This is a genomic window from Sphingobacterium sp. UBA6320 (genome assembly GCF_002440335.1).
Taxonomy (GTDB): domain Bacteria; phylum Bacteroidota; class Bacteroidia; order Sphingobacteriales; family Sphingobacteriaceae; genus Sphingobacterium.
On the sequence record NZ_DJTA01000010.1, the window covers coordinates 57,672 to 115,342 of the forward strand.

Below are 57,671 nucleotides of genomic sequence, written 5' to 3' on the forward strand. Positions count from 1 at the left end.
GGAAAACCAGATCTATACATCAAAGCATATTGCATGACAAAGTAGCCTAGCAATATGCTTAAACAAATGATTAATATGAGTCGATTTTTATTCTGCAATAACAGTTTATCCTTCATGGCTAGGCATTTCTAATGGTCAAATTTCCAAAAAGACAGGTGCCTGTAATATATAATTTTTTTGCAGGATCTCTGGTGAGACCCACATTGAAACGTCGATCATCGACATCTCCGAAAACCGAAGATACATTGGAGTATACTGTCCAATTTGCTGGAACAATAATTTTAGCACTGCCAAACATTTGAAAGGCATCAATAACTGCGACATCGGTAATATCTGCTTGTGTCAGGTCAATGGATACGCTACCAAACATACAAGCGATATTTCCTCCTCTAAAGTTTTTAGATAGAATGAGCTTTTTAAGACTTGCAAATATGGAGTTGACATTGAGTACATCCTCGAAGCTATTATCAGTTTGTGAGTAATTTGGAGCAGCGAAGGTCTGCTCGTTGAGCAGACCTTGTTTACTGTTATCGTTTATAGTAGAATTTTCATCTGTTAGTCTATCTTCACCTTCAGCCTGAACACTTTCTGTATTAGGATCGACAACGCGCTTGTCCCAATCAAAATCCGCAGGAGGTCTAGGTGGGTTATTAGGAGTTAGTGGAGTAGGTGGAAGTGGGGGCAATCCTTTTTTTCTGCCCATAATAAAGTAGGCTCCTAATCCTATAATCAGTACGGGAAAAATAATACCTCCAAAATCAGTATGCATAATTCTTTTGGCAAGAAATGCTAGACCAACGGCTATTAATATAACAGAGGATTTTTTTTGAAAATTGGAATTAACACCGATTACTAGACCTATAATGATCGGGATCATATACCAACCAAATATCCATGATGGGAAGAAGAAATCTATGTTTAAATTTTTTAGCAATAATAGGATTCCAATGAGTATGATGATACCACCTATGATATTTTTGCTGTTGTTACTTTTTGGTACGAATGGCTCTTTTTCCATGACTTTTAAATTTATACTTCAAAGATATAGGTGTTTTATAACCTTGAGTAATTGAAATAGGTAATCGATCAATATTATTCGGTAAATGTAATAAAATCCTCGGTGAAAAGATATTCTTATCAACCGATTGAATGTACAAAATAGTCAAATATAAATGTGAAATATGCTAAAATAGTGCAGGACAGGCTAAATATTTATTTTTTTTCCAATAATATTTGGAAGTTTCATGCTAATTATTATATATTTATCAAAGATTAAGATTACTTAAACTTAAATAATAACCAATGGGAGATTTTGAAAACAAAGAGCGAGAAGAGGTTTTTTCAAAAAAAGTGAGAGCAGGTAAACGTACTTATTTTTTTGATGTAAAGGCTACACGGTCTAACGATTACTACATTACCATCACTGAAAGTAAAAAACGTTTTGAAGACGGACAGTTTATTAAACACAAAATATTCTTGTACAAAGAAGACTTTGAAAAATTTGCAGAAGGTTTGACAGATGTTGTTGAATACATTAAGTCGAATCAAGAAGTTGTTGAAAAACGTTATGAGCCTAATTTTGAGGACCCAGCATATGCTAGTGAATCATCTAAAGATGATTTTTCTTTCTAAAATTTTTACAAATTAAATAAAGAAGGGCTGTAATAAAATTATTGCCCTTTTTATTTTTTAAAATTAGAATGAAGTGTAGATAATATCTTAAACTTCTTGAATCAATCCAAAAGGAAGCGGTGATCTATTGCCAACAATACCAATTGTGTGTAACAAATTATAGCCGTTTTCCAGACATTACTCCTATGCTAGTTATTGCTTGTATTTTTTTTGACCAGATGATTTTTTTAATCAATCATGGTGTTATCATATTGTTGTATGCGCTGAAAGTGATTGTCTAAATGTTGACGCATCGCATTTCGAAATACTTCGGGAGTACCGACTTTTAAAATATCGACAAGCCCGCGATGGGATATAAAGTTTTTTGAATTGGATTTTTCAATCAACATTCCACTTGAGTGAACGAATTTAAATACAGGTAAAAGTAAATTCTGAAAATCCTTTAACATAATATTGCCACTAATTTCATAAAGCTTTCCATGAAAAGCAACTTCGATTTCAATGTCAAATATACTATTGTCTAAATCAATAGATTCTTTTGAAACAATAGCTTCCAATTCTTGAATATCTTCGGGAGTAATGCGTTGATACAATAAATCAGCCATTCCAAGCTCTAAAATTAAGCGCATTTCGAATAAATCACGTAATGTTTTATCATCCATAATGGTTGGATAAAGCGATTTTTTCATTGGACTGATTAAATCGGGACTTGTTAATACTGCTCCTCTATGTTTTTTGGATTCTACCAACCCGACTAATCTTAATCGCAACATAGCTTCACGTATTACTGTGCGACTCACCCCTAAAGTTTCAGCCAATTCTAATTCTTTTGGAAGTGCATCTCCTATTTTTAGCCCTTGACTTATAAATAGATTGATGATTTCTTTCTCTACTTTATCCACTAAAGAAGAGGTGTCAATGGTATTTACAAAGTTGATTAATGTTGAATTTGTGCTCATAAAAGTGCTTGTATACGCTTAAAAACAAATATACACATAATTAATAACAACTATGTTATACATAATGTTAAATATTTGTTGCTTTTTACAAATTAATTTATTTAGATTTGCTTTATGTAATACTTAATAATAACCAATATGTATTCAAACCGCAAATTAAAACATTTATTAATTTGGTCTATGCTAGCAGGAAATCTAGCTTTAGTGCATGCACAAGATCGAAACATCCAAGGTAAGGTTAGGGACGCCGTTACGGGAGAGGTGCTCAGTAATGTCACAGTCAGTGTAAAAGGGAGTAAACAATCCTTACAAACTAGTGCTGATGGATCATTTATTTTACCGACTCATCCAAATACAGTCTTAATCATCACTTCTACAGGGTATAAATCTCAGGAAGTAAAAGTTGGTCAAGGGGAAACATTGGATATCAAATTAGAATTATCAAATCAACAAATTGATGAAGTTGTTGTGGTGGGTTATGGTACACAGAGCAGAAGAAGTGTAACAGGTTCTATTTCTAAATTGGATAAAGAAGTACTTCAAAATTCGCCTAGATCTAATGTTGCAACTGCACTTCAAGGAAGTATTCCAGGATTACAGGTTGTTAATAAATCTGGTCAACCAGGTGCAGCTCCTATGTTAAAGTTAAGAGGTGGGGCCTCTATCAATAATCCGGGAGCACCGCTAGTTATTGTTGATGGTGTCATTCGGGATCTGAATGATATCAGTTCTGAAAACATTGAGTCGATTGATTTATTGAAAGATGCTTCTGCGACAGCTATTTACGGCGCTAGAGCAAACAATGGAGTGCTCTTGGTGACCACTAAAACAGGGAAGGCAGGCACTTCTAATATATCCTACAAATTTGTCGGAGGCTTTAATCAGCGCCGAGCAGGTTATGAATATATGAATGCGGGTGATTATATCCAGTATACGCGACAAGGCTATTTAAATGCTGGGCGCTCATTGCAATCTGTCAATAGCTCAAGGGGATTGGGTATTTCACCAGATCCTGCTTACAATTTGGCATTTGATATTAAAAAATTCACAGATGAATTGAAGCCCTTATTAAATCAGGGTTGGAAGCTTGTGGATGATCCCTATGGAGGTCAGATCATTTATAAAGATCATGGTGGTGAAGTGGAAGATGCCTTATTTAGGAATACCTATACAAAAGATCATTATGTAAATGTTTCGGGAGGAAATGATAAAGGGAAATATTTCGCAGCATTCGATGCCTATAATGAAGATGGCGTGATCGTTGGCTCGAGTTACAAAAGATACACGGGTGATATCAATGGGTCTTACAAATTGAAACCTAACGTGGAAGTATCTACCAATGTGACACTTTCCACTGCTTCACAATATGGAACACCTTCTTCTGAAACGAATGCAATCTATAGGACATTAGCGATTTGGCCTACCTTTAACCCATGGATTGATGAAGCTAAAACGCTACCAAATCCTGGAGTTTCAGCTAGTGATGGTAATCCGTTATACTGGTTAGGACGTTTGAAACGTAAAAATGAAACGAACCGTATAGTCGCGAATGCTTCTTTAAAATGGGATATATTTCCGGACCTTTATTTTAAAGCAACAGGCAATGCTTATATGAAAGAAGAGTTGAATGAGTCTTTCCAGATGTCTACGCAAACTTATTCCAATATATTTTCAAATCCACAAACGATAGCTAGTAGCTCAAGAGATGCTATTCGCAATTTGAATAGAGACTTTCAAACACAGTTTAATGGTATCTTAAATTATTCGAAAAGTATTGCAGAAAAGCATAATATGTCTGCAATGGTGGGAGCAGAATATTTTAAAGTGAAGACTGATTATATGCAAGTGTATGGAAAAAATGCACCTACTGATGATATCCCTACGGTCAATGCATCTACGGTTTTCGCAGCTGGAAGTAATACCAGTAATGCATCTGAGTACCGAATCATATCTTCAATGGGACGACTTGCATATGATTATGATGGCAGAATATTGATCAATGCTGTATATCGATTAGATGGGACTTCTATATTAGCACAAGGAAATCGTACTGGATTTTTTCCTGGGGCATCCGCAGGATGGAATATGCATCAAGAAGAGTTTTTTAAGAAATCCGTTCTTTCAAAATATATAACCACCTTCAAACCACGGATAAGTTATGGTGAGAATGGAAATATCGCAGGTCTAGGTCGCTACCAAGTACAAGGAGTATATAATGTGCAGACTAGTTATAATGGTCTTGCCGGTTATTTAAATACTTCACCAGTAAATAAGAATCTAGCTTGGGAAACAAGTAAAACAACAGGTGCGGGTTTAGATTTAGGTATACTGAATAATCGTATTACGGTATTGCTAGATTATTATGATCGTCGTACAAGTAATTTGCTTACCAATTTGCTGTTGCCTAGTTACGTCGGGTTTCCAAACATTACAACGAATTTAGGAACTTTACAAAACAAAGGTTTCGAAGTCGCAATACAATCACAGATTTTAAAAAATCCTGATGGATTTAATTTAAATATTGGTGCAAATGCTGCTTTTGTCAAAAATAAAATATTAGAACTTCCATACAATGGTGTTGAAAATAATAGACAGGGCGGTTTACAGGTTTATGATCCAGCTTCAGGTCAGGTTAAATGGGTAGGTGGTTACCAAGAAGGTCAAACATTAGGTGATATCTATGCTTATAAACAAGTTTCCATCTTTAAAGATGATGCAGAAGTAAGTCAGATAGCGGGCAATAGAACGGATCAAATCGCTGGAATTACTGGACCAAATCTACCTGCAGGTAAAAATGGAAGGATAACGCCCGGTGATGTCAATTGGCTTGATGTTGATGGTAATAATATAATCGATTCTCGTGATCAAGTATATATCGGCAATATCAATCCTAAGTGGACTGGTGGTTTCACTACCAATATGAGTTACAAAGGATTCAATATGTTTTCCAATTGGGAATTTGCATTAGGACATACTATTTATAATGATCTTGTAGCGCGTACATTGGGTAATTATCAAGGAACCTTTAATTATTTAGAATTACAAAAACAAGCATGGTCTCCAACGAATACGGAAACAGATATTCCAAAAGTTTATTTTGCAGATCAAGTTGTGGGATCAAAACAGAATTATACACGGGGTAATAATGGCAACCCAAGTTTGAATAGTAATAATTCTAGATTTTATGAGAAAGGAGATTATTTAGCACTTCGTGAAATTACCCTTTCCTATGATCTTCCGAAATGGTTATACTCAAAAACACATATTCTTTCACGCGCTCGAGTTTATGTAAGTGGAAATAACCTCTTTTATATTACTAAATTTTCTGGTCCGACACCTGAGCCACCAGTCGATGGAAACAATGTAGCAACTGGTGTATATGGGGGTACATATCCGACTCCGAGATCGTATGTTTTGGGCGTTCAACTTTCTTTTTAATTGAATTAATTGAAAAACTATCATGAAAAAAATAATATTAACCTATCTTTTTGTAGGAAGCTTAACCTGTTTGGGATTAAATTCATGTACAAATGATCTGGAACTTACGCCAGTGAGTAACTATAGTGATGAAATTTACTGGAAGACTGCAGATCAATTTGATGCATTTGTCGTCGGTTTACATTCTAGATTTAGAACACATGAGCGTAATTTTTTATTTTTAGGTGAAATGCGTGCCGGGCTTTTCGGTAATGATCCAGGGACTACAGCATCTTTCACTGGAGAAGCATCACAAGGTCTGGAACGAATGTGGCAACACAATTTGGATATGGATAATTCTGGAGTAAGCAACTTTGGAGGATTATATGATCAGATCAACCAGCTTAATCTGATGATTAACAAATTGAACAGTACCAATGTATTGACTGAAGGAACAAAAAACTATTATCTGGGTATTGCTCATGGCATGCGTGCATTTTACTATTTCCAATTATATCGGACTTGGGGAGATGTTGTTATTCAGATAGAGGCTATCGATAAGATTGAAGTTTCCAATCTTGCAAAAGCAGCCTCTCCTGCAGCAGAGGTAATGGCGCTGATTAAATCAGATTTGGATCAATCAGTTTCAGCTTTTGGAACAGATTATAGTATTAAGCAAGAACGTTCATTTTGGTCTAAAAGTGCTTCTTTGATGCTCAAAGCAGAGGTTTATTTGTGGTCAGCACATCGTGAGGGTGCCAAATCAGATGCTACTATTGCGAAAAACGCTCTTATAGATGTAAAATCTAATTTACCTTTAGCTTTGCAAACAGACTTCAATAGTGTTAATGATGTGAAAAGTAAAGGAAATAATGAGATGATATTTGTGCTTAGGCATAAACTGAATGAAGCCACCCTTGGATTTATTACTGATTTTGTTCCTAATGCAAATATTCTTGTTAATTTCTCTGATTCCTTGGCTAAACGTCAATTTAGCGTGACGCAGGATAATTATGGAGGTTTATTACGGATTCCAACTCGTATCAGTACTTATCGTAATTATCATGATTTAGACACGCGTAAAAATAGCTCTATTCAGGCTGCATATAATAAAGATAATGCAGGAAATTATAAAATTGCAGGTTGTTTTCTAAAGAAGTACCAAGGAGAGCAGAATGCAGGGGCCCGAGCTTACACGAATGACTATCCAGTATATCGTTATGCAGATCTTTTATTATTGTTGGCTGAAGCAAAAGTCATTCTAGGAGAAAGCCCAAAAGAAGAAATAAATCTAGTACGTAACCGTGCATTTGGTATTCATTATACGGAAAGTGTGTTTGGCTATCCAAATCAATCCGTTGATAAAGATCCAAATGAAGCGATTTTACAAGAACGTAAATTCGAATTTTTAGGGGAGGGTAAGTATTGGTACGACTTACGCAGGTTTGGTAATCAATACGTGTTTTCACGTACAGGTTTATCGGCACAAGAAGCTTTCAAATTGCTTTGGCCGATTGATCGAGCTTCACTGACAAATAACAGAGCTCTTAAACAGACTGTTGGTTATCCTGAATTTTAATAGTCTGCCCATCCCTGATAGGCTATTATTTTAATAAAAAACATATCCTGCCCCATGTAGTAATTGAAATGGGGTGGGATCATATTTAACTGAAAACATAAGTATATATTTATGATCACTCAAAAAATCGAGGGCTTAATTGCAGCTCCTTTTACGCCATTTAATGAAAATGGAACATTAAACTTAGCGCAAATACCCAATTATTATCAATCTTTAAAAAATAATAATGTGAAAGGGGGATTTATCTGTGGCTCAACGGGAGAAGGGGTATCTTTAACCTTTCAAGAAAAGGTTGAGGTGTTAAAAGCCTGGGCTAAACTCACGGTAAAGGATCCAGATTTCATATTGATGGTATTATTAGGAGGTACTAATATTCGGGAGTGTGTTGAATTGGCTAAAATTGCTCAACAGGAGGGTGCTGATGCTGTTTCATTTACATCTCCATATTATTTTAAACCTGCGAATGTAGAACAATTGGCCAAATGTTGCGCTGAAGTTGCAGCAGCGGCACCCCATACTGCTTTTTATTATTATCATATACCTGTATTGACTGGCGGAAATTTTGCAATGCTTGACTTACTAAAAGCAGTAGATGGTAGTATCCCAAATTTTGCAGGTATTAAATATACCCATGAAGATTTTATGGATTTTTTATCGTGTATGAATTTTGCTGGACGTAAATATGATATGTTGTGGGGAAGAGATGAAAATATGCTGTCATCCCTTGTTTTAGGAGCAAAGGGTGCAGTTGGGAGTACTTATAACTACGCAGCACCATTATATTATGAATTGATAGAAGCATTTAATGAAGGTGACTTTGAACGAGCTAACTTGCTACAACAAAAATCTATAGATATGATTACTTTATTGGGGAAATATGGTGGTATATCTGTAGGAAAATCTTACATGAAACAAATTGGAATCGATTGTGGTGTATTTAGGCTTCCTGTCAAAAATATGTCTATTGAACAATATCAAACCTTTGAAAAAGATGTTGCTCAATTGAATTTTCACACATTTTGTTCAAAGTAGTCGTTAACTTCTATCAGAACGGTATCAGTTACAGCCTGCATAATGGGCAGTTCGTGTGAAAAAGTCGATTCCCTTTTATTTATGATAAAAAGGAATCGACTTTACGGTATATTGATATTATTTATTTAGCAGGAATCAGGCTGATTGAACTGATCTCTGGAAGCATGTTTCCTTTGATTTCAAGTGCCTTAAGTTCAACCTTTAAAGCAGTATCACCCAGCGATTGCTGAGAGATTTCGAATGTTCCAATTTCCATATCTACAAACTGATTGCCTTTAGCATCATTAAGTTGGTATGACAATTTGTTGTTTCCAAATGAAAGTGAAATTGTACCTGACTTTTGTTCATTAGGGAGATAATTGACGATTACTTTATAAGTGCCGGGACGTTGTATTTTTATATCCCATATCACTTGGTCACCTTTATTTGACCAATCACCTATTGCATTAGGACGATTGGGATTATGTGTTGTAGCACCGATAAGTTTAATTCCTCCAGCGCCAATTAATTTGGCATTATTTGCCGTCAATACTATTCGACCGTCTTTTTGAGTGCGTATCTGCTGTCTTATAACTTCTGGCAAACCATTAATTTCGGCTACGATCACCAATGGCATTTGACCTTTAAAATTAGTTGGTAATTGAATTGTTTTGCCAGCAGATGTCTTTGTAATTTTTAAAGACTTTTTAGAATTTCCTATTACATATGCTTTACTGATCGCACTTGACAAAGGCACCTCTATGGCTCCATTTTGTGGAATATCAAAAATATGGAAATAAAGCTTTTTACCCTTCTGAGTACAGTATCCCCAGTCAAGACCTTGAAATGGGCTTGCTGTAGTACCGTAGATTGCTTCACTATTAACTTTCATCCATTGTCCAATATCTTGAAGCAATTCCACTGCTTTTTCAGGTATTACACCTTCGCCATCTGGTCCTACGTTAAGTAAAAAGTTTCCACCTTTACTAACAGTTTCAATAAATAAACGCATTGTTTTGTCGAAAGATTTCCAGTTTTGATCGTGTGCACTATATCCATAACTTTCATTCATCGTGTGGCTCACTTCCCAGTCCATACCCGGAAGACCGGTTGGTGGTATATATTTTTCGGGAGTGCCTATATCTCCATTTTTATTTTCTAGGCCATCCCAGAATCTATTGTTAACGATAATTTGTGGTTGCCACTTGATTAAATCTGTCAAGATACGCTTTGTTCCCCAGCTTTCGCCTTCTCTGTTTTTACTACTAAAGTCTAGCCATAAGACATCTAAACCACCATAATTATTAGCAAGCTCTTTGACCTGCCCATATAAATAATCTTTATAGACTTCATGATTGGGCTTATAGCCAGTAGGGTTGGGGTTTAAATAGGAAAGACCTTCGTAAGAGTCCGGATGTTGCCAATCCAATAATGAATAGTAAGCACCTGCTTTTAATCCTTTAGCGCGAAAAGCTTTAACGACTTCTCCATAAAGATCATGTCCTTTAGGTGAAATATTAGTACCTCCTGTGATGTCATTTTTTAATGAATAAGGTTGTTGACTATTAAAAATGGAGAATCCTTCGTGGTGACGTGAGGTTATAATAACATACTTCATACCTGCTTCCTTAGCTAAAGATGCCCACGCATTAGCATCAAATTTTGAAGCTGTGAATTTTGGTTTTAATACTTCAGCATAAGTTTTACTTGGCACTTTGGCCCAAGCTTGTATCCATTCGGCATAGTGTTGTGGATATTGTTTTCCATCCCAACTACCCCCAGCAGCACTGTAGAGCCCCCAATGGATAAATAGGCCAAATCGAGCCTCTCTAAACCATTCCATACGACTATCTTTTGTTTCTTTCCATCCAGATACCCCTTCGTATGGAACAGATTGCGCATTGGTCGATAATACAGCTGTCGATAATAATCCTAAAAGAGCAATTTTCTTAATTATTTTCATTTAGTTTTTATGGTTTATGTTGATATTATATATTTACTATAGAATATCCTTTAACTTTTATTCTTTATCAGTTCCAAAGAAAATGAATTATTTTTTATTTGTAAACTTTGGAATATGAATGTTACCATAATTATTTAGAACATATTTTTTTTTGTGAATGATGCTAATCATTGTAAGAAATAAGTTTAATTGGTGTGCTAAATCTACCAATTTCCATTTCTTTTCGATAGGTTCTCGGATTTTTATTCAAAATTTAACAAACTTATTGAAGTTTGTTAAATTTTGATAACCGCTAGCATAACATACCTCTGAAATATTCAGACTCTTATCTTCCAGCAATTTGCAGGCATGTCCTACGCGTGTTTCATTTACAAATTTAGAAAACGATTTTTGGGTGTGTTTTTTGAAAAACCTGCAGAAAGCATTGGTAGTCATGTCTCATAAAACGGAGAGACAATTGCGATATGCCTTTCTTAGGACGTGATCATCATACGGATGCCTATACAATCTGGATGGCAGGAGGGCGGAGTCAAGAAAGGGGTAACTTATGGAGAGACCGATGAAATCGGGTTTATAGGTGTAAGCGCAAGATCATCCGTTCATGGTGTACATGCGAAAATGCTTCATTTGCTCGGTTTCGATCATGAAAAATTTACTTATGAATTTCAGGCCCACTATTCCGTATAACGGATGTTGAAGGTAACCTGATTAGTGCAGTTGTTTAATAAATAATTGGAATGAAATATATATACAGCATGATGCTTTTTATTTTATGGGTTGTACCAAATCAAGCTCAAGTGAATAATAATTTAAAAATAAAGTTTTACTGTACCAATTAGGGTATGTCAGAGTCATGGGACAGCTACTGTGCTCGAGTAAGTCAGGCTGGATACGATGGTTTAGAGACCTGGCTTGCAGCATTAGGAGAAGAACGTACAGCCATGTTTACTGCTTTAAAAACACATAAGCTCTCCTTGGACTTATTAAGTGGAGGAGGAGGTTCTAATTTTGAGCAGTATCTGGCTTCTTTTATAAAAAATGTTGAGGATGCCGCGCAGCAACAACCGGATTATATTAATTGTCATACTGGAAAATAGTATTATACGTTTGAACAAAATAAAGCTCTAATTGATGAAGAAGAAGCCATTTCTAAAAAAACGGGTATCCGAGTTAGACATGAAACACACCGTGGCCGATTTAGCTTTGCTGCACATATTACAAAAAAGTATTTAGAAGAGATTCCACATTTGCGTTTAACATTAAATATATCACATTGGTGTAATATTCAGGTAAAGTGTCATTATGCGCGAATAGATTCAAGTATTGAATTTTTTATATAAATCATTTTTTTCTAAAAATATTACTCTTTATGCCATTTCATCATCAGCTCAGTTTCTCCTGTTTCAGCATCTATCAATTCTGAAACCTTCGCAAATCCCTTTTTTTGATAAAATGCTACACTTGGTCTGTTATTTTTGTAAACTTTAAGTTGAAGATCATCTCGCATTTTTTTGACATGATTTAACAGTAATGTTCCTATCCCTTTACCTTGATGTGTTGGTGAAACAAAAATAGCCGCAACCTCATTCTCTACTAGTGCAATAAAACCTGAAATTTCTGCTTCATGGGCTAATAAGTATATTTCTGATGCGGGTAAATACTGTGTTCGCATTGCTGTTTTATTTGTTTCCCAATATTCTTTTTTAATAAAGTTATGAGCTTGCTGTGATGCCTCATACCAGATTTCGACAAGCTGATCTAGGTCAGCGTCGCCTGCTTTTCTAATCATTGCATTATTCATAATCGCGTATTTTATTGCGTGTTTATGTTTCAGTATAAATGTAGGGTATTCCCATTAAACTCTCTCATTCAAAAATAGCACAGTTATGTTGGCTTTTGAATTGTTTCTGTTATTTTTAACCAGTCGACATAGTTTATTACCCCTAATTCAGGAAGTCCTTGCCCCTCTAACATACTGATAAACTCCAAGCTGTTGCCATCAGGATCGTCAAAATAAATCGCGATAGCAGGCATCCATGCAAAAACCATAGGCTCTGCACTGCCGTTGTTTAAAAAGTTGTAAGGCTTTAAATCATTTTTTTCTAGCCATGATACTGCACTGTCACGTATAAACTCCAAATCACATTGAAATGCAAAATGTCTTTTTTGTATAGGTGAAGGTTTTTCCCATAGTCCTAGCATCGCTTTTTTAGCAGGTGTCAACCAGAGAAATGCGATGCGACGGGGATGGTCGATGTGAGCCAATTCCAAATTTAGGATATTGGAATAAAATGCAATTGCTTCTTCCATATTGCTTACTTCAATATGGGTTTCAAATAATCCTTTAATCATATTTTCTTGATTTTGATTTAATCAAAGCTAATAAGAATATGATCATTTGTAGATAGCATATATGCTGTAAAACAGACCTTTTTTACGGTTTTGATCGGTACTCGGTAGGAGTCATACCTCTCAATTTGTAAAAGAGTCGTGAAAAGTGATTGGCTGTGTCAAAGTTGAGCATGAGCGCAATTTGTTTGATATTCATATCTCCATACTTTAGTAAGCGCTCAGCCTCAACCATAAGCTGATTTTGAATTAAACGGAGAGCAGAATATCCAAGTTGATCGTGTACACATTCGCTTAGGTATTTAGGTGATATATGAAGTTTATCAGCATAAAAAGCGACATCTTTAGCTATTTTAATATGCTCTTTTAATAAGGTTCGAAAGCGTTGTGTAATTTGATATTTTCGATTAATGGAAGTATCCGAATTGATTAAACAAATTTCACAGATCCGGTTATATTCGTATAAAAGTTGGATAAGATAGAGACGAATCATGTCTATTCCAAATGGTTTATCATGATCGACTTCTAATTTTATTTTTTTAAACTTATAGTAAAAATCATGAAATTCAGTCCTTTTTAACGGAAACGTTGGCGCATATTCTGGATTTATAAATAAGAGGTCGTTCAGAATATTGGTTTCAAATATACCTGTAGATAGTAGTGTGCTTTCAAAAGTGATGATCTGCGCCGCATAATCGTGACTTGGACGCTGTAAAGAATAGGTAGATAAAGGTGGGATTATAGTAATAGAACTTTTCGTTATTCGAAACGAATGATGATCGATCTGTATTTCACAAAATCCTTTCATTCCTAAAATAAGCACATAACAGTTTGTTCTATGATGCTTTATTGCATAGAATTCTGATGCAGAGCATAATTCTATTTGTACGGTACTATCATTTTTCAATGTGTTAAAGAGTTCTTTTTGAGTCATTATTTACTATTATATCCTTAGTAAAGGTTTTATTTTCCTTTAGTTTATCTATTCCTGGTCTGACTTGTGGCAGATAACAAAAGTACAGCATATCTTCAGTAAATTTTCATGTATTCTTATGATAAAAAAACAAACCCCTTAAATCAATGACTTAAGAGGTTGTTGTCGATTAGTAACCAGGGTTTTGTTCTAGCTTATTGTTTCCAGCAATAGCTTGGTTAGGAACAGGGAAACGGTTGAGATGTAAGCTACTAGAGGGGGAGTGATCCCACCATTTTTCTGTCGTAAAGGCTTTCCATCTGATGAGGTCAGTTCTTCTACGACCTTCTCCTATAAATTCGATACTCCATTCATCTAGAAAACGATATTTATCTATATTAGCAATTGTGACTGGATTTAAATCGATATTGTCTTTAAAATTTCTTTTTCTGACCTCATTGATCAACGTGACAGCTTTACTTTTATCTCCGATACGAAATTCACATTCGGCTAACATATAATAGATTTCCGCTAATCGGATCACCGGCATATCTGCGCCCCATCGCAATGTATTATTAGCTAGATTTGGAATAGGAACTTTTACTAGACGAATTCCAGTATTTTCTTCGCCTTCGGACATCTTTGATGGAAGTTGAGCCACGGAGCTGTATTTTTTTCCTGGACCGACTTCTGAAAAACGTGCCACCTGATCTACAAAATTCAAAGGCTGTTTATTATATTCTTCACCGCCAAGAATGGCTTTCCCGTCTGGAGATAGATGAGGTCCCACGATGAACATACCTTCATAATTTTCAGTACCTAAATAGTGATAGGGGTTCTTTCGAAAATCTCCGGTAGTGAATGCTTCATAGGGCGATCCTAATTTAAAATCACTGCTGTAAAGTGTACCATCTGGTTTTCTAGAAGGAGTAAGGTGGGCACCATTATTCCCGCCCATATCTTGACTAAAATATTCACGTGTATTGTAATGGTAGAAGTCCGCATAAAACCAATTGTATTCTAACATTTTAAATTCTGAAGGCATAGACCATATGATTTCTGGAGAACTGTTGTTTTTGAAGCCATGAACTCCATTCCAGGTTGGGTCTAATTGATAATCACCATATTCTTTATTGATGAGCGCTTGACTTAATTTTCTACTTTCCTCATACATCGGTTTACCAATATAAGTTTCCGCATTAAAATACAATTGAGCAAGCATCGCCGCTACAGCAGCTTTTCGTATTGCCCCTTCTTCTTTATCACCAGCTTTTTTTGCAGGTAAATTATTCATAGCTGCGCTCAGTAACTTTTCAATATGTAAAAAGAGTTCCTGTTCCGTATTTCGAGGAAGTGACTCTTGATCTAGTGATTCAAAAATAGGCATTCCACCAAAATAGTCCAATCCTCTTAAATAGAAGTAGGAAATTAATGCATCGAGTTGAGCCATATCAGCATTTTGGCGTTCAGCAGTTAAAGCAAATTTTGTATAGTCCAATTTAGAAAGATCATTTTTGGTATCCAAAGCAAGAGCAACTCCCATGAGCGTTCCACGCCATGTTCCCCAGATCCAACCGTCATCTGCGGTCCATTTATGATAATGATATCGTTCATTTTCTCCGCCATTATACCAATGTCTGCCCTTTGTCGTGATCGCAAAGTTGTCAGCAGTATACTCTTGTAGTCTCCAGCGATCTTCTCCCAAGTACCACTTGGCATGTGTAAAAGGTCTAAACAAGGCTGCTTTAATATCTTTTTCACTTTTATAAAATGTTTCAGGAGTGACAGAACTATAAAATTCCTGATCTAATTTGGTACAGCCCTGAAAGATGAGTCCTGCAGATAGTGTTAATATCGATATGTATTTTTTCATGATTTTATTTTTAAAAATTAATTTGTAGACCCATCATAAAAGTTCTGGTTTTTGGATAGACATTTCTTTCTTCAAAACCAGGTTCAAGTCCATTGATGTTCACCTCCGGATCCAATCCTGTATAATTTGTAAATACAAATAAGTCCCTTGCAGTAGCATAAATACGAAGTGATTTTATCGGTTTGATTACATTGTTATTGAATGAATATCCAATATTGAGCGCGTCAACCTTTAAGAATGTGCCTTTTTCAAGCCAGTAATCACTCAATTCTTTTTCACCTTTGATATTTTTATGTTTATCGTAGGCTTCTGCCAAGACATTCTGTCCTTTCACATTAGGCAGGCTGTAGTACATATTGATCATATTAAAGACATCATGGCCTATCCAACTACGCATATAGATACTTGCATCCCAGTTTTTATAAGAGAATTGATTGTTCCAAGATAATTGAAGCGTTGGGATCGCATTGCCGACGAAGGCTTTATCGCCAACAGTTTTACTTCGTTCTCTAACGTCAAATATATTTCCATCTTTGTCGTATAGCTGCCAGTAACCATCATCTGTAAATCCTGCAAATTTCCAGATATAAAATCTTCCTATATCTTCGCCCGGATAAAGTCTCACTGCTGATCCAGGGGAGCCTGGTGCAGGGAAGTCTTTTCGATCAGTAAATGTTTGGCTACCCACAGGGTATTGAGGGTGCTTTTATTATGAGAAGCCACAATACCGGTACTATACGTAAAGTGCTCCTTGGATACTGCTTTATAATTTAATTCAAATTCGTAACCTGTATTTTGCATGCTTCCAACATTCATGGTTGTTTTATCATGGATTGCTGGTGGCTGGGAGACGCTGATGTCATAAATAAGGTCATCTATTTTACGCTTATAGAAGTCAATTCTTCCGCTCAATTTATTTTCTAGAATTGAAAAATCTAGACCCAGATTATACTCTTTTTTAACTTCCCATTTGATATCAGGATTTTGATTGTGCATGACACCGTATGTTCTAAACCAATTACCATCTTGTAAGAACCAAGTATCAGCACTGTACATTCGGCTCGCTACTTTAGCGTCAAAACCTTCATTTCCGGTTTCACCATATCCTGCTCGTAATTTTAGATCATTGATAAAACTAACATCTCTTAAGAAGGGTTCTTGTGAGATACGCCATCCTGCAGATAGACCAGGAAAGAATCCCCATCTATTTTTGGGAGCAAACTTACTAGAGCCCTCATAACGCGCTGTCGCAGTCAGAATATAGCGATCCAAATAAGAGTAATTGACACGACCAAAAAAAGCAGCTAATTTCACCCAAGGGTTGCGCCATGAACCCATACCTGCTCTACCTTCGACTAAGTAGCTCCCTGTTCCCATATCATTTTCTTTAATGCCATCTACAGGAAAATCAGAGTTATTGGCTGAAAATCCTTGACCATTAAAATCTTGATAACTGTAACCTGCGACCGCATTTACCGCATGATCTGCCCATCGATTATTGTAATTAACCGTCCATTCAAATACCCGGTCATTATATTTGTTATAGTATTGTGAAGCATTTCCATCTACACCATCCTGCCTTGATAATCGATGTTGAGCGGATCGATAATAAGTGCCATGTTCAGAATTGTTTTTCACCCCAATTGTTGCACTTGTGGTTAGATGTTCCGTGAGATTGAGCTTTAACGTGCTATTGGCTAACAGATATTTAAATTGTTTTAAATCTGATCTCAGTTTCACTTCGGCCACTGGATTCCAATAATCATATCCACCTACTAGAACATTAAATCCGCTGACATCATTTACATCGTAAGGAGTTTCTGTTGGATTAAGCACCATTGCCATATTGAAAATATCATTATTGCTTCCAAAGGCTTTTGCTTCATTGTAGCTTACATTAGTGTTTAATTCAGCAAACCCGTCAAAAAACTTAAAGGATGAATTGATACGTCCACCTATTTCTTCCCTTTTAGATGTAATGGCCATACCAGTAGCATCTCTTTTTGTAAAGGTGGTGTACACATTGGCATTTTCAGATCCACCACTGATGTTTACCACTTGTCTATGGCTAAATGGATTGTTATTTGTCACTTCATCGTACCAATCAGTTTTGTGCCCAAGGTCATTCCCAAGGCCATATTCAATAAATTTTTCGGCAGATAGGACTTCAGGTTTTTTGCGCACGGTTTCGATGAAATATTCTGAAGTAAAATTGACTTGTGCTTTTCCTATTTGAGGTCTTTTAGTTGTAATTAAAATAACCCCACCAGAAGCTCTAGTTCCATAAATCGCTGCGGCCGAAGCGTCTCGCAGCACATTAATCGATTCAATGTCTTCCTTAGCAACCGAATTAATATCACCACCAGGTACACCATCAATCACAACCAAAGGACCCTGAGATGCATTGACTGAATTAACACCTCGTAGTTGCAAGGAAATTCCCGCGTTGGGATCAGTCCCGTTGGTCGAGATGACGCTTAGCCCTGGAACTTTTCCTTGGATAGCAAGTAATGGTGATACCGTACCTGCGACCATGTCTTTTTGTTTGATGGTGGATACAGCACTTGTAAGTTCTTTTTTATCGATGGTACCATAACCTACTACGACAGCTTCTTCTAAGCTTTGTGCTACCGATATCATTTTGATATTGAGGGTGGTTTCGCCATTATATCGAACCTCTTGTGTTGTAAATCCGATCATATGGATGGAGATCACTTCATTTTTTTTGACATTGTTCAATTTGAAAATACCATTCTGGTCCGAAGCGGTACTTTTTGGAGTACCTTTGACATGAATCGTGGCTCCGGCTAAAGGGTTTCCAGCTTCATCGGTGATACTACCGCTAAGTACTGACTGCAACTCATTACTGTACTGGTTCATAGGCGATGCCATAGATGTGATCGCGTAAAAATTGGTACTAAACAGCAATAATTTGGTAGCTACTTTAAAATTGTTGATTTTAAATTTCATAAGCTAAAATGTTTATAAGAGGTGTTTAAAATTATTGGTGAAGATTATTTCGAGTATAATCCGTTCGATATTGAAGTCAATATGCCGTAGCAATAATAGGAGCTTATTAAGTATATAATAATTATCATAGTTGGTTTGGTTATAATCCTCAAATTGAGAAATTTTTAAACCTTAAACCTTATGGTGAGACATTTTGATATGATTATGAGACGATTTGCTTATGTTTTATCTTTTTAAGTAAAAAAGTATAAATTTATAAGAAAATAAGATTAATCTCACTTTTTGTATTTGATGGTACTAATCTCGTGTGTTAAATATTGTTATTGGATTAAGAACAAGCATTATGGTCTGCTTATTTCAAATTATGATTGCGTAATTTAAAGTTGATTGGAGAAAAATTTAAATTTAGATGTACAACTGGATTGTATTTCTATGTTTAAGGAGTCTACAGATCAATTGTGTTTATTAAAGGGAAATAGACTTTTAGATAAATAAAAACCATGATCATTTAGATCTGATAATGTCTTCACTCCATTTACATTTTTTTCGGTGGATCAATCATACCTTTTTTATTATCCAATAAGAAAGCAAGAGTAGCGCCAGCGATATAACCTATTAAATCTGACCATAGAAATCCTTGTCCAAATATCAGACGGAGTACTGGGTTATTTCTGATATAGATCAAAAAGGGAATTTGTACCAATTGCAAGCATTCAATGAAAAAACAAAAAACAAGCGCTATTGTAATGGAGAATAAATTTGAACGATCATAAAATAGTAACCTACAGAACCAGTAGACCATCACAGCATAAAGTATATCACCCGTTACAGCTGGAATAAAGGTCAATTTTCTAGAAGCTAAGCCTACTATTATTGTTGTTATAGCAAGCAAAAGATATCTTATCTTTTTATTTCTCAGGTTAGTTATCATGAATGATTGCGATTACTTTTTTTTGATATTAACGTCAAGAATTTTTAATTACTATCCTTGTAAACCTCTCTTAGGCTGATCTTAATTGCGAAAGTAGTTAAATATTTCGGAGAAGTGAATAAGTTGGACAATAGAAGTTGAGTAGTGAGAGTAGGAACAATTGTGTACTTTAGCCAATAGCAATACAATTGACTATGGATGATTTTTTGAAACAGGTAAATTCTTATTACCCCCTTTCAGAGCAAACAGCTGATGCTGTTAAAGCTATTTGCAAAATACAATCTTTCAAAAAGAATGATTTAATCTTAAGCGCGGGTGATAGGGCACGATATTATTATTTCATCCGCAAAGGTTTGTTGGGGTATTATACTGTTGATGACGATGGTCATGCTATTTTCAAACTGTTTTTTGAAGAAAATAGCTTTGTTGCTTCTACCTCGGCGATCATTGAAAATAAACCCAGTACCTTTAGTATCGTCGCTTTAGAAGATTGTGAATTAGTGATGTATCCTGCTCAAGCTTTCCGTGAGCTACTGGTCAAACATCATGATTTGGCATTGTTTCAAATTCATTATTTAGAGAAAAATTGGGTTGTGAAGAAGGAACCTTTAGAAATTGGTCTAAAATGGGATACAGCAAAAATCCGTTACATTAAACTCTATGAAAATCAGAAATTATATCAACGACTTAAACAACATCATATTGCTTCCTATTTAGGTATTACACCAACTCAATTAAGCCGTATACGTAAAGAGTTAAAATTCTAATTTCTCAACATATGTAAACGTTTTTCATCTTTTGAACCTAGACCTTTGTCCTGGATTAAAATAAAAAGAAGATGAAAAAAACAGCAATGACATGCTTTATTTTTGTAATTATACTACCTGTTTTTGGACAACAGATTATCCATGAGCAAGTATATAGTGCAAAAATGCAAAAGAAAGTTCCGGTAGTCATCATCACGCCTGACATCGTAGAAGGGAAAAGCTATAAAACGGTTTATATTTTACATGGCTATAGTGGCAATTCCGAAAGAACTTATCAGCGGGACATACCCGATTTAATCACAAAATCGCAGTCTTTTCAAACCATCTATATTTTACCTGATGGTCATTTTAACAGCTGGTATGTCGATAGCCCAATTGATCGCGGATCTCAGTATCAAACTTTTATAGGAGATGAATTGGTGAAGTATGTAGACGCTCATTATCCAGTCGTTTCTAATAGGGCAAATAGGGGTATTTTGGGATGGAGTATGGGTGGTTATGGTGCAATTAATATAGGTGTTACCTTTTCACATGTATTTTCTCTAGTGGGGAGTTCATGTGGTGCATTGGATTTTGCCCAATTTGGTGAAGCCTATCATCAATATCAAGTTGATCAAGTTTTAGGTGCATATCAACAATTAGATCGATCATATTTAACTTCCAATAAGATTGGGAAAATGAAAAGTGCAGATCAGTTTTATATTTTAGACTGCGGTATTGAGGATGACCAGATGATCGGTATGAATAGAAGCTTTCATAATCAATTGATAGAGGCACATGTGGACCATATTTATCAAGAATCAAAGGGTGCTCATGATACCTCTTATTGGAGCAGATCGCTTTCTAATCAATTAGCCTTATTTGAAAACTACTTTTATTATGAAAAATTTTAGAGCAGTTATCTATGTGCTATTAGGAGCCATTAGTTATGGATTATTGGCGACCATTGTCAAATACGCAAATGGTTTAGGTATAGGGACAAGCGCACTTACATTTTGGCAATTTTTTATCGGATTTATATTTTTATTAGGGCTAGACTTAATTTGGAAAAAAAGATCAAGTGAGGCGAACATAGTAGTATCTTTTAAATCAAAGTCAACGTTGCTGCTTTGGGGAACTTCGCTTGGACTTACCACCACGCTATACTATCTATCGATTCAATATGTTCCAGTATCCGTAGGGATTATACTGCTTATGCAGTCCATTTGGATTAGTCTTATTGTTGAAGTTGTCGTTCATAAAAAAAGACCAAATACGACTAAGATTATCGGTGTGATCATCGTTTTGATTGGTACAGTGCTTGCAACAAACATTTTTGATGCGGAGCTTAACCTCAGTTTAAAAGGTCTTTTATTGGGGCTAGGGGCAGGAGCTTCCTATACGTTATCACTCTTTGCCTCAAGTTCTGTGGCCTTGGATGTGCCTAGTCATATCCGAAGCAAATATTTAGTTATGGGAGGTTTACTTTTGATTATTATGTTTTGGAATATCAGTATTGTTCAACAAATGACTTTAGATAGTTTATATTGGGGAATTGTGATTGCTATTTTTGGGACTATTTTACCACCGCTTCTTTTCACGAAAGGTATTCCACAGGTCGGAATTTCGTTGGGTAATATTTTCGCTAGTCTGGAAATTCCTGTATCGATTCTATCAGCAGTTATCATTTTACATGAGTCTGTTGTCATGGTTCAATGGACTGGGATCACATTGATTTTGTTTGCAATTGTATTAATGAATAAAAAAATAAAAACTGGTCTTAAATGATGATGATGCAGTCTAATCATAGATACGTTTGTATGTTACAAACGTATATATGATGATATATATTGAATCAGCAATAGTTAGATAAAGATTCTTATTTTTTTAAACAAATTAAATTTTATTAGTTTAACCATGATGAAGTCCGCTATTACGTTCTATTTTAAAGCAATCTTTTTATCCATTTTAATTTTGTATCCGTGTACGGAGGATATTTAATATTGGGTTCAGCCCATGTCGCTTTTTTTAGTACTGATTTTTGATGTGTGAAACAATGGAATCCAGCTTCACCATGATAGTTTCCGATACCTGAATTTCCCACACCACCAAAGGGAAGAGATTCATTGGCGACGTGCATAATTGTATCATTGATACATCCGCCGCCAAAAGATAAGAATTCCAGAAACATTTCTTTTTCTGATGATTCGTTACTGAATAAATAAGCCGACAGTGGCTTTTCTTGTTGTGTAATGATTTGATAAGTTTGCTCTAGATCGATGTACGTCAATATAGGTAGGATGGGACCAAATATTTCTTCCTGCATCACTTGATCTTCCCAACTGACATCAGTCATAATTGTAGGTGCAAAATGCAACGTTTCAGAATTATTTTTTCCGCTGATATAAGCGATCTTATCTTTATTGATCATCTGCTCAAGACGGTCATAATTGCGTCTATTGATGATGCTGACATAGTGATCTGAATTTTCAGTATAGCGTAATTCTTCTAATACTATTTTGATCATTTGCAATACCTGATCTTGGATAGACTCATGTACATATAGGTAATCTGGAGCGATACAGGTCTGTCCGCTATTGAGAAATTTCCCCCATATCAAGCGTTTAACAGCCACTTTTAGATCTGCCGAGGGGGTTATGATCGCTGGTGATTTACCTCCTAGTTCCAATGTGACTGGACACAAATGTTTAGCAGCAGCTTGATACACGATTTTACCGACTTTAGGACTTCCTGTAAAGAAAATTTTATCATAACGCAGTTCCAAAAGAGCGGTAGTTTCCGGTATGCCACCCTTGATTACATAGAGATACTCTTTTGGGAAATTTTTATTGATTAGCTCTTCCATGAGTAGCATAGTCTGTTCAGGTAGTTCACTTGGTTTGATCATAGCGGTATTTCCTCCTGCTATTGCACTGACCAGCGGCGCTAGTGTTAATTGGTATGGATAATTCCATGCTCCTATAATGAGTGTATTCCCTAATGGATCTGAATATCGATAACTCTTTCCGGGCAGATTTGCTAAATTTGTGCGAACTCGTTTTGGTTTCGCCAGTTGATCGAGGTGCTTTAAATAAAAGTCTATTTCTGAATAGATAATAGTCAGTTCATTGGTATAAGTTTCGAAAGGAGATTTTCGAAAATCTTTGTAAATGGCATTATAGCATTTTTCTTCGTTGGATTTAAGTAGTTCCTTTAATTTGGAGAGTTGTTGTTTTCTGAAATTAATAGATCTGGTCGCTCCTGACAGGAAGAATTGTCGTTGAGACTTATGTATCTGTTGTAAATCCATATATTTAATGTGTGTAGTCTCTATTGCTGTTTTTAATTTTCGACTGCTTTTATAAACTCAGTATCCATAGGGGAAATACTTGGTCCAAAATAATGGGTTAGATTTCCATTCTCATCAACGATATATTTGCTGAAATTCCAATCTGGTGCATGATCATTCCATCCATTGCATGAGGCATTTGTCAACCATTGAAATACGCGATGCTGTGCGCTGTTTTTGATGACAGTAGTTTTTTTGGCAACAGGAAATGTAAGTCCAAAATTTAACTGACAAAATTGTGTAATTTCAGCATCATTACCTTTTTCTTGACTACCAAAATCATTAGCTGGAACAGCAATTATAGCAACTCGATTACCTAATTTTTCATGTAATCGTTGGAGCTCTTCATATTGACGGGTATAACCACAGTCAGATGCTGTGTTTACCAATATTACTTTTTTTCCTTTAAGATAGGAAAAATCTAATTTTTGACCATTGCTTTTTATTATATTTAAATGGTAAAATGACTCCGGAGTTCCTTTTTCGGGTTTGTTGTAACGCATTGTCCCCATCTTTCCTGATTTGGAAATCTTTTTGATCACAGGGTATAGGATATGCATTATTTTTTGCTTTAAATTCATAGTGAAAGACTGTTGATATGCGATGCCGATTATTTTTGTGAAATCGGTCTAAAAAAATATGGACTCCTTTTAAAAAATATTTTGAATAGCGATCTCAGAAACTAAGTTACAAATAAATAGTTTGTCCGTACTTAGATACTTTTAAATGTAGAAGAACAATAATTTTTACACAATAAAGAATAGCATATACACTATTTTGGATAATTAGATTGGATTGTCTAATGTGCTATTTAAAAATTAAATAAAGATATATGAGATGTTATTCATGTTTTGACACAAGATATCTATAATGAGGATAAATTTTTGAAAGTACTTGATCAAGTATTATAAATAGAATTGTTGAGAATAAATGGACTCGTTCGTTCGGATAGATCATTTAAAACAGAAAAAGGAGAAGTATACCTGTTTCCTGCTCCCTTTCTGTTGTACTTGAATGTAATACCCTTTAAAAATTAACGCTTTGAAAGCTGATTATTGATGATCATTAATTCTTCTGAACTGAGATTGATGTCCATGGCTTTAGCATTGGCAATAGACTGCTCAGCATTTCGAGAACCTGCCAATACAACAGTTATAGCAGGTTGAATCGTTGTCCATCGTAATACTAATTGAGCTACAGATACTTTCTTATTTTCAGCAATAGGCTCAAGTGATGTGATTAAATTCTTTACTTTTTCAAGATTAAATTGAGAAAAATATTCTTTACGATGATCATTTTCTTTTAATTTACTTTCATTAAAATATTTACCCGTTAACAAACCTCGTTCCATGGGACTGTAAACGATGATTCCTGTTGTGGTATCTAGCGCATAAGGTACTATATCATGCTCAATACCACGATTGAGCATGCTATAGGAAACTTGATTACTGGCTAATTGGATTGTTTCTGACGCCTCTTTTAGTTGTGCTATGTCGTAATTACAAACTCCGGCAGCGCGTATTTTTCCTTGTTCAATAAGTAGCTCCAAAGCCTCCATAGTTTCGCTGATGGGAGTTGTCGAATCTGGCCAATGTACTTGTAAGAGGTCGATGTAATCCGTTCCCAAGCGTTTGAGACTTTCTTCAAGTTCCTTAATAATATGGGCTTTGGACGTATACCTAAATACAGGAACAACTTTTCCCTGTTCTTCTGCGTCAAAGAAAAAATCGCCTTTACCTCGATTACTACCATCCCAAACTAATCCAAATTTAGTCAATAACTGTATTTTTGATCTATCTTTTCCTTTGATGGCTTCACCGATCATTTCTTCGCTCAAACCAAACCCATAGAATGGAGCAGTATCGATACTGCTAACACCATAATCAAGTGATGCATGTATAGCAGCAATAGAATCTTTCTTTTCATTTCCGCCCCACATATTTCCTCCAATAGCAAATGCTCCGTAAGTGATTGCTGATAATTCTAGAGCTGTATTTCCTAATCTTCTATATTCCATGATGTTCTTTTTTTAAATTAATGCTGTAATCAATATCGTGGGGGGCTCCTGTAATTTTTCTTCTATCAATTTACCAAATGCTTGAATATAAGGTTGTCGGTTGTGATTGTCTAGACCCGATTTTGATTTCCATATCTCGTAGAAGGTAAACAGATTATCATCATCAATAGCTTAATGTAAGCTGTATAATTCACATGCTTCTTCTTGACGTGTTTCTTCAACCATATATTGTAATACAGAAAGGACTTCATCCTTACACTCGCCTTTTGCCTTGATGATGGCTGTTAAATAAATTTTCATGATACTAATTTTTCTGTTACTATTTCTGTGAACACTTTTTCAAGATGATTTTCATAAGCTTGCATATCGCGTAAAATGTCAGCATTTTTTTCAACATCATGAAAGTGAAAACTTTCTAATTTTTCTAGTGATGCAAATGCATTCATGCGATGGAAACCAAATAGCGGTCCCTCGTCTACACTGGTTTGCTTGAAAAACTCTCCGGGTAATGTAAAAGCTGTTTTAGGTGCATTCCAGCTGGATGTAACCATGTATTTTCTGCCCTGTAACATGCCTCCAGTGCCATAGTCGATGTCGGGGTTTTCGGAACGTCTTCCATCATTTCGATAAATTCCTTTTCCATGACCTGCTGTAAATACCTCGTCAATATATGTTTTAAAACCATTTGGAACCTGAAACCACCACATCGGAGTGTGATAGATAATATAATCTGCCCAAACAAATTTCTCCACTTCTGTGTCTTTGTCGTATCCTTCGGATATCGTTGTCACTTTTACCTCCACATCCATAAACTTTTCAAAAAAAGCAACTGTATTTTCCGTTACTGTTTTATTGAACCGTCCACTTGAATGCGCGAATGATTGTCCGGCGTTGATAATTAATATATTTTTCATATGTAAATGAATTGTATTTTAATGTGTCTATGGAATATCCAGATTACTTTCATTGCTTTTTGGCTATCGTGAATATTTCATTTTATTTTAAATTTCTGTTACAAAGGTATTGGGCTTTGTATTATTATAGAAATAGGGTAAATTATAGTTAACTATCATATTTATGATACTTTTGCTTTCAGTTGCTACTTTGTAAGAGTTGCCGTGTTCAATAGGGGCGATTGTGAGCAATAAAGGTTTATTAACCAGCGTGGTGTTCTTTTAATATTCTTAAAAAGAGTGAATTATATTGATGGAAGAATGCGGGTTTTTCATATATATGATTTTTTATATCGGTCGCGATTTATCATTTTTATGATACTTTTAGTATTTTTACATCATATTTTTGATACTATGGTTAATTTAGAATGGTATCGCACGTTTAAAGCGATCTATAAGACAGGGACATTAACAGGTGCTGCGGAAATCTTATTTATTTCGCAACCTGGTGTTAGTTTGCATCTAAGTTCGCTGGAAACCTATGTTGGAAATAAATTGTTTGACCGTACAGGTCGTAAAATGATACCAACAGAACATGGAAAAGTATTATTTAATGCGTTGGTCGAGCCTTTAACAAAACTCGAGGAGGTGGAGAAAAACTTTCAGCGGTCAACAGAGAAACATATCCCGACAATAAGTGTAGGTATGTGTTTTGAAACTTTTCAGATTACTTTGGAACAGTATGTCTCGACACTTCCTTTTAATCTGATTATCAGTTTTGGAGAGTATCCTGAGATGCTTGATCAACTGGACAAAGGTATTTTAGATTTGATCATCACCCCTAAAAAGGGGGTGTCTGCCAATATTGAACATGAACCGTTTTCATATGAAAAAATCGTGCTGGTAGGGGGAAAGGAGGTCGATACTGAGGCTTTTAAAGAGGTACTGAAAACAAAAAATAAGGGTTTTATTGAGGAGTGGCTGAAGCAGCAGAAGTGGTATGGCACAACTGGTGATATGGAACATCTTTTTAATTTTTGGAACTTAAATTTTGGTAAAAAGCCAGATTTTAGACCCAACTATATTGTTCCCAATCTCAATTCAATTGTGCGTTGTCTAAGTGCTGGAACTGGTTTAGCTGTAGTCCCAGATTTTTTATGTCACAGCGAGATTGATAACGGAAGTATACAACTGATCTGGGAAGGGGATAAAAAGTTGAAAAACACTCTATATTTCGGCAATCGGAAAAAAACTGTTCATCACGACGAGATTGATCATATCAAAGTATTATTCAGAAAAGTAATGGCAAGATAATTGTGATTTTTTCCATCATTAGGAACTCTATTAATGGATAGATAAAGAATAGGCGGTTGATTTGTTTGTAAGAAATTAAGTAAAATTAAAATCATGGATTTATGTATACTATGATTGGTGAAATTAAAAAGCTAGGTAGATCATCCTTATTTTGATTCATACCATAAAAACTGATTTTTATAGAATAGAAATGAAAAAAGAGCAGATCACATGGGGGATTATTGGATGTGGTGATGTAACGGAAAAAAAGAGCGGACCAGCCTTCAATAAAGTCAGTAATAGTCAGTTGTTAGCTGTCATGCGGAGGGATGGCAAAAAAGCAGCAGACTATGCACGTCGGCATCAGGTTCCATTGTGGTATGATGCTGTGAATCAGTTATTACTGAATTCCGAGATTAATGCCATTTATATCGCTACACCGCCTTCTTCACATCTTGAATATGCTATCAAGGCATTGAAATATGGTAAAGCAGTTTATATCGAAAAACCAGTTACGCTCAATGCAGATGAGGCGACATGTCTGGCAGCCGCTGTTGAGCAATATCAAGGTAAGCTTGTCGTTGCTCACTATCGAAGACAACTTCCTATGTTTCTCAAAATTAAAGAAATCATTACGCAAGGTGTGATCGGTGATATAAGACTTGTAGATTTACGTCTATGGCAATCTAGATCTCCTGATTTAGTTACTCAAGATCTATCAAACTGGCGTACAAATCCAGCAATTTCAGGTGGAGGATATTTTTTTGACCTTTCGCCACACCAACTAGATCTAATGCTTTATTTCTTTGGAAAACCGCTGTCCTATTCGGGTTTTAGTCAGGTTCAAAATCCTCATAACAATAACGTCGCAGATCAAACTATAGGAACGATATTATTTGATCATAAAATTGTATTTAATGGAAGTTGGAATTTTAATGTATCGAAATCCGATAATGTGGATACTTGTGAGGTAATAGGTGAGTTAGGGAGCTTAAAATTTTCAATATTCGGCAATAACATCACTTTAAAAGGGAGCGAAGGAGAGCGTGAAATTTTCTTTACACATCCCGAAAACATCCAACATCCGATGATTGATAATACTGTAAATTACTTTTTAGGGAAGGGGACAAATCCAAGTTCAATAGAAGAGGCAGTTACATTAATGCAGATGATTGATACATTTGCGGTAGTCTATCATTGATTTTCTAATTCTAAGCCGTTCTGTTGAATAATTTTATTGATTATTTTTTGATAAAAATCTAACCTTAAATACAATTAAATATGTTTAATTATAAGGATGAGCTGCCTACCTTTTACATGTCTACTAAGTTTAAAAAAAAATAGGAACCGACCTTGAAAGGGTAGATTCCTATTTTTTATGTTTTATCAATAACTAATTAAGCAACATCGATAGTAGCTTGAATAGTTTTTGTTATTGCATCCAATAATACTTCTTTGTAAGCCATGAAATGAATCTGACGATCTACTTCTTCTGACAATTTTAAAGCAGTTTTTGCTGTTTTTACTGCTTGTAATTCATTTAAATAAAGGCTGTTAAATGTTTCAGTATCTTTATTTTTAAGTATCCTTATCGTGTGAGAATATTGCTCAAATATATCCGTTATGATAGCTAAATTAGCAATATCAAAGTGTTGAAGTTCAATTGTTTTTTCAGAAAGCTTCTCAAGCTTTTTTCTTTCTTTTGCGTAACCCATAATAGTTGCGAAGATACTGAATTTTATACATCTATTTGCACTATAAATAGAATACATACCTTGTATATTTACTGCATCATTCATATTATAATTTCTAAGGTTTAGTTCGTGTACTAAATCTTGAGTATATACTAATTACTGTACTTTTTTATCGTATTATAGCATAGACTTAGTTTTGTTCACTGGATTGCTATAACTCATGGCAATATATCTTGCTTTATTTCCTTGAACGATTATACCTGTTAAAAGTCCTTTTGATAAACATTGCAGAAGTGAATACAGATCTTTCACTGATCTTTACTAACAAAATGGCTTAACAGAGGTTTATACTATTGGGTGTCATCTTCGAACCATAATATAAATAGGTTTGCGCATCGGATGAAAATTTGAGATGATCCACGGTATTCTCTTTTTGCTCATCCAAGTAATTTAATAAATGCTTTAGAGAAGTTATACTCATTTGAGCGTTATGATTTTAAATTATAGAATTAGAGCTGTGATTTTAACTGTATTCTTTGCTTTCTGGCACTATTCCTAGTTAGTTGTATAGAGAAGTAGACAACTTATTTATTCGATTTCGGTACCATCATGGGCTGCCAAAAACGAATATAAGATTTTTCACCTTTCATGGGGGTTAAATACCTAGTCATTGGTATAAATTCATTCCTTTAATTGAGGTTCTGTGTATTTTAACAATAGACTTCTTGATTTAACTTTGGGTTTAAACGTATAAATACTCTTTTTTAAGAATAAAATCTAAAGGATATAGCATACTGTTTGCTCTTTTGTTAACAGCAATCTTGATCAATTGTTTTAATTAATATCAGTATTGCCAGATAAAATTAAAGTAAGCGTTAACAGAGATTTATAACAGTACAGCACAAAAATTATCCTTTATGACGAAGACAGAATTTAACACCCAAGTAATTGAGCAAACAAATGAGCTCAAGGTTTTTGCAAAACGTTTTACAAATGATCATGACGAGGTCAATGATCTATTGCAAGATACAATGTTGAAAGCGGTTAGCTACTTTCGTAATTTTCAAGAGGGATCTAATCTAAAAGCTTGGCTTTATACCATTATGCGCAATACTTTTATTAATAATTATAGACGTACCACAAAAAGTCGTTCGTTTATTACGACAGAAGACGAAATAAGTACCGCACATCTTCATTATTCGTCGGTTAGAAATGGTGGTGAAGATAAGTTTGTAATGGAAGATATTCAAAGAGCATTAGGTGAATTAGATGAAGGATTTTATGTGCCGTTTACGATGTTATTCGAAGGTTATAAATATAATGAAATTGCAGAACACCTTAATCTTCCTATTGGTACTGTAAAAACACGTATTCACATTGCACGTAAAAGATTAAAAGGTACTTTAGCAACCTATAAAAATTAAATTAAACTTTTATTAATATAATACAAGGGCTCTCTAAAATCTAATTTTTGGAGAGCCCTTGTATTTGGAGCATTGTCCGTTTAAAATTACGCTTCTAATGATTTAATGAATTTTAGCAGACTTTTCTCTGTTGCATCACTAGCATCTTTCATTTCTATTTTTTTCTTTAGCTTAGCAAGTATTGTTTTCAATGAACCTGATATATATTGTTTTTGCAAATCAGGATGTATGTAATAGTTGCGGGTGACTGTTCTCGTATTGCCCAATTGATCAGCAACATAATCAAGAATATTCAAAAGCATTTTTTTTCGATCACTTTCAATTTCAGAAAATGGCTGTTGAGCCATCATCATTAAGGCCAAAGAGCAACCTGCCCAGGTTCTAAAATCTTTACAAGTATAATCTTCCTGCATTGCTTTTTTTAAATAAAGATTTAGATCTCCAGAATCCAGTCTTTGGATTTCACCCTCTTGATCGTAATATTGAAATAGTTCCTGCCCAGGGATATCTTTGAGATTTTTTAACATTTTAGCAATTTTTGGTTCTTTGAGATATACCTGCTGTAAGACACCTTTTTTACCTTTGAATTTAAAAAAAATTTCATTACGGTCTATTTTTATATGTCTATTTTTTAGGGTGGTAAGACCAAAAGACCCATATTCCACTTCGTAAGACTTATTACCAGCACGTATATAAGTAGCATTCATAGTGCAGATTGCGATTGCACAGACTTTGTCTTTGGTCATCCCTCTTTTACGTAAATCTTTTGTAAGTTGATTGCGCAGTAACTTCATCTTCTTAGCAAAGCCTACTAATCGATCAAATTTTTTGAGATTGCGTATACTGGACCAATTTGGGTGATACTTATATTGCTTACGGCCTCGTTGGTCTATTCCAGTAGCTTGTATGTGACCATTTTTGAATTTACATATCCATACATTACGCCACGCAGGTGGTATGACCAGTGCTTTTATTCTTTCAATTGTATTTTCGTCTTCAATCAGTCCTTTTTTTGAAAAATAATAAAATTTTCCATTTTTTTGTTTGCGAGTGTAACCAGACTCTTTACCAGTTACGTAACGCAGATTTAGCTCCACAGCTGGATGAGGAGAAGAGATTGCTGTTTTCATAGAAAAAATTTATTGTTTTTTGGTAGAATCAAGAATTAAACGCCTCATGTTAAAATTCGCGCGTACTTGTATTATTTTTTAATCATCCTATTTATTATAAATTGTAGGTTACCGTAGATTTCGTATCCTGTCCTAATTCTATGGTAATACTTTAAACTAATGAGTAGTCACAATGTTTGGAGAAGTCAGATTTTGCGTATTATTTGCAGTAGTTTAAGTATTTGTAACAGGTAAATAATTTGAAATTCATTTAATGATTTTTTATCCTGTATTTCCATGTTGACAAATCTCTACTTTAATGAAATACGACCGTTGCCGCTTCTCGATTTCAAAACAGCTTGGTCATAGATAAGTAAAGACCGAACCTTTTTATCTATCATTCGTTATATCAATAGTGTCAATCATTAAATTATAGAGTATGGCTTATTTATTTAAAGAAAAACATAGATTAGGATTAGGTGGAGTAGCTATTGGAACAGGATTTGAGGTTTTGTCCGATACTCAGTCACAAATGATATTACAAAAAGCCTGGGATTTGGGTATTCGCTATTACGACACTTCTCCTTGGTACGGATTGACAAAAAGTGAAGCTAGATTTGGAGAGTTTTTAAAAGAAAAGGATAGATCTGAATATTTACTATCTTCTAAAATCGGTCGTTTGTTTGAACCGGTAATACCAGAAGCAGTTCCTCCGACAATGTGGAAATCTCCATTTTCATTTGATTTTGAACATGATTATACAGCTGATGGGACAAAACGATCGATCGATGATACTTTACAAAGAATGGGAGTAGACCATTTGGATATTGTATTTGTTCATGACTTGTCCGAAGATCAAGTTGGTGATCGATATCCTTATTTTTTTAAGCAAGCTCAGCAAGGCGCATTTAAAGTGCTTTCAGACTACCGCGATCAAGGTATCATAAAGAGCTGGGGTTTAGGAGTCAATAAGATTGAGCCAATTTTAGATTGTTTAGAGGTTGCCGACCCAGATGTATGTCTATCAGCAACGCAGTATTCCATTCTTGAGCATGAGGATGCTGTCGATCGTCTTTTGCCTGTAGTAAAAGATCGGGGAGTCAAGCTCGTTTCTGGAGCAGGTTATAATTCTGGATTTATTGCCGGAAGAAATCGCTATAATTACAAGTCTACTATACCCAAAGGGATGGTTGAAAAAAGGAACCGTATTGCACAGATTGGTATTAATTATGGGGTTGATATCATTGCAATTGCTATGCAATTTGTCCTCGCTAGCGATTCGTTTGTTTCAATTGTGCCAGGAGCAAGCACAGTGGACCAGGTCATTAGTAATGTAAATGCTCTACATGTAAATATCCCTAATGAACTGTGGCAGGAACTAAAACATGAAGGACTCATTTACAAAAATGCTCAAGTGCCGACAGAATCTTAGTATCCAGGAGTGTGTATTTAATTTGTCTATTAGATTGGCTCTCGTTATATCATAGTAAATTTTGACCACTTACTTAATGAGTATATAGTATAATTAAACATGGGTACATGCTCACTACTTAAGATTATAACCTAATTATATTTTAACAATTTTTATTAAACAAAAATGGAAAATAAACGGCATATATTGATGATCTTAACTTCTCATGATAAAATGGAAGATACAGACAATAGGACAGGTGTTTGGTTAGGTGAAATGACAGATCCATATTATAAATTTATAGATGCAGGGTATCAAGTTCTTTTTGCTAGTCCGTTAGGAGGAGAGCCTCCGATCGACCCTATGAGTAAGCTGACAGAACATGTTACGGCTTCTAATAAGAGATTTGCAGATGACTTAACTGCACAGTCACAATTTAAAGATACACTTTCACTGGATAATATTCTTTCCTCGGCATTCGATGCAGTTTTTATCCCGGGAGGACATGGACCTCTTTGGGATTTGTCAAGACATCCAGATGTAAGCAGATTGCTTCAAGATTTTATTAAGGAAGGTAAGCCAGTAGGTGCTGTTTGTCATGGCCCTGCTGCCTTACTTGCTCTTGCCAAGGATCATCCAGACTATTTGGTTGGCAAAAAATTGACTTCATTTACAAACGTGGAGGAAAAGCTAGTGTTTAGAAATCAGCATATTCCATATCAATTAGAAACTAAATTGCAAGAATTGGGAGCAGACTTCAGTTCTGCATTAATACCCTTTGGAGTTCATGTCGTGCAAGACGGCAATTTGGTAACGGGGCAAAATCCTTTATCTGCAGGACCAACCGCACTGAAAATTATAGAAATCCTTCAGGGACTAAATAAAGAAAACCTGGAATTATAAAAATTAGATTAAACATATGGAAAAAAAAGAACAAGGATTTATTAAAAAATATATTGAAGTATTCAAGAATGCGGTGTTAGGATTTATCAATGAAGACTGCCTTAAGTACAGCGCATCCCTTTCATACTATACAATTTTTTCGATTGGCCCTATACTGGTTCTGATGATATCGTTAGCAGGGATATTTTTTGGTGAAGATGCTATTCAAGGTAAAGTATTTTCTGAGATGAGGGGCTTAGTCGGTCCAAGTGCAGCTAAGCAGATTCAAGAAGTGATCATGAATCTTAAGTTGTCCGGAAAATCAAACTTGGCATTAATAGTCAGTATCATTACATTGTTAGTTGGAGCAACTACAGTCTTTGGAGACATACAAAATTCGATTAATAGAATTTGGCACGTACGCGCAAAACCAAAACGTGGATGGTTAAAATTAATAACCGATCGTTTGTTATCTTCTTCTTTAGTCGTAGGCCTCGGATTTCTATTGATGGTTACTTTAGTTGTTAATGGCATTATTTTAGCATTTACAGATCAGTTGCAACTCTATTTTCCAGATATAACAGTGTTTTTTATGGATGCGGTCAATTTTGCATTAAGTTTTGCAATTATTTTTATTCTTTTTGGTATCATATTTAGAACTCTTCCTGATGTTAAAATCGAATGGAAAACAGTTCGCGTTGGTGCTTTCTTTACCGCGATCTTATTTATTATTGGTCGATACGGAATTGGTTTATATTTACAATCTTCAGGTACTGAATCTACCTATGGTGCCGCTGGAGCATTAGTTCTAGTGCTATTATGGGTATATTATACTGCTGCGATCCTCTATTTTGGTGCTGTTTATACCAGAGAATTTGCCGTAGCAAATGGTATTCCTATCAAACCAGCCGATTATGCGGTGTATGTTGAAGAAAAGGAGAGAGAACGTATTGTTACTGAAATTCCTCCTGAAGATGTATCCGCTGATAAATAAGTTTCTGCATCATCATGTTTAAGTAGTTATGAAACTAACTCTTTGACTAAAATACGTTGAAATACATACATATACAATTTACTTGTTATCAACTCAGTATGTATGATAAGTGAAACAGATAATAAAATTTGAATGCTCGCAAAAGTAAAACGCTTTATGCGGGCATTTTATTTTTTAGTGCATGACCCTATTCGATTTATGTTTAGCATTTCGGTTTGATTTTTGTGTTAAATTTCTTAAAGAATATTATTTTTAATTATTAAAATCTTACTAATTTTTGATTTTTAGAGCGCATTTGTACTGTTCTGATCTCCTGTATAAGCTGTCTTTTTTACGATAGTATTATGGAATTATTACAAATCAATTTCTATCCGCTTAATAGTGCGTGTTATGATATGTATATCAACCTATAGGTTCCTTATATTTTTAAAATATATGATTTCAACTGATCATTAAAATAATGAGAAGATTATCTTTGATTATTTTTCTTTGCACAGGATATTCCATTCTCTTATAATGATACTGGCGAAAATCATCTGAGGGAAGTTAGTGGGCGTTATGCTAACAATGAAGGAATTTATCTTTTTGGTGATGGTTGTCTTTTACTTTACACTTATGTTTTAGTAACACAGTCATGTTGTTGTCGCTGTTTGTGATTAAAGAATAAATGCCAACAGGAGGGTTCTATGCTCAAAAAAGAATATATAAATTTAATTTTACATGAAAATATGATGGAATTCATTAAAAACAAAGTAACCATTTTTTTTGCACTCAGTATATTATCGATTTTAATTGGAATTTTCACTGCCATAGTGCTTTATACTGGAGCTTCTGCTGCAGACAAATTAGCGGCGATGTATATTATTTTTGGTGGAATTCCCATTTTTCTTCTTATTGTGATTGATAGAATCTTTGTGTGGAAATTTGGTGCAAAGCAAGTAAATAGGGTGCAGCTTTATATTGTTATTATTTTTTTGGTGCTTTTTGTACTCAACTGGATCAGATTGCGTTCGCAGGTTTAAATAAATTGAAGAATTAAAAATAAAACAAATTTCCAATGAAAAAGAATAAAACCAAAATGATTATTTTAATAACAACAGCAACTGTACTTGTGCTGCTCGTGGTGAGCAATTTTATTTATGTTTCACCTCATGAAACATTGCTTTATAAAATTCAACAGTATGTCACGTATTCAAAATCAGATTGGAAAAATTATGAAGAAAATAAAATGATATTAGCCAATAATCCAACTGACGGTAATAGGGTTACTGAAGTAGAAAGGGCGGTATCTCCCGAAGATATCTACTCATTAGATACAAATCGAGTAGCACCAGAGGTTAAAGATGAGGAATTAAAGAAAATTAAAAATGCAAATTTCGAGAATTTAATTCCTTCTTCCCATGTACCTGATCATGAGGATGCCCAAGCTGCTTTGATTCGATTCACTAAAGGTCGATTAACCGATGTTATTATCAATCAAAAGATAAATATCAAAGTCGGAAAATGTTATGATAACCCCCATACAGAAGGTAGCTACCATTGTGTAAGCTGTATGATATTACTGTATAATCGAGATACTAAAGATTGGCAAGAGGCGCCAAATGGGGATCATTTTCTTAAGCCTGCATATGATTTTTATCAACCTTCAAAAGGAGATATTTGGGAAGCAAAAGATCTTTCCATGCGCATACCATTTGATTATGATTTGTATAATAAATTTCAAACTAAGAAGTAAGGTTGTTGCTTGTGATAATCGTGCTATAATTCTTATATATAATTTGTAATTAATCAATTGAAATTTATTCTTAAAGTGGGAATTGATAGATAATCGTTATCTATCAATTCCCGAAGCTATATGTAGAAGATGATTGCATTTATTTTATCATGCATCATCGTGATTATCGACTTCATTTGGATTTGGCGGCAATGGATTAGTATCTTTTGATGGCCTAGTACCAGTATCGCTTTTCACTTTGGTTTGTGTCTGAGTAACTGAAGTCTTTCTCTTTCCTTTCACCTCTGGTTTTGCAGTTTGATTTTTCATATGTGATAGATGTAAGATGCGATATTTCTTTATGAAGATAATCTGTTATTTGTTTGAAATATAGGAGTTAGTACCTTGTCATTCACTGTATTTTTCAAACTTATAGTTGTTGTCTGTTCAATATTTACCTCTTTCAGTAATGCTAATTGACGTTTTCCCACATTTTCCCATGACATCTGCTGTCCATAATTAGCAGCATTATTTCGATAATATCGCATTTTAGTCGGATTGTCCAACAAGTCATTGACTATCATTGAGAGCGCATTGGCATCATTGAAAGGGAATAGTATCCCTCTATCTTCAGCTAGCAGATCCTTGGCATACCAATAAGGGGTAGAAATACATGCTGTACCTGCGCCAACTGCAAATGATAGGGTGCCACTACTGATTTGATGTTCATTGGGATATGGGGTCACATATACATCGCAAGCACTCAAATATTCTTTTAATAATTTTTCAGATGCAAATTGGTTAATGAATTGTACTTTGTGACCTATATTGAGATTCATAACCATTTCCATTAGATCGTCTCGATACACATCACCCTCTGTCCGTAAAACATTAGGATGGGTAGAACCTAATATGATGTATACAAAATCATCATTCTCAATATTTGCAACAGCTTTTATCGCTGTTTCGAAACCTTTGCTTCTTCCCAAAAATCCAAAACTTAACATTACTTTTTTATTTTGAAAGCCAAGTTTTCTCTTTGCTATTTGTTGGTCACATTCAAATTGAGGGACACCATGCGGTATTAAAGCAATAGATTGTTTATTAATTTCATATATTTTTTCCAACATATCAATGGCACGTTGCGTCATGACTGTCACTTTACTGCTATATTGCGCTAATTCTCGAATAATTCGATATTCAAATTGATTTGGTTGCTCAAGTACCGTGTGCAAGTTTGTTACTACCGGTACTTTAATATTTTTAAGTAAATCAATGATATATTTTCCTGTATCTCCTCCAAATATGCCATATTCATGCTGGATAATACAAGCATCGAACTTTTCATTGATGATCTGTGCTGCTTCAAAGTAGCTGCTTAAATCTTCCTTATCGATAATAAATTCTACCTCTTCAGGAAATACATATTCTGATCCATCGGACACCGCAAATATACGATGATCCTGAGTTGAAGAGTGTAATAACGATTGGTAAAGATCATGTGTAAATGTAGCGATACCGCACTGCCTAGGTGGGTAAGTTCCAATGATAGCTATTTTCATATATATAAAATATTTTTAGTCTATTAGGTTTTGATATTACTGATGATATAATTTTACTTATTACAAGTGCGCAAAATCAAACCTTTAACTTAAGAACAAATGTCACCTTGATTAGTTCCATCAACATGTTTGTAAATGATAAAAACAGGCATTAATTCTTTTCGAGCAAGTATAAATTTCCTCAGACAAGTTTTTATCCACTAAAAAAGTGCTTTTATAATTATTATTTACTGTAATACGATACAATTGTACGCTGAAAGATATTTTTAAGATGTATTCAGACTGATTTGTCCTGTTCGATTAAGTAAGATCTTTGTATCTATCATGCTTACTTTTTAATATACTTTTATTATTAAAAAATAAAATGCTATTTTTAAACTTTATCATTCGAATACCTATGTTGGAGCTGCTGTTGTTTGCATAGGTATATGAACTAAACTGCTATGATTTTAATTGTTGACGACCAAGAAGCGAATATTTATTCACTGAAAAAATTACTGGAATCCCAAAATTTTATGGTAGATACAGCACTTTCTGGAGAGGAAGCGCTTAAAAAAGTATTAAAAAATGATTATGCTTTGATAATACTTGACGTTCAGATGCCCGGGATTGATGGATTTGAAGTTGCAGAAACGCTGTCGGGTTTTAATAAAACAAAGGATGTTCCAATTATTTTCTTATCTGCTGTCAATAAGGACAAAAAATTTATCACAAAAGGGTATGCCTCCGGCGGAATAGATTATGTAACTAAACCTATCGACCCAGACATTTTAATGCTAAAGGTGAAAACATTCTCGCGTTTGTATGAACAAACGTTAGCCTTAAATGAGATTCAACAAGTACTTAGATCTGAAATCGAAGAAAGAAAAAAAGTACAACAGGAATTAAAAGAGCAGGTTGATAATTTATATTCTACTTTAGAATCTCTTCCGCAGTTGGCCTTTACCGCTAATGGATCGGGTGATATCGAATTTGTAAATAGTAAATGGCTATCATATGCTGATGCCAACATGCTACCTGCTACCCATACTGATGATCTGGATATACGTACAGTCTGGGCCGACGCTATACATGCTGAGGTACCCATGGAACTTGAAGTTCGTATCAAAGAGTTGAAGTCTGAAGTGTTTAGGTTTCATCTTTTACGTATCATTCCAATTAAAGAGAAAAATAATCAGCTTAAATGGGTCGGTACTTTCACGGATATCGACGATCAAAAGCAGATGGAAAAGAAGAAAGATGAATTTTTGAGCATCGCCAGCCATGAATTGAAAACTCCACTGACCAGTATTAAGGCTTACGCACAATTGTTGGAAAGGACGCTTAATACTACAGTCGACGATCCTGCAGGAAAGTATATTCATCGGGTACAGAGTCAAGTAAGTAAATTAAATGCACTTATCACAGATCTGCTCGATATTTCTAAAATTGAGAATGGAAAATTAAAGATCACAAAGAAAAATTTTGATTTTGAAAATCTATTGTCCAATGCTATTGATATCATTTATCAAACTCATGATAATAATACGATGGTAATTGAAAGACAAGGAGACCGTATAGCTGATGCATTTTTGGGCGACGAAATTCGCATTGAACAGGTATTGATCAATTATTTAACAAATGCAATCAAATATGCACCTAATACAGATCGTATAATCGTTCATACAGAAAAGAATGATCATCAAGTCAAAGTTAGTGTAACCGATTTTGGAATCGGAATTCCAGAACATAAACAGAAAAACATATTTGGTAAATTTTATAGGGTGGAGGAGTCTTCAGTTCGATTCCAAGGACTAGGAATCGGTCTCTACATCTGTTCAGAAATTATCAAACAGCATAATGGTACAGTGGGTATCCAGAGTGAGTTGGGACAAGGATCCACTTTTTATTTTACATTACCTCTAAATTAGTATTAAATGCCTAAACCATTTTTAAGAAATTTACAGATTGGCTTTGGATTTTCCTTGCTTTTACTATTGGCAAGTTCTACAGCTTCCTATATCAGTATTAAAGAACAAATCAGCAACCGTACGAAAGTAGATCATAGTCGTCGGGTAATTGCTTCAGCAAATAAAATTCTAAATGATTTGCAGAATGCAGAGACTGGACAAAGAGGATTTCTTTTATCTGGAAAAGAAACTTTTTTAGAGCCTTATCTCATTAGTCTACAAACCTTGCCAAAATCATTGGATCGTACTCAACAACTGGTCAGTGATAATCTTCTACAAAGTCAAGTGGCTGATAGTCTTACTTATTTAGTGAAATCTCGATTAGGAATCTTAACTAATTTAATTGAAGTCAAAAGAGAAGGTAAGCAGGTGACCCTAGCACAGCTAGAGGAAGGTAAGCATTATATGGATAGCTGCCGAAATATAATCGCTCGTTTTATCAGTGTCGAAGAAGGTTTTTTAGATAAGAGATCCAATGAACTTAATAAATCATCGCTATATACATCCATTTTTGTCGTTATTGCCGCTATTGTTTCTTTGTTGATTACCGTTGTATTCTACCTTCGTATACGTGAAGATTTTATAAAAAGAGAAGGTTTGCAGAAGTCTTTACGGGAAAAAGATGAGGAAATCAGTCGAAGACTTAAAGCAACACAGCGAATTGCGAATCAAATAGCAAGTGGAGATTACAGTGTTCATGTCAATGATGAGGAGGAAGATGATTTGGGAAGCCTAGGAGGCTCTTTGAATCAGATGGCCAATGCTTTGCAAAAATCATTTGATGACTTGAATAATAATGAATGGCGACAAACTGGTTTGGCGCAATTAAATGAAATTCTTGTTGGAAATAAGACAGAAGAAATATTAGTAGCAGACGCTCTTCATCAGCTCATTCGTTACGGAAATGTTACCAATGGTGCTTTTTATTTATTAGAGCAGGACCGGATCGTACTTAAAGATGCTTATGGTCTTGAAAATAGGATGGTAAAATCGTTTAATATCGGTGAAGGAATGATTGGACAAGTCTTTAAAGAAGGTAAAGTGAAGCGATTTGCAAATCTTCAAGATAAAGATTATGTCGTAAGTTTTGCAAATGGACAAGTTCAAATTAATTACATTCTTTTATTGCCTGTATTTGTTGATTTCACGTGTATTGGTGTTATAGAACTCGGCTCGATCGATGCTTTTGAAAATGTGAAGTTACCATTTTTTATTGATGCAACTCGTAATATCGGAATAGCTATATCGGCAGCTAAAAGCCGGGATCAAGTGCAACAGCTATTGGAGGAAACACAAACACAAACAGAAGAATTGCAGGCACAACATGCGGAATTAGAGAATCTAAATACCGAGCTTGAAGCACAGACACATAAACTGCAATCTTCGGAGGAAGAACTTCGAGTACAACAAGAGGAACTCGTACAATCTAATCAGGAATTGGAAGAGCGATCTAAATCTTTAGAAGAAAAAAATTACCTCATTGCAGAGCGTAATTTAGAGATACAGCATAAAGCCGAAGAATTAGCCCTGAGTACAAAGTACAAATCTGAATTCTTGGCTAATATGTCCCACGAGCTTCGAACGCCTCTAAATTCGATTTTGCTTTTATCACGCCTCATGTCCGAGGATACTGATGGTAATCTCAATGAGGATCAAATCGAGTCAGCTAAAGTTATTCAAAGCTCTGGAACAAGTTTACTCAATCTTATTGATGAAATTTTAGATCTATCTAAGATTGAATCTGGAAAAATGGAACTTGATTATCAAGATGTAAAGTTGGATGAAGTAATCCATGATCTGCAAAATTTATTTTTGCCTGTAGTAAAAGATAAATCACTCGCATTTAATATTAAAACTGAATCTGGTATTCCAGATATGATTGAGACTGATCGTTTAAGACTTGATCAGATCTTGAGAAATTTACTTTCTAATGCAATTAAGTTTACACATGAAGGAAGTATTACACTAACCATATCTGAAGATAAAGAACATGGCGACCAGTTACTTTTTGAAGTTAAAGATACTGGGATTGGAATTGCAGAAGAAAAGCAAAAAATTATATTTGAAGCTTTTCAGCAAGCGGATGGTTCCACGCGTAGAAAATTTGGAGGAACAGGACTGGGGCTTTCTATCAGTAGAGAAATTGCTCGCTTATTAGGAGGAAAGATTTCATTAAAAAGTAAGGAAGGAGAAGGAAGCGTTTTTACATTAATTCTTCCTAAAAGAAAAATTTCAGAAACAATAAAGCCTACTTCAGAGGAATTGATTGATATTATCGCCTCAGACATTAATGAGATGACTACTATCGTTTCGGAATCTGTTGCGCCTAACATTGTCTATAATATTCCAGAAGAAGTTGACGACGATCGCGATAATATTGTAAAAGGCGATAAAGTGATCTTAATCGTTGAAGATGATACCGCTTTTGCAAAAGCTTTATTAAAATATACACGTCAGCAGCAATATAAAGGTATCGTAGTCGTACGTGGGGATATTGCAGCTGATTTTGCAGCTCGTTATCTTCCCTTGGCTATTTTATTGGACATTCAGCTACCGATTAAAGATGGCTGGGAAGTTATGGATGAGATAAAAAGTAATCCACAGACACGACATATACCCGTTCATATTATGTCTTCACTTCGCGTGAAGAAAGAAAGCTTGCTGAAAGGAGCGATTGATTTTATAAATAAACCTGTTGCTATCGAGCAGATCGGATTGATGTTTAAGAAGATAGAAGATGCCTTAACACGTTATCCAAGAAAGGTACTGATTGTTGAGGAAAATCCAAAACATGCTTCAGCGCTTTCTTATTTCTTGAGCAATTTTAATATTGCAGCGGAAATTAAAACAAATGTTGACGATAGCGTTCAAGCATTGAGTTCTGATTCGGTCAATTGTGTGATTTTAGATATGGGTGTACCCGATAAGATTGGTTACGAAACTCTTGAAGCAATCAAGAATAATGAAGGATTGGAAAACTTACCTATTATTATTTTTACAGGAAAGAATCTCTCTCATGCGGAGGAAGTGAAAATAAAACAATACGCTGATTCAATCGTTATAAAAACAGCTCATTCGTATCAGCGGATTTTAGATGAAGTTGGACTTTTCTTGCATTTAGTGGAAGAAAATACGACAGATCAACAGAAAAGGAAAGCAAATAAACTGGGATCTCTAAGCGAGGTGCTAACAGGTAAGAAAGTGTTGATTGCTGACGATGATGTGCGAAATATATTTTCACTATCAAAGGCTTTAGAGAAATATCAAATGAATGTTATTTCTGCAACAAATGGAAAAGAGGCATTATTACAGTTAGATAATCATCCTGATGTATCCATTGTGCTTATGGATATGATGATGCCTGAAATGGATGGATATGAAACCATCAGACTGATCCGAAAACATCCTCAATATACCAAATTGCCCATTATGGCTGTCACTGCAAAAGCAATGACGGGTGATCGTGAAAAATGTATTGTTGCAGGAGCTTCAGATTATATTTCTAAACCAGTTGACACAGACCAACTGCTCTCTTTACTGCGAGTATGGTTATATGAAAATTAAGAGCATAAAACAGTGTGATGAAAAAAGTTAAGTTAGTATTGATTATTGATGATGACAATCGCAATATTTTTGCGCTGCGATTGGCGTTAAAGTCGAGAGGATATCAATCACTTTCCTGTAATAGTGCAAAGGAAGGAATTGCTCTACTGGACTCCAATAGGGATATTGAAATCGTTTTGATGGATATGATGATGCCAGATATGGACGGCTATGAAGCTATACAGGCAATCAAATCATCTCAAATTTATGGTGATATTCCAGTGATTGCTGTTACTGCTCAGGCGATGCAGGGCGATCGCGAAAAGTGTATTGAAGCAGGTGCCCGTGAATATGTCCCTAAGCCGATTAACTTAGATAGATTAATAAGCATAATTGAACAAAACTGTTAAATGTGGGAACCGAATATTATAAAAAATGACGATATTGAACTTCTCTTGACCGATGTCGCCGATCGCTATGGCTACGATTTTACGCAGTATAGTAAGGCTTCATTAAAGCGTCGATTGAATCGAATCTGTTTAATTGATAAGTTTAGTAGCTTTGCAGAACTTCGATATCGGGTCATGAATCACCCCGAATATCTACAACGTTTTGTTGAAGAAATAACAGTCAATGTGACAGAAATGTTTCGTGATCCAAATTTTTATAAAGCGTTGCGGGATGAGGTTTTCCCCCGGTTAGGTACTTATCCCTTTATTCGAATATGGGTCGCTGGTTGTTCTACAGGAGAAGAGGCATATTCTGTCGCTATTCTTCTCAAAGAAGCTAATTTATATCATAAATCATTGATTTATGCAACGGATATTAACCCTGGCGTATTGGAGCGTGCGAGTAGTGGGATTTTTCCGATTAGTCAAATGCAATTATACTCAGAGAATTATAGATTATCTGGAGGAATAGAAGATTTTTCTAAATATTATACGGCCAATTATGATTCTGTCAAATTTCACCATGATTTGAAAGAGAAAATGATATTTTCGACTCATAATTTGGTTTCCGATAGTTCGTTTAATGCTTTTCAACTTATTCTCTGTAGAAATGTACTGATTTACTTTGATAAAGAATTGCAAAATAGTGTTTTTAACCTGTTTGATATAAGTCTTGATGCATTGGGGTATTTAGCTCTAGGATCTAAAGAAACTATTCGTTTTTCAAAATTAGAAAAACAGTATAAGCAAATTGGTGACGAACGCATTTGGAAAAAAATCCGATAATCTTAAGATATACTTAGCAATGGTAAAAAGGACAAATATAGTGGTTATCGGAGGGTCGGCCGGAAGTCTCAAAGTACTTCTCGTAGTTTTACCTCTCCTAGATCAAGGCCTTCCGTTTCCCATTGTTATCATTATGCATCGCAAGGCTTCATCCGATTCGGTATTAAATAAGCTCTTGGCACATAACACAAAATTAGACGTCATAGAAATCGAAGATAAGATGACCATGTTACCGGGATGTATCTATATTGTACCACCAAATTATCATATGCTTTTTGAAAATAAGTCATTAGTATCGTTAGATTTTTCTGAGAAACTTAATTTTTCACGACCATCTATTGATATTACATTTCGTTCTGCTGCTGAAGTCTTTCAGGAATGTGCTGTTGCTTTGCTGTTGTCTGGCGCAAACTCGGATGGAGTAAATGGATTGAAAGAAATTAAAAGCTATCAAGGCACTGTAGCGGTCCAAGACCCCTCGACCGCAGATGTTGATTATATGCCTTTACAAGCTACTTTGCATGTCGCTGTTGACATCATTTTAAAGCCAATTGAAATTGCGACTTATATCAATAGATTACGTATTTAATCTTTGTCCTTTTACAGGACAAATTATTATATTAGCGCCTTGTTAATATTCCCTATACATTGATTTACTATGAAAGATAAAACTATACTGCTCTTTGATGATGATGTAAATATCTTGGAGGTATGCACCATTATTTTAGAGAACTATGGGTATACAGTAGCTACTTCTGAGACATCGCACGACATTATTGAAAAAGTAACTGAAATTAGACCAGATGTTATTTTAATGGATAATTGGATTCCTGAAATTGGTGGTATAAAAGCAACTCAGTTGGTGAAGCAACACCCTGAATTTAAACATATACCAGTTATTTATGTATCTGCAAATAATGATATTCATCTTTTAGCTGAAGAGGCTGGAGCGGATAGCTATCTTGAAAAACCATTTAATTTGGATGATTTGGAAAGTGCCGTAAATACGATGCTAATGGATTCAAAGGATAGGGTCTAAATTGTAATAATTAAACATCATAATAGTAAAAAAGGATTTTGTGTATACAGAATCCTTTTTTATTTAATATTTGTGAATTATACCTTTCATGATATAATCCTTTCATATGACTGCAATTTACAAATATTAGATTTTTTTAAACTTGCTGTAAATGTACTTGTTCATAGCGCTATGTACGTAATTTGTTGTATTTGTACCTGTTGTAAATTATGTGTGAAAACTAATAAGTTACGAGGGCGTTATTAGTGTGTAGATAATAACATTAAAACTTACATATTATGGCAACAGTAAAAAGTAAAAAAGGTAATATGCCTAACGCACATCTCCACGAATTATTTGTAGACGAATTGAAAGATGTACTTGGAGCTGAAAGACAATTGTTAAAGGGCCTAAAAAAATTGGCCGATGCAGCACATGGAGAGCAGCTTAAGCAAGCATTTAAAAGCCATTATGAGCAAACTGAAGGGCATATTGAGCGATTGAAGTCTGTGTTTTCGAGTATCGACTTGACCGCTAGAGGTAAGAAATGTAAAGCGATGGAAGGTTTGCTAAATGAAGCTGAGGAAATTTTAGAAGAGTTTCAAGATAGTCCTGAAGTATTAGACGCTGCTCTGATCGCTGCTGCACAAAAAGTCGAGCATTACGAAATCGCAACTTATGGTTGTTTGGTCACGTATGCTAAATTGATGGAGCACAAAGAGGCCGAAGAGCTTTTAGCTGCTACTTTAGCAGAAGAAAAAGATACTGATGTATTATTAACAGAGATTGCTATGAGCGAGTCAAACTTGGGGCAGTCAGCTTAATTTACATAATCATACAAGAAGCGAAAACAGCTGTCATCATTTATAAGATGACAGCTGTTTTTATATTACTAGTAGCTTAATGCTTTCGCTTTTCTGTAGTATATGTATATGTATATGTATATGTATATGCTCTATTATCCCTTAGGAATCTTTTTGCATGTATGCATAATTAATGAAATTATACGATTTACTATACGTTATGCTTACGATAATCCACTTTTAATTTACGATGTCACTTTGATCAATTCAATGATGGATGAAAGGAGACCAAGTAGTATTTAAATTTTGGGAACTAAAAATTCCAGTACATTTTCTCTCACTTCATATACAGCAATATTTTTCAATGGAAGTATAAGTTCATCATCGATATGCATGTACGCACTATCGCAATCAATAGTCAGTTCCTTGGCTTCAAATGATTTATAGTTAAATGCAACATCCTGTTGATCAATTCTTTTTTTGATATACTCCGCAAAATCTGCTCGTTGATCTTCATCGACATATACCACATTAAACATACCATCGTCTGTTGCTGCTTCTGGTGACAATATCAGATTGGGACCTATCGATTGAATATTCATGACTTCCAATAAGATACAATTTCCTTCGTATATTCGATCATCTGCTTTTATCCAATATTTTTCAGATTTAGCCGATAATATGATCTCATGTAGCACCTCAAGTGCCAGTTTTAATTCATCTTTTGAATTTTTCACTTTACTTTTATCCACGCCAATCATTTTTTTAATTAAATGCGGAAACACGCCATACCCTGCACCTTCAAGAAAAAAATCTGTTTTATCTGCATTTTTAATTACACCAACATCAAATCGTTGTCGCTTACTATTTTTCCAGCTTTCGATATGCTTTGCATGATTTAAATTACTGTCGATACCTAGAGCAATTGATAGATTATTGGCCGTTCCCATCGGGAGAATGGTGATGGGTATTTTTTTATCAAGTGCAGTTCTTTTCATCAGCTCTTTCACAACGCCCCTTACAGTGCCATCCCCGCCAGCAACTATCGCAAAATCCGTTTGATCTAGCTGATGAACCCAGCTATCACCTTTTTTAACTGAAAAATACACACAAGTATATCCTTCATTCTCGATACATTCTACTAAATCAGACTTCAAATGATCTTCATCTCCCGCGCCGGGATTATGCAGTAAAATAGCTTGTTTCATACATTAATTTATATATATAACAACATTTCCCAAGACTATTTGTTGTTATATAAATAAGATTTATTTGCAGTAACGATACACATTATGAGAATTTTAATTACAAATGACGATGGTATTTACAGTCCAGGCATTGCATCACTTGCCAAAGTTGCTAGAAAATTTGGACAAGTAAAATTGGTCGCACCCGATGTGGAACAGTCCTCGATGGGACATGCGGTTACACATTCTCGACCTTTGAGTTATAAAAAATCACCAATCGAGTTTCCTGATGTTGAAGCATATCGGGTCAATGGTACACCAGCAGATTGTGTTGCGATGGGAACCCATCTATGGAATGATGTGGATGTGGTATTATCAGGGATTAACATGGGACCTAATTTAGGCAATTCAATGTGGCATTCGGGCACTTTAGCCGCTGCTAAGCAAGCTGTTTTATTTGGTATTAAGGGTATAGCACTCAGTACACCAGTTGGCAATACAGAGCCTGACTTCGAGGCACTTGAACCTTATGTTGAACAGACCTTAGAATTGTTACTAAAAGATAAGGAATTGGCTTTATATAATGTTAATTTTCCACCTCAACCTACTGACATGATGTGGACCAGACAATCTGTTCGTTTGTATGATGGAACGATTATACCAGGCACAGATCCTTTAGGACGTAAGCATTATTGGTTTACGGTTACACCGTTAGAACCTGCTGATGAAGGAACAGATCGTTGGGCAATTGAAAATAATTTGGTTTCTATAACACCATTAAGACTCGACCTTACAGATGAAGCTGTGCTTTCTAAAAAGTTGAGCGAAGTCTAGTTAGTGATATTAATATTCGATTTCATGATCCGTTATGTATATGTGCGATCCTAACTATTTTTGTCTATTTTATATCTATGATGATAGTGGATACATATTCACTTTAAAAATTTGATGTCTATTTAAATATAATTTGAAAATGAAGAATCTGAGAACTATATTTTTACTTTCGCTTTTATTCTTCATCACTGCTTGTGGTGAAAATAAAAATTCCAATTCAGCTTTACAGCATAATCAGGATACTGCAAAACAGCAAAAATCAAATCCCGGAGTTCCATTGGATAATCTCCATAGAAGTAAAACAGGAGATTCTGCTTCAGGGAAAAAAGATGTCAAAACCGGTATTCCACTTGACAATTTAGAACGAAGCAAATCAGCTGATAGTATTAATCAGCCATTGAATCGTTAGCCAAATTTAAATTATTCAAGTATTAGACAGGAGTACTATTGCGTATTTAGTTAATATACGAGTTAAAATCCAGTCAAGACTATTATCTGTTTAAGGAAGTATTGACCATTATTAAATACTTATTTTTCTAAGCGTATACGAATGATCTGATTTAAATGATATACAAAGTTGATTTTGTATAATTCATCCGTACTTTTTATTAGCTATCATTGAGCAGCATCCCTTAAATTGCGGACATGATCATGAGCTGCTTTTTGTCTTTGTGCATGATTTCGGATTATACTTACGATATGTATAGGAAGGTCGGGTGATTCCTGAATTGCTTTTTCATATGCCTTTTTACTTGCGTCTTCACCGCGTTCACATTCCTCGAGGATACTCTTACGATCATGACCAGATAGCGAAGCTTTAAGTTCTAACCAAAAGCGATGTAATTTTCCAGAAATATGCATTCGCTGTCCCGATCCTTCGCCATCAATAACTGCGAAAGGAAGCAATTCACTATTGAATTGATTGGTTTGCTGAATATAATCTTCAAATAGTGTTCTTAAATCCTGGTCGCTATCAGTTTTCAAGTTTTCTAAAGCACGTGTATAGCCATCTATTCTATCATTGTTGATCTGAATCAAATCACTGATAATTTCTGCAGTAGTTTCACTGGTATACATAATTTTTGCCTATTTATCTGTTAATAACCTAATTACTATTTATTAACAACTCGACGTATATAAAGGTTTTTGTTACAGCATTGTTTATCGTTTAATAACAGTCTGTATATGAGTTTTTTTGGCTGTTGCTTTTAAATGTAAACAAGTATTCTTTCTATCATTTAACGTATTTGTTGTAGCTTTTTAAATGCAAACTTTTGACTTAGTACCATGTTATATAGTCAGTAACGCTAAATTAACAAAGATGGCAACAAAAAATGAAAATGAAAAAGTAGGTATTGTCAATCAAGATCAACAACCTATAAAAAAGAAAACGATTACGTCAGTAGTTGATAAAAGAGATAAAAAGCAAGAAGGTGATGGCGAAGCTGGAGTCGATGCGCAAATAAAGCAGCTAAATGATATGCCAGAGCCAGATACATTTCCACGTGAGCATGTAAAGCCTAAGCATAAATAGCATGATAGAAATCAAGAAGATGTTTTTAGAGGGTGCCGAACTAGATTTTCTATTGGAGATCGTGGGGCGATCGGTCATTATGTTTATCTTGATATTAGTGATTTTGAGATTGTCAGGTAAGAAAGGGGTAAGGCAGCTTACCCTTTTCGAAGTAGCAATTATTTTGAGCTTAGGCTCTGCTGCTGGTGACCCTATGTTTCAAGAGGAATTGCCTATTATTTATGCACTCGTTGTCTTATTTTCAGTTATTCTGATTTATAAGCTTATAACTTGGCTATCCACTAAATCCACTTTTATTAATAAGATTTTAGAAGGAGAGGCGATGGTCGTGGTCAGGCATGGTATGTTTGATTTAAAGCACGAACATGATGGTGATTTTTCAAAAATGGAGTTTTTCTCAGAGTTGCGTAATCAATCAGTAGAGCATCTTGGTCAGGTTCGTATGGCTGTACTTGAGATTGATGGTTCAATGAGCATATTATTTTATCCAGATGCAGAAGTAAAATATGGACTCCCATTATTTCCAGATGACTATCAACAGATTACAATCAATGCAGCAGGAGCTCCGATTGCTTGTATGTATTGTGGGCAAATTTTGGAAAATATTCCTCAAGAACAATCATGCCCTCGATGTCAACGTAAAAAATGGGCACTAGCAATTGATACTAAACGTATCTAATTTAGAAGTAATAGAAAAAGATCAAATTATAAGGGAGTACGATATCTTATAATTTGATCTTTTTTCTGTCCTTAGAGTATCATTAGATACTCATTTATTCATGCTATTGAAAAAAAATATGACATTAAATTTCTTTATATTTTGCTTGAAGATAAGGATTATGATAACGTTTGTAGAATAATTTCTTGTCATCTCTATAGCTTGATACGGCTCCCAATTTATGTAACAGTTTAATGTAGTACCATGCCAAATCTATTTGATAAGGTTTAAAACCACTGCGTGCGCTTTTGGGAAATAGATGGTGATTATTATGCCATTCGCCGGCAACGATCCCGGGCCATATTTGATTGATTGATTTGTCATTGACGCTAAAATCTATACCTTCTCTTTGTTTATCTTCTCCTTTAGCATGACCTTCATAATTAAACGTCCTTACTCCAACACCCCAAAAAGCTGCGGCTCCAAAAAGGCTACATGCTAGAGCGTGCCCCCCCATTAGATAAAATGCTAAGTACCAAAAAGACCAGTTTAGTATCCAAGACAGTAGCGCATATGCAGGTTTTACATAGGAGCCCCATTTTTTGTACTGCTTATAGCTATTTGCTGGTACAGCAGTATGCTGCATAAGCAATTTTACTCTATTATAATCTTGTTCATTAAGATCTTTGGCTATGGGTTGATGATTGACGTCGGCAAGAAAGCAATATAGAAATCCCGCTTGTGCATTGTATGGATCTCCTGGTTGATCAGATTTAGCATGGTGTACATGATGTGAAATCACATAGATCTCTTCTGGAATCACATTGATCGTTAGATTTTGGGTGAAAAATCTCCAGAAAGCATTTTTGAATTTGTACGCTCCATGGGTACAGTATCGGTGATGCCAGATAGTTCCATGGGTTCCCATGATGATCATACTGTAAATAAAAGCTGCTAACAGTGTCCACCAACTTAAGTAAGTTGTTAAAAAAATAAAGAAAAAAGGTATTAGACAAATGATCTTTAACCAGCTGAAAAAAGGAAGCCAATTTTTTCGATCTTTAAAAATATTTATTCTATTGAAAAATTCAATGATGATTTCTTTATTCGTTGGCTTAATAAGTTTGCCCGTAGCGTCTTGCCACCCATAGGAAGGTGGTTGTAATACATGATCTAAAAATGACATGTTGGTAATAATTTTAGTTTAGGGATGTTGTCAGAGTAGTTTAGCTAAAAAATAAGTGATATATGAATATTTTTTAGAATAACATTTCGTGTTTATAATTATCTCCTAATAGAACTATTTGAGATCGATTAGGGAATAATTTGGAGTGGTAAATAGTTGATTGAATAGTGTTGTTATCGAATTAGTGATCATCTGAAATGCCATATTTAACAGAAGCTAGCATGTACATTGAATAGACGAAATCTAAATTTAAAAAATGTAGTAAATTAGCACAGATGCTAATCACTACATCAATACGGAGAATTTATCTTAATTCCCCAATTCTTTTATCTTGCTACGCGTACGTTGAAAGCGTTAACACCTTTTTGGCCATTTTCTACTTCAAATGTTACGCTGTCATTTTCACGGATATCATCCATTAAACCAGTTGAATGTACAAATACATCTTGACCACCATTTGTTGGTGTAATAAAACCGAAACCTTTGGTAACGTTAAAGAATTTTACTGTTCCTTCTTGCATTATATTATTGTTTTTATTAAAAATTATTTCATTATAGACCTATGTTTATGTCATCGTATGACACATACAAGTTAATCGATCTGCTAGCAAGAAAAGGATATGTATTTTTGAAGGTTGATAGAAGTCAAGCTCTAAGAGTACTGCGCACTTTTTATGAATAACAAAAATTGGCAGTTGCAAAAAGCGATAAGTAACACGTTGTGGTTTATTTACCTGTTTGGTGTTTGATAATCGCAAGGCAGAGCCTGATTCTAAAACAAATGTAAGTATTATATATTGAAAATCAAAATATATTAATTTTTATCCGCAATAAACTGATTATTGCATCTGTATGCCTTCCATGGCATTTTGACTTTTATTTTTCTTAAATATATTCATATCCATTTTTCCAAAGCGGTATGACAAGTTTAATTTAACGAGCTGCGGATTGGAAAGACGATAATAGGTCTGTGAAAATCCCTCACCAGAAGAAACGATAGTATTGCCTCGACTTCTGAAAATATCGTTTACAGCCAGAGTAACAGATGCTGCTTGGTTTTTCAAGAAACTTTTCTTGATGGCAAGATCAACCCCATAAAATGGTTTTATATATCCTTGTGACGAGCTTTGAGCTTGATTCATCGGCGGACCGAAACTTTGATTTTGTGTAACAGGCATATTTGTTTTGCCTTGATACTCAAAAGCTAATTGAAAGTTCCAATTATTTTTAATATTGAATGTATTGTTTAATTTTCCAAATACTGTCCACATCGCATCAGTTTTTACACGTTCATCTACCTCGATTTTAGAATTATAGAAATTTACATCTGCTGTGAGATCCCACCACTTTTTCAGATTATTAGTGTAAGTAAACTCTGCACCATAGTTTCTGCTGGCATTAGCATTGATATAGGTATTGATAAAATCCATTTTATCTGTGATCGGATTGAGTTCTTGTGTCAGATACCGCGTAATTAAATTATTGGTTTTTTTGTAATATACAGAAGCCAAAAAAGTGCCTTTGCCATGTGTTCTACTATAAGAAATTTCACCCGATGTCGTAAACTCTGGTACAAGGTCCGCATTACCTCTTGTGATATTTAAACTATCGGTATAATCTATAAAAGGAATAATTTGAAAAAAATTGGGACGGTTAACACGGCGGGTTACACTCATTTGAACCTGATCTTTCTCGGATATTTTTTTACTCAAGAATAAGGATGGAAATAGGCTAAGTGGATAGCGATTGTGAAATTTTTCATTGGTATTCAAAAGCTCTCCATCGTAAGTAGAACTTTCGCCACGAAGACCAACTTTGTATGATACCCAATCTTTTAAATTTCCACCAAGAGAAGCGTATACTGCATATACGGTGTTTTTATTATCATAATTGGTAGATGCTGATGTGATATTTTCAAAATCTTCTTCACCTATAGCTTTTAGTGAATTGTCATTGATATTTGTTAAATTATTGATCTGTGCACGCAATCCTGTTTCGAGTTTCATACCATTTTTGAATGGTTTAACGTAATCAGCTTGGATCGTCATAAACTGATTATCACCTGAACCATTATTTTTTTGTATCTGCGTACCTGTAATCTGGTTCATACTATTAAGGTAGTTGGTTGTGTAAAGGCCATTGGATGTATTACTCCCTCCAAAATAGTTAAAGTCAACTGTCAATTCTTCACCTTCTGTTTTGAATTTTTGAACTAGACCAGCTTGTAGACCTCTAGGTTTAAAGCTGCGCTCTGATTCAGAAATTCTATTGCTTAGTGAAGTGTTGCTTGCTGATTGTGTTGAGATCAACGTGCTTTCATTAGGACGAAATTTTCCCTCGACAAATATTCCTGCAATTGAAAATGTAGTCTTTGGACTAAAATCATAATCCAGACCCAGTCTTCCAAAAGTGATCATCCCTTTTGTTTTTCCTTCTATATCTTGGTCTACAACTGAATTTTCGTTGTTGATATTACTCAGTCGATGACTATCTCCCTCGGTATTGGTTCGCATACGCATATTCATACCTGTTAATGAAATATTTAATTTGTCCTGACGTGCATTGAGACTTCCCATAAAATTGGTTCCGCCAAAGCGGTCACCTCCAAGGGTCACCATACCATTGTAACCTGTTTTTTTATTTTTCTTAAGAATGATATTTAAAATACCTGCCATACTCCCTGAAGCATCGTACTTAGCAGATGGATTGGTAATGATCTCTATTTTTTCGATAACGTCGGCTGGTATTTGATCTGGCGAAAGTGTTGTCGGTTTACCATCTACGAAAATTGTTGGAGCAGCATTTCTGAGTTTGACATTGCCGTCAATATCAACTTGAACAGATGGCATATTGCGAAGTACATCAATGGCTGTTCCACCGGCTGCTACGATATTTTTTTCTACATTGTACACTTTTTTGTCAATATCCATCTCCAGCAGCGCTTTACGCCCTGTCACAGTTACTTCATCAAGTTTTTGATTATCGGGTTCTAGGACGATTGACCCCATATCTTTGTTTATATTTTTGGTATTACTTCCATATTCTACTCGTATATCTTTAGCAGTATAACCGACAGAGCTAATTTTTAATTTCCATTTGTCCTTATTGGATACATCTGAAAAACTGAATGTACCATTTTCTTGAGAACTGGTACTTCGTATTAATACTTCTCTTTCCTTGCCAGACGTTTGTTCTTTTATGATCTGCAGTAGAGTGACCGAAGCCTGCGCAATTGGTTTACCTTGATTGTCTACAATTTGACCTAAAAGTTTACCTTCAGAGATGCTTATACTACTTGGGCGGTTAGTTGAAGACGTTTGGGCATCTAATGTCGAGACGGACGCAGCCATCATCAGTGCTGATATATATGTTTTCATTTTTTCTTTTTTCCATGTATGCGGACAGTTCAGGTAATGAAGTCCGATCTAAAGCAAATGTGACAAGGATTTTTAATCTACACAATCATCTGTAGACAAATCACGTAAATGTGTAGACCAATGGAGGTAGATTTAATTAAATTTAGGTCTCGAAAGCTTTATCTCAGGTGAAAGCGCTCGATATTGCTGATATATTTTTTTCCGATAGGCAATGCTATTTCGGGGAGTGTAAGCTTTGTTTGGGTAACGTGTTCAATTCGACTTTTATTGATGATGAAAGAGTTGTGGATACGTAAAAAATCAGTTTCAGGCAGTATTTTTTCCATACCCCTCAGGTTACTGCGTGTAAGAAGAGGATTTGAACGACTTACCAGGTATATTTTGACATAATCTTTTAAGCCTTCTATATAACTGATCTCATGTAAAAAGATTTTTGTTTTTTTATATTCCACATTGACTACGATGTGATCTATTTTTGGTTTATCACGTCTCAACATAATTTCCTCCACTTTCCGAATCGCTGTCGTCAATCTTCCTTTTGAGATGGGTTTGAGTAGATAATCAACCGCATTGAGCTCAAATCCCTCTACAGCATAATCATGATAAGCTGTAGTGAAAATAAATAATGGTGGGGCGGGTAGTTCACGGATAAATTCTGTACCTAATTTTTCTGGCATCTGAATATCTAAAAAAATTAGATCTACAGGTTGATCTTTTAAAAAATCAGACACATCATTAGGAGCATTGAATTTCTGTAAAATCTCTATATTGTCAAAGCTTAATAAATCATCTTCCAAGATATTTAGGGCAAATGGCTCGTCATCGATCAGTATACATTTAATCTTCATCAGTAGTCAGTTTTAGTATAACTTCAAAATACCCTTGATCATTTTTATTAATGGAAAGTTGATGCTTATTGGGGTAGAGTAATTGTAGACGACGTTGTATATTGGCTAAACCAATACCTTCGTTTACACGAGGCTGGGTGTGCTGCAAAATTTTATTGCTTGATTTAAAAGCAATTCCGCCGGGTATTTTAATAAATTGAAAGATGATGTCCGGTGTGTTTTTGCTATCCACTCCATATTTAAATGCATTTTCTACAAAATGAATAAAGAGCAAGGGTGGAATCATTCTATTTTTTAGATCGTTTTCAATTTCAAGCTGTATATTTCCTGCAACCGGAAGCCTTAGTGTTTGTAAAGCGATGAAATTTCGCATATGTTCAATTTCCTTGAAAAGTTCCACTTTTGGACCATCAACCTCATAAAGGATATAGCGCAATATTTCAGATAATTTAATGATGGTATCTTCTGAATCTGGAGATTGCTTACGGATCAGCCAACGAATATTATTTAGCGTATTGAATAGAAAATGGGGGCTGATCTGAAGTTTTAAAATGGTGAGTTCTGCTTTAGTTTTTTCCAATGCAATTTGCTTATTCAATTCTTTCTGCCTAGCCTGTTCTCCATAAAGAAAGATCATGGATGAAGTGATCATACAAAGTGAATATATAATCCCTGGACCGATTACCAGTCGTACAAATAGAATATTCTCTTTTGTAAAATGAGCTAACTCTCCATTGGGATTAAAATAAACAATTGCATAATTGAGAGCAACATATGCTAGAAAACCAAAAAGAATGATAGATACAAAGATTCT

The 57,671-nt window shown here is 34.9% G+C and carries 56 protein-coding genes (2 of these 56 cut by a window edge); 28 read left to right on the top strand and 28 right to left on the bottom strand.

Annotated elements, in window-relative coordinates; all coding sequences use genetic code 11:
• Positions 1-116: the 5' portion of a sensor histidine kinase gene (locus tag B3P23_RS06130; RefSeq protein WP_293925088.1), read on the bottom strand. It extends 928 nt beyond the left edge of the window; the window shows 116 of its 1,044 coding nt (coding positions 1-116); its start codon is at positions 114-116; its stop codon lies beyond the left edge, outside the window.
• A 2-nt stretch (positions 117-118) separates the two neighbouring features.
• Positions 119-1,018, bottom strand: coding sequence for a LiaF transmembrane domain-containing protein (locus tag B3P23_RS06135; protein WP_293925090.1), 900 nt, complete (start codon positions 1,016-1,018; stop codon positions 119-121).
• Positions 1,019-1,302: 284 nt separating this feature from the next.
• On the opposite strand from B3P23_RS06135, the gene B3P23_RS06140 reads away from it, so the two are divergent.
• A complete protein-coding gene (locus B3P23_RS06140; RefSeq protein ID WP_045753998.1) occupies positions 1,303-1,632 on the top strand; it encodes a DUF3276 family protein in 330 nt (109 codons plus the stop codon).
• A 227-nt stretch (positions 1,633-1,859) separates the two neighbouring features.
• Here the strand turns inward: B3P23_RS06140 and B3P23_RS06145 are convergent, their stop codons facing one another.
• Positions 1,860-2,591: a FadR/GntR family transcriptional regulator gene (locus B3P23_RS06145; protein WP_045753997.1), complete on the bottom strand. Its 732-nt coding sequence runs from the start codon at positions 2,589-2,591 to the stop codon at positions 1,860-1,862.
• 138 nt (positions 2,592-2,729) lie between these two features.
• Here B3P23_RS06145 and B3P23_RS06150 point away from each other — a divergent pair, with 138 nt between their 5' ends.
• The 3 genes from B3P23_RS06150 to B3P23_RS06160 all read left to right on the top strand — a co-directional run bounded on the left by B3P23_RS06150 (position 2,730) and on the right by B3P23_RS06160 (position 8,619).
• On the top strand, positions 2,730-6,029 hold the full coding sequence (locus tag B3P23_RS06150) for a SusC/RagA family TonB-linked outer membrane protein (RefSeq protein ID WP_293925094.1): 3,300 nt from the start codon (positions 2,730-2,732) through the stop codon (positions 6,027-6,029).
• A gap of 22 nt (positions 6,030-6,051) precedes the next feature.
• A complete protein-coding gene (nanU, locus tag B3P23_RS06155) occupies positions 6,052-7,587 on the top strand; it encodes a SusD family outer membrane lipoprotein NanU (RefSeq protein ID WP_293925096.1) in 1,536 nt (511 codons plus the stop codon).
• Between the two features lie 111 nt (positions 7,588-7,698).
• The gene (locus tag B3P23_RS06160) at positions 7,699-8,619 is read left to right on the top strand and encodes a dihydrodipicolinate synthase family protein (protein WP_293925097.1); all 921 of its coding nucleotides are present in this window, start codon (positions 7,699-7,701) and stop codon (positions 8,617-8,619) included.
• A gap of 121 nt (positions 8,620-8,740) precedes the next feature.
• On the opposite strand, the gene B3P23_RS06165 is transcribed toward B3P23_RS06160, so the two are convergent.
• Both B3P23_RS06165 and B3P23_RS06170 read right to left on the bottom strand, forming a co-directional pair.
• The gene (locus tag B3P23_RS06165; RefSeq protein ID WP_293925098.1) at positions 8,741-10,561 is read right to left on the bottom strand and encodes an alpha-L-fucosidase; all 1,821 of its coding nucleotides are present in this window, start codon (positions 10,559-10,561) and stop codon (positions 8,741-8,743) included.
• Between the two features lie 246 nt (positions 10,562-10,807).
• Positions 10,808-10,996: a helix-turn-helix domain-containing protein gene (locus tag B3P23_RS06170; protein ID WP_293925099.1), complete on the bottom strand. Its 189-nt coding sequence runs from the start codon at positions 10,994-10,996 to the stop codon at positions 10,808-10,810.
• Positions 10,997-11,056: 60 nt separating this feature from the next.
• Between B3P23_RS06170 and B3P23_RS06175 the strand changes: the two genes are divergently transcribed.
• Together B3P23_RS06175 and B3P23_RS06180 are read left to right on the top strand one after the other, a co-directional pair.
• Positions 11,057-11,248, top strand: coding sequence for a DUF1501 domain-containing protein (locus B3P23_RS06175; RefSeq protein WP_293925100.1), 192 nt, complete (start codon positions 11,057-11,059; stop codon positions 11,246-11,248).
• A 155-nt stretch (positions 11,249-11,403) separates the two neighbouring features.
• Positions 11,404-11,658 carry a hypothetical protein gene (locus tag B3P23_RS06180; protein ID WP_293925101.1) on the top strand — a complete coding sequence of 85 codons (255 nt, stop codon included), beginning with the start codon at positions 11,404-11,406 and terminating at the stop codon, positions 11,656-11,658.
• Between the two features lie 263 nt (positions 11,659-11,921).
• Here the strand turns inward: B3P23_RS06180 and B3P23_RS06185 are convergent, their stop codons facing one another.
• The 7 genes from B3P23_RS06185 to B3P23_RS06215 form a co-directional block, all read right to left on the bottom strand.
• Positions 11,922-12,362: an N-acetyltransferase gene (locus B3P23_RS06185; RefSeq protein ID WP_248753373.1), complete on the bottom strand. Its 441-nt coding sequence runs from the start codon at positions 12,360-12,362 to the stop codon at positions 11,922-11,924.
• 83 nt (positions 12,363-12,445) lie between these two features.
• Positions 12,446-12,913, bottom strand: coding sequence for a VOC family protein (locus tag B3P23_RS06190; protein WP_045756053.1), 468 nt, complete (start codon positions 12,911-12,913; stop codon positions 12,446-12,448).
• A gap of 82 nt (positions 12,914-12,995) precedes the next feature.
• On the bottom strand, positions 12,996-13,844 hold the full coding sequence (locus B3P23_RS06195; protein ID WP_293925102.1) for a helix-turn-helix domain-containing protein: 849 nt from the start codon (positions 13,842-13,844) through the stop codon (positions 12,996-12,998).
• A gap of 169 nt (positions 13,845-14,013) precedes the next feature.
• Positions 14,014-15,696, bottom strand: a complete 1,683-nt coding sequence (locus tag B3P23_RS06200; RefSeq protein WP_293925103.1) for a RagB/SusD family nutrient uptake outer membrane protein — start codon at positions 15,694-15,696, stop codon at positions 14,014-14,016.
• 10 nt (positions 15,697-15,706) lie between these two features.
• Entirely contained in the window at positions 15,707-16,384 is a 678-nt protein-coding gene (locus tag B3P23_RS06205; protein ID WP_293925104.1) for a hypothetical protein, read from the bottom strand.
• Positions 16,318-18,666, bottom strand: coding sequence for a SusC/RagA family TonB-linked outer membrane protein (locus B3P23_RS06210; protein ID WP_293925105.1), 2,349 nt, complete (start codon positions 18,664-18,666; stop codon positions 16,318-16,320). Before B3P23_RS06210 ends, B3P23_RS06205 begins: the two co-directional genes overlap by 67 nt.
• A gap of 535 nt (positions 18,667-19,201) precedes the next feature.
• On the bottom strand, positions 19,202-19,558 hold the full coding sequence (locus tag B3P23_RS06215) for a DUF2809 domain-containing protein (RefSeq protein ID WP_293925106.1): 357 nt from the start codon (positions 19,556-19,558) through the stop codon (positions 19,202-19,204).
• A gap of 233 nt (positions 19,559-19,791) precedes the next feature.
• On the opposite strand from B3P23_RS06215, the gene B3P23_RS06220 reads away from it, so the two are divergent.
• From B3P23_RS06220 to B3P23_RS06230, 3 genes are all read left to right on the top strand, one after another.
• Complete coding sequence (locus tag B3P23_RS06220) at positions 19,792-20,364, top strand: Crp/Fnr family transcriptional regulator (RefSeq protein ID WP_293925107.1); 573 nt, start codon at positions 19,792-19,794, stop codon at positions 20,362-20,364.
• A gap of 71 nt (positions 20,365-20,435) precedes the next feature.
• A complete protein-coding gene (locus B3P23_RS06225) occupies positions 20,436-21,257 on the top strand; it encodes an alpha/beta hydrolase (protein WP_045756441.1) in 822 nt (273 codons plus the stop codon).
• Entirely contained in the window at positions 21,244-22,131 is an 888-nt protein-coding gene (locus B3P23_RS06230) for an EamA family transporter (RefSeq protein ID WP_293925108.1), read from the top strand. Before B3P23_RS06225 ends, B3P23_RS06230 begins: the two co-directional genes overlap by 14 nt.
• Positions 22,132-22,288: 157 nt before the next feature.
• Here B3P23_RS06230 and B3P23_RS06235 read toward each other — a convergent pair whose 3' ends face one another.
• The 5 genes from B3P23_RS06235 to B3P23_RS06255 form a co-directional block, all read right to left on the bottom strand.
• On the bottom strand, positions 22,289-23,677 hold the full coding sequence (locus B3P23_RS06235; RefSeq protein WP_349681555.1) for an aldehyde dehydrogenase: 1,389 nt from the start codon (positions 23,675-23,677) through the stop codon (positions 22,289-22,291).
• An 8-nt stretch (positions 23,678-23,685) separates the two neighbouring features.
• Entirely contained in the window at positions 23,686-24,273 is a 588-nt protein-coding gene (locus B3P23_RS06240; protein WP_293925110.1) for a glutathione peroxidase, read from the bottom strand.
• Between the two features lie 452 nt (positions 24,274-24,725).
• Positions 24,726-25,709, bottom strand: a complete 984-nt coding sequence (locus B3P23_RS06245) for an aldo/keto reductase (protein WP_293925111.1) — start codon at positions 25,707-25,709, stop codon at positions 24,726-24,728.
• A gap of 171 nt (positions 25,710-25,880) precedes the next feature.
• Positions 25,881-26,009, bottom strand: coding sequence for a putative quinol monooxygenase (locus B3P23_RS06250; protein WP_293925112.1), 129 nt, complete (start codon positions 26,007-26,009; stop codon positions 25,881-25,883).
• Positions 26,006-26,623: an NAD(P)H-dependent oxidoreductase gene (locus tag B3P23_RS06255; RefSeq protein WP_293925113.1), complete on the bottom strand. Its 618-nt coding sequence runs from the start codon at positions 26,621-26,623 to the stop codon at positions 26,006-26,008. Before B3P23_RS06255 ends, B3P23_RS06250 begins: the two co-directional genes overlap by 4 nt.
• Positions 26,624-27,016: 393 nt before the next feature.
• On the opposite strand from B3P23_RS06255, the gene B3P23_RS06260 reads away from it, so the two are divergent.
• A complete protein-coding gene (locus B3P23_RS06260) occupies positions 27,017-27,916 on the top strand; it encodes a LysR family transcriptional regulator (RefSeq protein ID WP_248753383.1) in 900 nt (299 codons plus the stop codon).
• 190 nt (positions 27,917-28,106) lie between these two features.
• Complete coding sequence (locus B3P23_RS06265; RefSeq protein WP_293925114.1) at positions 28,107-29,096, top strand: Gfo/Idh/MocA family protein; 990 nt, start codon at positions 28,107-28,109, stop codon at positions 29,094-29,096.
• Positions 29,097-29,292: 196 nt separating this feature from the next.
• Here the strand turns inward: B3P23_RS06265 and B3P23_RS06270 are convergent, their stop codons facing one another.
• Complete coding sequence (locus tag B3P23_RS06270; protein WP_293925115.1) at positions 29,293-29,694, bottom strand: hypothetical protein; 402 nt, start codon at positions 29,692-29,694, stop codon at positions 29,293-29,295.
• Between the two features lie 812 nt (positions 29,695-30,506).
• On the opposite strand from B3P23_RS06270, the gene B3P23_RS06275 reads away from it, so the two are divergent.
• Positions 30,507-31,013 (top strand): sigma-70 family RNA polymerase sigma factor, encoded by a 507-nt coding sequence (locus tag B3P23_RS06275; RefSeq protein WP_045754878.1) that lies wholly within the window; start codon positions 30,507-30,509, stop codon positions 31,011-31,013.
• Positions 31,014-31,099: 86 nt separating this feature from the next.
• Here B3P23_RS06275 and B3P23_RS06280 read toward each other — a convergent pair whose 3' ends face one another.
• Entirely contained in the window at positions 31,100-32,143 is a 1,044-nt protein-coding gene (locus tag B3P23_RS06280) for a DNA topoisomerase IB (protein ID WP_248753385.1), read from the bottom strand.
• Between the two features lie 418 nt (positions 32,144-32,561).
• Between B3P23_RS06280 and B3P23_RS06285 the strand changes: the two genes are divergently transcribed.
• The 5 genes from B3P23_RS06285 to B3P23_RS06305 all read left to right on the top strand — a co-directional run bounded on the left by B3P23_RS06285 (position 32,562) and on the right by B3P23_RS06305 (position 37,144).
• Positions 32,562-33,554, top strand: coding sequence for an aldo/keto reductase (locus B3P23_RS06285; protein WP_293925116.1), 993 nt, complete (start codon positions 32,562-32,564; stop codon positions 33,552-33,554).
• Positions 33,555-33,719: 165 nt separating this feature from the next.
• Positions 33,720-34,436: a type 1 glutamine amidotransferase domain-containing protein gene (locus tag B3P23_RS06290; RefSeq protein ID WP_293925117.1), complete on the top strand. Its 717-nt coding sequence runs from the start codon at positions 33,720-33,722 to the stop codon at positions 34,434-34,436.
• A gap of 16 nt (positions 34,437-34,452) precedes the next feature.
• On the top strand, positions 34,453-35,409 hold the full coding sequence (locus B3P23_RS06295) for a YihY/virulence factor BrkB family protein (protein WP_293925118.1): 957 nt from the start codon (positions 34,453-34,455) through the stop codon (positions 35,407-35,409).
• Positions 35,410-36,095: 686 nt separating this feature from the next.
• Positions 36,096-36,431, top strand: a complete 336-nt coding sequence (locus tag B3P23_RS06300) for a hypothetical protein (RefSeq protein ID WP_045754883.1) — start codon at positions 36,096-36,098, stop codon at positions 36,429-36,431.
• Between the two features lie 35 nt (positions 36,432-36,466).
• On the top strand, positions 36,467-37,144 hold the full coding sequence (locus B3P23_RS06305) for a hypothetical protein (RefSeq protein WP_293925119.1): 678 nt from the start codon (positions 36,467-36,469) through the stop codon (positions 37,142-37,144).
• A gap of 147 nt (positions 37,145-37,291) precedes the next feature.
• Here the strand turns inward: B3P23_RS06305 and B3P23_RS06310 are convergent, their stop codons facing one another.
• Both B3P23_RS06310 and B3P23_RS06315 read right to left on the bottom strand, forming a co-directional pair.
• Positions 37,292-37,453, bottom strand: coding sequence for a hypothetical protein (locus B3P23_RS06310; protein WP_248753390.1), 162 nt, complete (start codon positions 37,451-37,453; stop codon positions 37,292-37,294).
• A gap of 29 nt (positions 37,454-37,482) precedes the next feature.
• Positions 37,483-38,685, bottom strand: a complete 1,203-nt coding sequence (locus B3P23_RS06315; protein WP_293925120.1) for a glycosyltransferase family 4 protein — start codon at positions 38,683-38,685, stop codon at positions 37,483-37,485.
• Between the two features lie 443 nt (positions 38,686-39,128).
• On the opposite strand from B3P23_RS06315, the gene B3P23_RS06320 reads away from it, so the two are divergent.
• From B3P23_RS06320 to B3P23_RS06350, 7 genes are all read left to right on the top strand, one after another.
• Positions 39,129-40,595, top strand: a complete 1,467-nt coding sequence (locus B3P23_RS06320; RefSeq protein WP_045754886.1) for a hybrid sensor histidine kinase/response regulator — start codon at positions 39,129-39,131, stop codon at positions 40,593-40,595.
• A gap of 6 nt (positions 40,596-40,601) precedes the next feature.
• Positions 40,602-44,198 (top strand): response regulator, encoded by a 3,597-nt coding sequence (locus tag B3P23_RS06325; protein WP_293925121.1) that lies wholly within the window; start codon positions 40,602-40,604, stop codon positions 44,196-44,198.
• A 17-nt stretch (positions 44,199-44,215) separates the two neighbouring features.
• A complete protein-coding gene (locus tag B3P23_RS06330; RefSeq protein ID WP_293925122.1) occupies positions 44,216-44,587 on the top strand; it encodes a response regulator in 372 nt (123 codons plus the stop codon).
• The gene (locus B3P23_RS06335) at positions 44,588-45,412 is read left to right on the top strand and encodes a CheR family methyltransferase (protein ID WP_045754889.1); all 825 of its coding nucleotides are present in this window, start codon (positions 44,588-44,590) and stop codon (positions 45,410-45,412) included.
• A gap of 19 nt (positions 45,413-45,431) precedes the next feature.
• Positions 45,432-46,001, top strand: a complete 570-nt coding sequence (locus B3P23_RS06340; RefSeq protein WP_293925123.1) for a chemotaxis protein CheB — start codon at positions 45,432-45,434, stop codon at positions 45,999-46,001.
• A gap of 69 nt (positions 46,002-46,070) precedes the next feature.
• Positions 46,071-46,451: a response regulator gene (locus B3P23_RS06345; protein ID WP_045754891.1), complete on the top strand. Its 381-nt coding sequence runs from the start codon at positions 46,071-46,073 to the stop codon at positions 46,449-46,451.
• Between the two features lie 278 nt (positions 46,452-46,729).
• Positions 46,730-47,254, top strand: a complete 525-nt coding sequence (locus B3P23_RS06350; protein ID WP_045754892.1) for a ferritin-like domain-containing protein — start codon at positions 46,730-46,732, stop codon at positions 47,252-47,254.
• Positions 47,255-47,532: 278 nt separating this feature from the next.
• Here the strand turns inward: B3P23_RS06350 and B3P23_RS06355 are convergent, their stop codons facing one another.
• A complete protein-coding gene (locus B3P23_RS06355; protein ID WP_293925124.1) occupies positions 47,533-48,441 on the bottom strand; it encodes a diacylglycerol/lipid kinase family protein in 909 nt (302 codons plus the stop codon).
• Positions 48,442-48,525: 84 nt separating this feature from the next.
• Here B3P23_RS06355 and surE point away from each other — a divergent pair, with 84 nt between their 5' ends.
• Entirely contained in the window at positions 48,526-49,254 is a 729-nt protein-coding gene (surE, locus tag B3P23_RS06360; RefSeq protein ID WP_248753395.1) for a 5'/3'-nucleotidase SurE, read from the top strand.
• A gap of 139 nt (positions 49,255-49,393) precedes the next feature.
• Positions 49,394-49,663, top strand: a complete 270-nt coding sequence (locus tag B3P23_RS06365; protein WP_045754895.1) for a hypothetical protein — start codon at positions 49,394-49,396, stop codon at positions 49,661-49,663.
• A gap of 206 nt (positions 49,664-49,869) precedes the next feature.
• On the opposite strand, the gene B3P23_RS06370 is transcribed toward B3P23_RS06365, so the two are convergent.
• Positions 49,870-50,331 (bottom strand): PA2169 family four-helix-bundle protein, encoded by a 462-nt coding sequence (locus B3P23_RS06370; RefSeq protein WP_293925125.1) that lies wholly within the window; start codon positions 50,329-50,331, stop codon positions 49,870-49,872.
• 244 nt (positions 50,332-50,575) lie between these two features.
• Between B3P23_RS06370 and B3P23_RS06375 the strand changes: the two genes are divergently transcribed.
• A complete protein-coding gene (locus tag B3P23_RS06375; RefSeq protein ID WP_293925126.1) occupies positions 50,576-50,788 on the top strand; it encodes a hypothetical protein in 213 nt (70 codons plus the stop codon).
• 1 nt (position 50,789) lies between these two features.
• Entirely contained in the window at positions 50,790-51,467 is a 678-nt protein-coding gene (locus B3P23_RS06380) for a DUF421 domain-containing protein (protein ID WP_248753399.1), read from the top strand.
• Positions 51,468-51,591: 124 nt separating this feature from the next.
• Here the strand turns inward: B3P23_RS06380 and B3P23_RS06385 are convergent, their stop codons facing one another.
• The 5 genes from B3P23_RS06385 to B3P23_RS06405 form a co-directional block, all read right to left on the bottom strand.
• Positions 51,592-52,632, bottom strand: a complete 1,041-nt coding sequence (locus tag B3P23_RS06385) for a fatty acid desaturase (RefSeq protein ID WP_094773413.1) — start codon at positions 52,630-52,632, stop codon at positions 51,592-51,594.
• Between the two features lie 326 nt (positions 52,633-52,958).
• Positions 52,959-53,153, bottom strand: a complete 195-nt coding sequence (locus B3P23_RS06390; RefSeq protein WP_045753501.1) for a cold-shock protein — start codon at positions 53,151-53,153, stop codon at positions 52,959-52,961.
• Between the two features lie 318 nt (positions 53,154-53,471).
• Positions 53,472-56,009, bottom strand: coding sequence for a TonB-dependent receptor domain-containing protein (locus tag B3P23_RS06395; protein ID WP_293925127.1), 2,538 nt, complete (start codon positions 56,007-56,009; stop codon positions 53,472-53,474).
• 158 nt (positions 56,010-56,167) lie between these two features.
• On the bottom strand, positions 56,168-56,857 hold the full coding sequence (locus B3P23_RS06400; RefSeq protein ID WP_248753401.1) for a LytR/AlgR family response regulator transcription factor: 690 nt from the start codon (positions 56,855-56,857) through the stop codon (positions 56,168-56,170).
• Positions 56,847-57,671, bottom strand: the 3' portion of a protein-coding gene (locus B3P23_RS06405; protein ID WP_248753402.1) for a sensor histidine kinase. 216 nt of this gene lie beyond the right edge of the window; 825 of the gene's 1,041 nt are visible here — the last part of the coding sequence; its start codon lies beyond the right edge, outside the window; it ends in the stop codon at positions 56,847-56,849. Before B3P23_RS06405 ends, B3P23_RS06400 begins: the two co-directional genes overlap by 11 nt.

Bases quoted from the DNA above. Each gene is read 5' to 3' on its own strand.
- B3P23_RS06220 (WP_293925107.1), top strand. From the start codon at position 19,792: ATGGATGATTTTTTGAAACAGGTAAATTCTTATTACCCCCTTTCAGAG.
- B3P23_RS06250 (WP_293925112.1), bottom strand. From the start codon at position 26,009: ATGAAAATTTATTTAACAGCCATCATCAAGGCAAAAGGCGAGTGTAAG.
- B3P23_RS06280 (WP_248753385.1), bottom strand. From the start codon at position 32,143: ATGAAAACAGCAATCTCTTCTCCTCATCCAGCTGTGGAGCTAAATCTG.
- B3P23_RS06365 (WP_045754895.1), top strand. From the start codon at position 49,394: ATGAAGAATCTGAGAACTATATTTTTACTTTCGCTTTTATTCTTCATC.
- B3P23_RS06300 (WP_045754883.1), top strand. From the start codon at position 36,096: ATGCTCAAAAAAGAATATATAAATTTAATTTTACATGAAAATATGATG.
- B3P23_RS06140 (WP_045753998.1), top strand. From the start codon at position 1,303: ATGGGAGATTTTGAAAACAAAGAGCGAGAAGAGGTTTTTTCAAAAAAA.
- B3P23_RS06310 (WP_248753390.1), bottom strand. From the start codon at position 37,453: ATGAAAAATCAAACTGCAAAACCAGAGGTGAAAGGAAAGAGAAAGACT.
- B3P23_RS06375 (WP_293925126.1), top strand. From the start codon at position 50,576: ATGGCAACAAAAAATGAAAATGAAAAAGTAGGTATTGTCAATCAAGAT.
- B3P23_RS06255 (WP_293925113.1), bottom strand. From the start codon at position 26,623: ATGAAAAATATATTAATTATCAACGCCGGACAATCATTCGCGCATTCA.
- B3P23_RS06385 (WP_094773413.1), bottom strand. From the start codon at position 52,632: ATGTCATTTTTAGATCATGTATTACAACCACCTTCCTATGGGTGGCAA.
- B3P23_RS06170 (WP_293925099.1), bottom strand. From the start codon at position 10,996: ATGACTACCAATGCTTTCTGCAGGTTTTTCAAAAAACACACCCAAAAA.
- B3P23_RS06160 (WP_293925097.1), top strand. From the start codon at position 7,699: ATGATCACTCAAAAAATCGAGGGCTTAATTGCAGCTCCTTTTACGCCA.
- B3P23_RS06225 (WP_045756441.1), top strand. From the start codon at position 20,436: ATGAAAAAAACAGCAATGACATGCTTTATTTTTGTAATTATACTACCT.
- B3P23_RS06230 (WP_293925108.1), top strand. From the start codon at position 21,244: ATGAAAAATTTTAGAGCAGTTATCTATGTGCTATTAGGAGCCATTAGT.
- B3P23_RS06290 (WP_293925117.1), top strand. From the start codon at position 33,720: ATGGAAAATAAACGGCATATATTGATGATCTTAACTTCTCATGATAAA.
- B3P23_RS06285 (WP_293925116.1), top strand. From the start codon at position 32,562: ATGGCTTATTTATTTAAAGAAAAACATAGATTAGGATTAGGTGGAGTA.
- B3P23_RS06150 (WP_293925094.1), top strand. From the start codon at position 2,730: ATGTATTCAAACCGCAAATTAAAACATTTATTAATTTGGTCTATGCTA.
- B3P23_RS06180 (WP_293925101.1), top strand. From the start codon at position 11,404: ATGTCAGAGTCATGGGACAGCTACTGTGCTCGAGTAAGTCAGGCTGGA.
- B3P23_RS06370 (WP_293925125.1), bottom strand. From the start codon at position 50,331: ATGTATACCAGTGAAACTACTGCAGAAATTATCAGTGATTTGATTCAG.
- B3P23_RS06165 (WP_293925098.1), bottom strand. From the start codon at position 10,561: ATGAAAATAATTAAGAAAATTGCTCTTTTAGGATTATTATCGACAGCT.
- B3P23_RS06400 (WP_248753401.1), bottom strand. From the start codon at position 56,857: ATGAAGATTAAATGTATACTGATCGATGACGAGCCATTTGCCCTAAAT.
- B3P23_RS06355 (WP_293925124.1), bottom strand. From the start codon at position 48,441: ATGAAACAAGCTATTTTACTGCATAATCCCGGCGCGGGAGATGAAGAT.
- B3P23_RS06175 (WP_293925100.1), top strand. From the start codon at position 11,057: ATGCCTATACAATCTGGATGGCAGGAGGGCGGAGTCAAGAAAGGGGTA.
- B3P23_RS06395 (WP_293925127.1), bottom strand. From the start codon at position 56,009: ATGAAAACATATATATCAGCACTGATGATGGCTGCGTCCGTCTCGACA.
- surE (WP_248753395.1), top strand. From the start codon at position 48,526: ATGAGAATTTTAATTACAAATGACGATGGTATTTACAGTCCAGGCATT.
- B3P23_RS06340 (WP_293925123.1), top strand. From the start codon at position 45,432: ATGGTAAAAAGGACAAATATAGTGGTTATCGGAGGGTCGGCCGGAAGT.
- B3P23_RS06190 (WP_045756053.1), bottom strand. From the start codon at position 12,913: ATGATTAAAGGATTATTTGAAACCCATATTGAAGTAAGCAATATGGAA.
- B3P23_RS06295 (WP_293925118.1), top strand. From the start codon at position 34,453: ATGGAAAAAAAAGAACAAGGATTTATTAAAAAATATATTGAAGTATTC.
- B3P23_RS06240 (WP_293925110.1), bottom strand. From the start codon at position 24,273: ATGAATTTAAAGCAAAAAATAATGCATATCCTATACCCTGTGATCAAA.
- B3P23_RS06185 (WP_248753373.1), bottom strand. From the start codon at position 12,362: ATGAATAATGCAATGATTAGAAAAGCAGGCGACGCTGACCTAGATCAG.
- B3P23_RS06390 (WP_045753501.1), bottom strand. From the start codon at position 53,153: ATGCAAGAAGGAACAGTAAAATTCTTTAACGTTACCAAAGGTTTCGGT.
- B3P23_RS06265 (WP_293925114.1), top strand. From the start codon at position 28,107: ATGAAAAAAGAGCAGATCACATGGGGGATTATTGGATGTGGTGATGTA.
- B3P23_RS06145 (WP_045753997.1), bottom strand. From the start codon at position 2,591: ATGAGCACAAATTCAACATTAATCAACTTTGTAAATACCATTGACACC.
- B3P23_RS06330 (WP_293925122.1), top strand. From the start codon at position 44,216: ATGAAAAAAGTTAAGTTAGTATTGATTATTGATGATGACAATCGCAAT.
- B3P23_RS06210 (WP_293925105.1), bottom strand. From the start codon at position 18,666: ATGAAATTTAAAATCAACAATTTTAAAGTAGCTACCAAATTATTGCTG.
- B3P23_RS06260 (WP_248753383.1), top strand. From the start codon at position 27,017: ATGGTTAATTTAGAATGGTATCGCACGTTTAAAGCGATCTATAAGACA.
- B3P23_RS06350 (WP_045754892.1), top strand. From the start codon at position 46,730: ATGGCAACAGTAAAAAGTAAAAAAGGTAATATGCCTAACGCACATCTC.
- B3P23_RS06315 (WP_293925120.1), bottom strand. From the start codon at position 38,685: ATGAAAATAGCTATCATTGGAACTTACCCACCTAGGCAGTGCGGTATC.
- B3P23_RS06200 (WP_293925103.1), bottom strand. From the start codon at position 15,696: ATGAAAAAATACATATCGATATTAACACTATCTGCAGGACTCATCTTT.
- nanU (WP_293925096.1), top strand. From the start codon at position 6,052: ATGAAAAAAATAATATTAACCTATCTTTTTGTAGGAAGCTTAACCTGT.
- B3P23_RS06270 (WP_293925115.1), bottom strand. From the start codon at position 29,694: ATGAATGATGCAGTAAATATACAAGGTATGTATTCTATTTATAGTGCA.
- B3P23_RS06245 (WP_293925111.1), bottom strand. From the start codon at position 25,709: ATGGAATATAGAAGATTAGGAAATACAGCTCTAGAATTATCAGCAATC.
- B3P23_RS06135 (WP_293925090.1), bottom strand. From the start codon at position 1,018: ATGGAAAAAGAGCCATTCGTACCAAAAAGTAACAACAGCAAAAATATC.
- B3P23_RS06380 (WP_248753399.1), top strand. From the start codon at position 50,790: ATGATAGAAATCAAGAAGATGTTTTTAGAGGGTGCCGAACTAGATTTT.
- B3P23_RS06305 (WP_293925119.1), top strand. From the start codon at position 36,467: ATGAAAAAGAATAAAACCAAAATGATTATTTTAATAACAACAGCAACT.
- B3P23_RS06195 (WP_293925102.1), bottom strand. From the start codon at position 13,844: ATGACTCAAAAAGAACTCTTTAACACATTGAAAAATGATAGTACCGTA.
- B3P23_RS06335 (WP_045754889.1), top strand. From the start codon at position 44,588: ATGTGGGAACCGAATATTATAAAAAATGACGATATTGAACTTCTCTTG.
- B3P23_RS06325 (WP_293925121.1), top strand. From the start codon at position 40,602: ATGCCTAAACCATTTTTAAGAAATTTACAGATTGGCTTTGGATTTTCC.
- B3P23_RS06320 (WP_045754886.1), top strand. From the start codon at position 39,129: ATGATTTTAATTGTTGACGACCAAGAAGCGAATATTTATTCACTGAAA.
- B3P23_RS06275 (WP_045754878.1), top strand. From the start codon at position 30,507: ATGACGAAGACAGAATTTAACACCCAAGTAATTGAGCAAACAAATGAG.
- B3P23_RS06345 (WP_045754891.1), top strand. From the start codon at position 46,071: ATGAAAGATAAAACTATACTGCTCTTTGATGATGATGTAAATATCTTG.